The sequence below is a fragment of the Inquilinus sp. OTU3971 genome (assembly GCF_038440215.1).
Window position 1 is genome coordinate 1 of record NZ_JASATH010000040.1, and the last position, 47,123, is coordinate 47,123.

Annotated in this window: 37 protein-coding genes; 22 read left to right on the forward strand and 15 right to left on the reverse strand. The window is 69.6% G+C overall.

Going from position 1 to position 47,123, the window contains the following annotated elements; translation table 11 throughout:
* A partial coding sequence (locus AAHM41_RS12645; protein WP_342236897.1) for a DUF4781 domain-containing protein occupies positions 1-1,781 on the reverse strand: 1,781 nt, incomplete at its 3' end.
* 244 nt (positions 1,782-2,025) lie between these two features.
* On the opposite strand from AAHM41_RS12645, the gene AAHM41_RS12650 reads away from it, so the two are divergent.
* The 3 genes from AAHM41_RS12650 (at position 2,026) to AAHM41_RS12660 (ending at position 6,342) form a co-directional block, all read left to right on the forward strand.
* Positions 2,026-2,634: a LysE family translocator gene (locus AAHM41_RS12650; protein WP_342236898.1), complete on the forward strand. Its 609-nt coding sequence runs from the start codon at positions 2,026-2,028 to the stop codon at positions 2,632-2,634.
* Positions 2,635-2,732: 98 nt separating this feature from the next.
* Positions 2,733-5,402 carry an ATP-binding protein gene (locus tag AAHM41_RS12655; protein WP_342236899.1) on the forward strand — a complete coding sequence of 890 codons (2,670 nt, stop codon included), beginning with the start codon at positions 2,733-2,735 and terminating at the stop codon, positions 5,400-5,402.
* A 145-nt stretch (positions 5,403-5,547) separates the two neighbouring features.
* Positions 5,548-6,342, forward strand: a complete 795-nt coding sequence (locus AAHM41_RS12660) for a helix-turn-helix transcriptional regulator (protein WP_342236900.1) — start codon at positions 5,548-5,550, stop codon at positions 6,340-6,342.
* Here the strand turns inward: AAHM41_RS12660 and AAHM41_RS12665 are convergent.
* Positions 6,332-7,165 (reverse strand): AraC family transcriptional regulator, encoded by an 834-nt coding sequence (locus tag AAHM41_RS12665; RefSeq protein ID WP_342236901.1) that lies wholly within the window; start codon positions 7,163-7,165, stop codon positions 6,332-6,334. The two genes, AAHM41_RS12660 and AAHM41_RS12665, sit on opposite strands and share 11 nt — an antisense overlap.
* Before the next feature lie 74 nt (positions 7,166-7,239).
* Positions 7,240-8,085, reverse strand: a complete 846-nt coding sequence (locus AAHM41_RS12670; RefSeq protein WP_342236902.1) for a LysR substrate-binding domain-containing protein — start codon at positions 8,083-8,085, stop codon at positions 7,240-7,242.
* 99 nt (positions 8,086-8,184) lie between these two features.
* Between AAHM41_RS12670 and AAHM41_RS12675 the strand changes: the two genes are divergently transcribed.
* From AAHM41_RS12675 to AAHM41_RS12690, 4 genes are all read left to right on the forward strand, one after another.
* On the forward strand, positions 8,185-8,883 hold the full coding sequence (locus AAHM41_RS12675) for a haloacid dehalogenase type II (protein ID WP_342236903.1): 699 nt from the start codon (positions 8,185-8,187) through the stop codon (positions 8,881-8,883).
* 39 nt (positions 8,884-8,922) lie between these two features.
* The gene (locus AAHM41_RS12680) at positions 8,923-9,711 is read left to right on the forward strand and encodes an aldolase (protein WP_342236904.1); all 789 of its coding nucleotides are present in this window, start codon (positions 8,923-8,925) and stop codon (positions 9,709-9,711) included.
* 24 nt (positions 9,712-9,735) lie between these two features.
* Positions 9,736-10,905 carry a cystathionine beta-lyase gene (locus AAHM41_RS12685; RefSeq protein ID WP_342236905.1) on the forward strand — a complete coding sequence of 390 codons (1,170 nt, stop codon included), beginning with the start codon at positions 9,736-9,738 and terminating at the stop codon, positions 10,903-10,905.
* 74 nt (positions 10,906-10,979) lie between these two features.
* On the forward strand, positions 10,980-11,285 hold the full coding sequence (locus AAHM41_RS12690) for a hypothetical protein (RefSeq protein ID WP_342236906.1): 306 nt from the start codon (positions 10,980-10,982) through the stop codon (positions 11,283-11,285).
* 69 nt (positions 11,286-11,354) lie between these two features.
* Here the strand turns inward: AAHM41_RS12690 and AAHM41_RS12695 are convergent, their stop codons facing one another.
* Entirely contained in the window at positions 11,355-12,431 is a 1,077-nt protein-coding gene (locus AAHM41_RS12695; protein WP_342236907.1) for a hypothetical protein, read from the reverse strand.
* Between AAHM41_RS12695 and AAHM41_RS12700 the strand changes: the two genes are divergently transcribed.
* Both AAHM41_RS12700 and AAHM41_RS12705 read left to right on the forward strand, forming a co-directional pair.
* The gene (locus AAHM41_RS12700; RefSeq protein WP_342236908.1) at positions 12,411-12,944 is read left to right on the forward strand and encodes an RNA polymerase sigma factor; all 534 of its coding nucleotides are present in this window, start codon (positions 12,411-12,413) and stop codon (positions 12,942-12,944) included. The genes AAHM41_RS12695 and AAHM41_RS12700 overlap by 21 nt on opposite strands.
* An 11-nt stretch (positions 12,945-12,955) precedes the next feature.
* A complete protein-coding gene (locus AAHM41_RS12705) occupies positions 12,956-13,612 on the forward strand; it encodes an RT0821/Lpp0805 family surface protein (protein ID WP_342236909.1) in 657 nt (218 codons plus the stop codon).
* A gap of 16 nt (positions 13,613-13,628) precedes the next feature.
* Here AAHM41_RS12705 and AAHM41_RS12710 read toward each other — a convergent pair whose 3' ends face one another.
* The 5 genes from AAHM41_RS12710 to AAHM41_RS12730 form a co-directional block, all read right to left on the reverse strand.
* Positions 13,629-15,245, reverse strand: coding sequence for a glucan biosynthesis protein (locus tag AAHM41_RS12710; protein WP_342236910.1), 1,617 nt, complete (start codon positions 15,243-15,245; stop codon positions 13,629-13,631).
* Between the two features lie 157 nt (positions 15,246-15,402).
* Entirely contained in the window at positions 15,403-16,323 is a 921-nt protein-coding gene (locus tag AAHM41_RS12715) for an oxidoreductase (RefSeq protein ID WP_342236911.1), read from the reverse strand.
* Positions 16,324-16,373: 50 nt separating this feature from the next.
* Positions 16,374-16,943: a TetR/AcrR family transcriptional regulator gene (locus AAHM41_RS12720; RefSeq protein WP_342236912.1), complete on the reverse strand. Its 570-nt coding sequence runs from the start codon at positions 16,941-16,943 to the stop codon at positions 16,374-16,376.
* Positions 16,944-16,997: 54 nt separating this feature from the next.
* On the reverse strand, positions 16,998-17,123 hold the full coding sequence (locus AAHM41_RS12725) for a hypothetical protein (RefSeq protein ID WP_342236913.1): 126 nt from the start codon (positions 17,121-17,123) through the stop codon (positions 16,998-17,000).
* 319 nt (positions 17,124-17,442) lie between these two features.
* A complete protein-coding gene (locus AAHM41_RS12730) occupies positions 17,443-18,123 on the reverse strand; it encodes a class I SAM-dependent methyltransferase (protein ID WP_342236914.1) in 681 nt (226 codons plus the stop codon).
* Between the two features lie 177 nt (positions 18,124-18,300).
* Here AAHM41_RS12730 and AAHM41_RS12735 point away from each other — a divergent pair, with 177 nt between their 5' ends.
* The 11 genes from AAHM41_RS12735 (at position 18,301) to AAHM41_RS12785 (ending at position 32,391) form a co-directional block, all read left to right on the forward strand.
* The gene (locus AAHM41_RS12735) at positions 18,301-18,789 is read left to right on the forward strand and encodes a class I SAM-dependent methyltransferase (protein WP_342236915.1); all 489 of its coding nucleotides are present in this window, start codon (positions 18,301-18,303) and stop codon (positions 18,787-18,789) included.
* Between the two features lie 149 nt (positions 18,790-18,938).
* Positions 18,939-23,126: a hypothetical protein gene (locus AAHM41_RS12740; protein WP_342236916.1), complete on the forward strand. Its 4,188-nt coding sequence runs from the start codon at positions 18,939-18,941 to the stop codon at positions 23,124-23,126.
* Between the two features lie 201 nt (positions 23,127-23,327).
* On the forward strand, positions 23,328-24,380 hold the full coding sequence (locus AAHM41_RS12745) for a bile acid:sodium symporter family protein (RefSeq protein ID WP_342236917.1): 1,053 nt from the start codon (positions 23,328-23,330) through the stop codon (positions 24,378-24,380).
* A 78-nt stretch (positions 24,381-24,458) separates the two neighbouring features.
* Positions 24,459-25,178, forward strand: coding sequence for a nicotinamidase (locus AAHM41_RS12750; RefSeq protein ID WP_342236918.1), 720 nt, complete (start codon positions 24,459-24,461; stop codon positions 25,176-25,178).
* Between the two features lie 18 nt (positions 25,179-25,196).
* Entirely contained in the window at positions 25,197-25,628 is a 432-nt protein-coding gene (locus AAHM41_RS12755; RefSeq protein ID WP_342236919.1) for a hypothetical protein, read from the forward strand.
* A 55-nt stretch (positions 25,629-25,683) separates the two neighbouring features.
* Complete coding sequence (locus tag AAHM41_RS12760) at positions 25,684-26,361, forward strand: response regulator transcription factor (RefSeq protein ID WP_342236920.1); 678 nt, start codon at positions 25,684-25,686, stop codon at positions 26,359-26,361.
* A 7-nt stretch (positions 26,362-26,368) separates the two neighbouring features.
* Positions 26,369-28,858 (forward strand): extracellular solute-binding protein, encoded by a 2,490-nt coding sequence (locus tag AAHM41_RS12765; RefSeq protein WP_342236921.1) that lies wholly within the window; start codon positions 26,369-26,371, stop codon positions 28,856-28,858.
* Between the two features lie 22 nt (positions 28,859-28,880).
* Entirely contained in the window at positions 28,881-29,141 is a 261-nt protein-coding gene (locus AAHM41_RS12770) for a hypothetical protein (RefSeq protein WP_342236922.1), read from the forward strand.
* Positions 29,142-29,411: 270 nt separating this feature from the next.
* A complete protein-coding gene (locus tag AAHM41_RS12775) occupies positions 29,412-30,359 on the forward strand; it encodes a Bug family tripartite tricarboxylate transporter substrate binding protein (RefSeq protein ID WP_342236923.1) in 948 nt (315 codons plus the stop codon).
* Positions 30,356-30,844: a tripartite tricarboxylate transporter TctB family protein gene (locus AAHM41_RS12780; RefSeq protein ID WP_342236924.1), complete on the forward strand. Its 489-nt coding sequence runs from the start codon at positions 30,356-30,358 to the stop codon at positions 30,842-30,844. Before AAHM41_RS12775 ends, AAHM41_RS12780 begins: the two co-directional genes overlap by 4 nt.
* Before the next feature lie 29 nt (positions 30,845-30,873).
* A complete protein-coding gene (locus AAHM41_RS12785) occupies positions 30,874-32,391 on the forward strand; it encodes a tripartite tricarboxylate transporter permease (RefSeq protein WP_342236925.1) in 1,518 nt (505 codons plus the stop codon).
* 208 nt (positions 32,392-32,599) lie between these two features.
* Here AAHM41_RS12785 and AAHM41_RS12790 read toward each other — a convergent pair whose 3' ends face one another.
* From AAHM41_RS12790 to AAHM41_RS12800, 3 genes are all read right to left on the reverse strand, one after another.
* Positions 32,600-33,781, reverse strand: coding sequence for a hypothetical protein (locus tag AAHM41_RS12790; protein WP_342236926.1), 1,182 nt, complete (start codon positions 33,779-33,781; stop codon positions 32,600-32,602).
* A gap of 283 nt (positions 33,782-34,064) precedes the next feature.
* Entirely contained in the window at positions 34,065-36,422 is a 2,358-nt protein-coding gene (locus AAHM41_RS12795; protein WP_342236927.1) for a xanthine dehydrogenase family protein molybdopterin-binding subunit, read from the reverse strand.
* A 345-nt stretch (positions 36,423-36,767) separates the two neighbouring features.
* Positions 36,768-41,291: a hypothetical protein gene (locus tag AAHM41_RS12800; protein ID WP_342236928.1), complete on the reverse strand. Its 4,524-nt coding sequence runs from the start codon at positions 41,289-41,291 to the stop codon at positions 36,768-36,770.
* A gap of 251 nt (positions 41,292-41,542) precedes the next feature.
* Between AAHM41_RS12800 and AAHM41_RS12805 the strand changes: the two genes are divergently transcribed.
* Entirely contained in the window at positions 41,543-42,385 is an 843-nt protein-coding gene (locus AAHM41_RS12805) for a glycosyl hydrolase (protein ID WP_342236929.1), read from the forward strand.
* 6 nt (positions 42,386-42,391) lie between these two features.
* Here the strand turns inward: AAHM41_RS12805 and AAHM41_RS12810 are convergent, their stop codons facing one another.
* Genes AAHM41_RS12810 through AAHM41_RS12820 form a run of 3 tightly spaced genes read right to left on the reverse strand, consistent with a single transcriptional unit; the run spans position 42,392 to position 46,554 of the window.
* Positions 42,392-44,581, reverse strand: a complete 2,190-nt coding sequence (locus AAHM41_RS12810) for a calcium-binding protein (protein WP_342236930.1) — start codon at positions 44,579-44,581, stop codon at positions 42,392-42,394.
* A 55-nt stretch (positions 44,582-44,636) separates the two neighbouring features.
* A complete protein-coding gene (gene mtgA / locus AAHM41_RS12815; protein WP_342236931.1) occupies positions 44,637-45,410 on the reverse strand; it encodes a monofunctional biosynthetic peptidoglycan transglycosylase in 774 nt (257 codons plus the stop codon).
* Position 45,411: 1 nt separating this feature from the next.
* Positions 45,412-46,554: an aminotransferase class I/II-fold pyridoxal phosphate-dependent enzyme gene (locus AAHM41_RS12820; protein WP_342236932.1), complete on the reverse strand. Its 1,143-nt coding sequence runs from the start codon at positions 46,552-46,554 to the stop codon at positions 45,412-45,414.
* A 108-nt stretch (positions 46,555-46,662) separates the two neighbouring features.
* On the opposite strand from AAHM41_RS12820, the gene AAHM41_RS12825 reads away from it, so the two are divergent.
* Positions 46,663-47,123 (forward strand): M48 family metallopeptidase (locus tag AAHM41_RS12825; protein WP_342236933.1); only part of this gene is annotated, 461 nt, incomplete at its 3' end.

A 47,123-nucleotide genomic window follows, 5' to 3' on the forward strand; every position in this document is an offset into this window, starting at 1 on the left:
GGGGGGCGCCCCCCCCCCCCCCCCCCCGTTCCGTTGATGCCGGTCCAGACCCGGCCGGCCTCCGCCGTCTTGCCGGACTGCGCCAGATACGCCAGCCGGCCGAAGGGCAGGATGCTGGCCCCGCCCGCCACGGTGTTGAACAGCGCCATCCGGTATTCCGGATTGTCCCACTGGTCGAGGCCGCGCTCCTGCAGCGCCCCAGCCTCCTCCGCGCCGCGCCAGGCGAACCAGGCTCCGGCGCCCGCCGCCACCGCCGGCGCCGCGGTGCCGCCCGAGCCGAGCACCATCGCCCCGCCCGCGACCACGCCGCCGAACAGCGCCGCCTTGTCCAGAGCCTCTTCGACATGCTCGCCGAAGCTGTCCGGCGTGCGCGGGGTCTTGCCGCTGTCCAGAACCGCATGGCCATCCTTGCCCTGCAGCTCGCCGTCGTGCGGATAGGTCATGTTGCCGGGCGGCAGCCGGTTCTCGCGTTTCCAGGTGGCGAAATCGGCGTAGCGGCCGCCCTGGTTGTCGACGAAGCGGACGGCTCCGTCCTTCCCCTCGACCCGGAACAGCGGCAGCTGCACCGCCCCGCTGCCGCTGCCGGAGAACTGCACCGGCAGCACTGTGATCTTGGCGTCGGCGCCGCCCTGGCCGCGGATCGCCGAAGCGATCTTGTCGATGGTCTTGCCGTCCTCGCCCTCATGCTTGAGACCCATCGCCTGGGCGACCCGGCTCTCCAGCGTCTCCGCCCCGGCCAGCTCCATGCCGTGGCTCTGGCCCGCCTGCAGCGCCTGGTCGGCGGCGGCCTGCGCCATCGACTTCGCCACCGCCGGCGAGGCCCAGGGGTCGCCGCCGGGCGAGCGCTGCAGAACGTCGGCCGTGATCTCGCGATGCTGCAGCACCAGGGCCAGCACCTGGCCGCGCGCCTCGGGCGTGGTCTTGCCCTGCTGCGGGAACGGCAGCTGCTCGACCACAAGCTTGCGGCCCTCCGGCGTCGCCAGGATCTCGCCCAGCCGCTCGCCCTCGCCCGGCTGGCCGAGCGCCTTGGCCAGCGCCCGGCCCATGTCCTGCGGCAGGTCCAGCGCCTCGAAATAGGTCTGTTCCCGGGACAGCGCGAATGCGCTCAGCGTGAAGGCGTCGTATGCCTTGCTATCCGGCGCATCGGCGATGGCGGAGACTACCGAGGCCAGCGCCCGCGGCTGGTGCGCCAGCATCGCCGCGAAGGCGGAGGCCTGGTCCGGCGACTGCGATCCCACCAGCTGCTGCAGCCCGGCCGCGTCCAGCCTGGCCGTGAAGTCCGGACGCTCCGAATTGTAGCCCAGCGCCAGCACCGCCGCCTCGGCATAGCTCCGGGCGGTCATCAGCTCGGGATCCATCTTCTCGTCGCCGCGCTTCCCGGCCTGCAGCTCGACCGAGCGCGCCGCCAGACGGTCCGCCACCAGCCGCGCCAGGTCCTGGTCGCCGCGCACCCGCTTGGCCAGGCCCTGCGCCGAGGACGCGCCGGCGCCCTGCCATTTGCGCAGCACCCGGTCGACCAGCCGCACCTGCTCCGCCGCCGTCAGCTCGCCGAGGTCGCTGTCGCCCTTCAAGGCCTTGGCCGCGGTCTCGGCGCCGTCATCCTTCCAGAAGCGCAGCGTGTGGTCCTTGACCTTGTCGCGAACCCACTCGTCGATCTCGCGCGCCCGCGCCGCCGGCACCGGCTTTTTCGCCCGCTCCACCGCCGAGACGAAGGTCACATCCGCACCACGGAGCTGCGGCGCCCGCTCGAACTCCCCGCGACGCAACGGCGCCAGGCTCATGCTCTTCCCCTCCCGGACCAGTCGACGCGAAACACGGTATTCCGGAAGAAGTTCCTAGCCACGAGACATTCCGGAAAGACATGGCCGAAAGCCGACATACTCGGCAAATTCGCATAGCTCCCTTGGCACGACGGCAGGCCTCGCCGGTCGGGTAATTATGTTACCTAACGCAACAATATTATCAGACTCGCCGAGGCGGCCCGGGACGGCCGCCCGGCCGCGCCCCCGCTCCCCGAGACCGGTCATGAACTGGCACCTGTACGGCACCTTCCTCGTCACCGCGGTGATCCTGAGCGTGACGCCGGGGCCGGTGAACATCCTGGCGCTGTCGCATGCGCTGGCCCTTGGCTGGGTGCGTACGGTGACGACGGTGGCGGGCGCGACGCTGGCGATCGCCATCCAGGCGGCGCTGGCGGTGGTTGGCATCGGCTCGTTCCTGGCCCTGCTGGGCCAGTGGTTCGACCTGCTGCGCTGGGCCGGCGCCGGCTACCTGGTCTATCTCGGCATCCAGCAATGGCGCGCCCGCGGCGGCATGGCGATCGAGGCCGGCGGCACGATCCCGGTCGGGCAGCGGTTCTGGAAGGGCTTCCTGATCTCAGCCACCAACCCGAAGACGCTGCTGTTCTTCCCGGCCTTCTTCCCGCAGTTCATCGACCCCGCCCTGCCGGCGACGCCGCAGCTGTCGCTGCTGGCCGCCAGCTTCACCGCGATCGGCTTCGTCGGGATTCTCACCAACGCCGTCGCCGCCCATGCGCTGCGCCGCTGGCTGCAGCAGCCTGCCCGCGCCCGGCTGTGCAACCGGCTGTTCGGCGGCGCCCTGGTCGGCATGGGCGCCTCGATGCTGCAGGGTTAGGCCAATCGGTGCAATGCAGCAAAAATCCGATATGAAGCCTTGTTTTCGTCATCCCCTTGGCCTGAAATCCAAGCAGGCACAGGGGAGTCGCCGATTTTATGCTGATCGAGCGCGAAGAGCCGCTTGACCGACTGATCGATCTGGCTCGGCGCGCCGCGGAGGGCCATGGCGGCACGGTCGTGCTCGGCGGCGAGGCCGGGATCGGCAAGACCGCGCTGCTGCAGGAGTTCACCCGGCGGCTGGGCCCCGGCCACCGCGTCCTGTGGGGCGGGTCCGAGGCGCTGTTCACGCCGCGCGCGCTGGGCCCGCTGCAGGACATGGCGCATGCCCTCGGCCCCCGGATGGCGGCGCTGCTGGACCAGACGGCGGCGCCGGAGCGGCTGTTCCCGGCCCTGCTGAACACGCTGCAGGACCTGCCCGAGACCGCCGTCCTGGTGTTCGAGGACGTGCATTGGGCCGACAATGCGACGCTCGACCTGGTGAAGTATCTCGGCCGCCGCATGCCGGTGCTGCGGGCGCTGCTGGTGCTGAGCTACCGCAGCGACGAGGTCGGCCCCGACCATCCGCTGCGGCAGGTGCTGGGCGACCTGCCGGCGACGGCCGTCCGCCTGGCCATGCAGCCGCTGTCGCCCGAGGCGGTCGCCGCGCTGGCCCGGGCTGCCGGCCGTTCCGCCGCCGAACTGCACCGGATCACTGCCGGCAACCCGTTCTTCGTCACCGAGCTCTTGGCCAGCCAGGACGCCGCGCCGGCCAGCATTCCAGGCAGCATCCCGGCCTCGATCCGCGACGCTGTGTGGTCGCGGCTGTCGCGCCTGGCGCCGGAGGAGCGCGAGGCGCTGGAGACGATCAGCATCGTGCCCGGCAGCGTCGAGCCCTGGCTGGCGCGGGCGCTGCTGGGCGCCAGGGCCGACGCCGCGGTCGACCGCTGCATCGGCCGCGGCATGCTGCTGCGCGACGGCCAGGGCGCGGTCGGGTTCCGCCACGAGCTGGCGCGGCTGGCCACGCTCGACCAGCTGTCCCCGGCCGCGCAGCAGTCGCTGCACGCCCGGGTCGAGGCGGCCATGGCCTATGCCCCAACCGCGCTGGCCGGCGCCCTGCTGCCGCGCCAGGTGCACCACGCCGCCGCGGCGGATGACGGCGCCCGGGTGCTGGACCTGGCGCCGCAGGCGGCGGCCCAGGCCTCGCGCCTCGGCGCCCATCACCAGGCCGCCGCGCATCTGGCGACCGCCCTGCGCTATGTCGAGGAGGCGCCGAAGGCGGTGGCGGCGCAGCTGCATGAGGACTGGGCCAACGAGGCCGGGCTGGCGCTGCGCATCGACGACACGGTGATCGAGGCACGGCAGCACGCCATCGCGCTGTGGCGCGAGCTGGGGCGCATGGACAAGGTCGGCCTCAACCTGCGGGCGCTGGCGCGGCTGCTGTGGTCGCGCGGCGAGGTGCGGCAGGCCGGCGACTGCGTCGACGAGGCGCTGCGCGAGCTGGAACGCCTGCCGCCGGGGCCTGAACTGGCCATGGCCTGCAGCGTGCGGTCGCAGCTGCACATGCAGCAGAGCCATGTCGATGAGGCGGTCGAATGGGGCCTGCGGGCGATCGCGCTGGCCGACCGGCTGGGCGATGTCGAGACCCGGGTGCACGCGCTCAACAACGTCGCCACCGCGCTGCTGTTCGTCGACCGCCCGGGCGGGCTGGAGATGATGCAGGAGAGCCTGGCCCTGGCCCTGGAGCACGGCTTCCACGAGCACGCGGCCCGGGCCTATATGAACCTCGCCGAGTATGCGGTGGTGTTCAAGGATTTCACCCTGGCCGAGCGGGTGCTGGCCGAGGGCATCGCCTTCGAGACCCGGCACGATCTCGATTCCTGGACCCATTACCAGGTCGGCTGGCAGGCCCGGCTGCGCCTGGAGCAGGGCCGGTTCCGCGAGGCCGAATCGATCGCCGGCGGCGTCGTCGGCCTGGACCTGCTGGCGCCGACGATCCGCCTGCCCGCCCTGATCGTGCTGGGCCGGGTGCGGATGCGGCTGGGCGAGGCGGATGCCCCTGCCCTGCTGCAGCAGGCGTTGCGGCATGCGCTGGAGACCGGAGACCTGCACCTGATCGCGCCGGTGCGCTTCGCCCTGATCGAGGCGGCGTGGCTGGCGGGCGATCTCGCCGCCGCCCAGGAGCAGCTGGCGGCCGTGGCGGCGATGGATCTCGACAGCTTCGACCCCTGGGCGCTGGGCGAGCTGGCCGTGTGGTGGCGGCGCTGCGAGATGACGGCACCCCTGCCCCAGGCGACGGCCCGGGCCCCGGCGCCGCGGGCGGCCGAGCTGGCCGGCGATCCGGCGAAGGCCGCGGCGGAATGGACGCGTCTCGGCCTGCCCTATGAGGCGGCGCTGGCCCTGACCCAGGTCCACGGCGGCGAGGCCGGGCCGGCCCTGGCCCGGGCCGTGGCGATGCTGGAGGAGATCGAGGCGCGGCCCGCCGCCCTGCTGGCCCGCAGGGCGGCGCAGCGCCTGGGCGTGGCCGACCAGCTACCCAGGGCGCGCCGCGGCCCTTACGCCGCCGCCCGCCGCCATCCGCTCGGCCTGACCCAGCGCGAGTTGCAGGTGTTGCGCCTGCTGGCCCAGGGCATGGGCAACCAGGACATCGCCCGGCGGCTGGTGCGGTCGCCCCGCACCGTCGAACACCATGTCTCGGCGGTGCTGGGCAAGCTGAACGCCAGCAGCCGGATGGATGTGGTCCTGCGCCTGCACAGCGAGCCCTGGCTCCTCTCCGCCGGCGAAAACTAGGTAGCCTCCCCCGCGAAAATTGGGCGGGCGCACCGAAGCGCGGCCGCCGCACGGCGCCTACGGTGTCTCTCACGGCGCCGCCCCCGAACCATGCCGGACCTCGACGCAGGGCGGACAACGCGTCGAGCACAAAAAGGCACAGGTCATGGCGGGCATCGATAGCGCTGCGGATCTCGACTACTCCCTGACGATGAACGCCGGCCTGGCCGCCGTCCTCTCGACCCGGGCGATCGGCGCGGAGGCCCTGGCGGGCGACGATGACGACGAGGGGGAGGCCCCCGCCGCCCGGCACCGCGAAACCGGGGACAGCGGCATCGAGGATCTGCTGGACTGGCTCGACCTCGGCGTGATCATCGCGGATGCGGCGGCCCGGCCGATCCGGCTGAACCGCCGCGCCGGGACGATCGTGGCCCGGAAGGATGGGCTGTACGCCACGCCCTTCGGCATCACCACGGCCATCCCGGAGGAGACCGGCCGGCTGCGGCAGGCCATCGCCAAGGCCGCGAAGGGCGGGGCCCGGCTGCGGCTGTCACGCCCATCGGGAGCCCCGCCACTGCTGGTGACCGTGATCCCGGTCGGCGGCGGCCCGCTGGTGGCCCTGTTCGTGATGGATCCCGACATCGCCGGCACGCCGTCGCCAGCCCTGCTGCAGGAGCTGTTCGGCCTGACCGCGGCCGAGGCCGTGTTCGCCGCCGAGATCAGCCGCGGCGACGGGATGCAGGCGGTGGCCGAGCGCCTGTCGATCGCCCCGACCACGGCGCGGACGCATCTGACCCGGATCTTCGAGAAGACCGGCACCCGCCGCCAGGCCGAGCTGGTGCGGCTGCTGATGCAGTGCGACCGGCTGGCGCCGGCCGCGGGCGTCACACCGGCCGGCGGCTGGCGGCCGTCCGCCCGCGACCAGCGCACCCCGGCCCGGGCCGCCCGGGTCAGCTCCTGAGCGGCATCCAGATCTCGACCAGGCCGGTGCCGATCCAGGGATCGAAATCGGCGCTGTAGCGCTCGAAGCTCGGCGCGTCGGCGAAGGCGTGGCCGGATTGCGGCAGCCAGCGGGTCCAGATGGTGTAATGCGTCGCCCGGATCCGCGAGATGTGGCCGCGATGGCTGAACACCGCGTAGCGCTGGGCCGGGATGCGCACCCGGGCGAACTCCGCCGGCAGCTCGTCGAAGCTGGCGACCTCGACCCCGGCGATGTAGTCGAAATTGCCGGCATCGTCGGCGTTGCAGCAGACGCCGTAGGCGGCGTCGCCGGCCTGGTTCGGCACATGGCCGATCTGCGGCCCGAAGCGCTGCCACAGCGCCGGGATGCCTTCATTCGTCTCGAAGGTGTAGCGGCCGCCCAGCCCGGCGACGAGCAGGGTCTTGCGGGTCTCGAAGCGCGGGGCTTCGAGGTCGATGATCAGGGATTCGTCCATCCGGATCGGCTCCACCAGAGCGAGGTTGTCGACATGGCCCTGGCCGCGCACCAGCTCCGGCGTCAGGCCGAACTGGTCGCGGAAGGCCCGGGTGAACGCCTCGTGGGAGCCGTAGCCGGCGTCGAGCGCCACCGCCAGGATGTCGGAGGCACCGGCCGCCAGCACCCGCGCCGCCTCGGTCAGGCGGCGGCCGCGGACATAGCGCATCACCGACCGGCCGGTGGCCACGCCGAACAGCCGGCACAGATGGAACCGGGACACGCCGGCAGCCTCGGCGATGGCGTCGAGCGTGACCTCCGCCGAAAACCGGTTCTCGATGAACCAGACCGCCCGCTCGACCACGCCCATGCCCCTCTCCCGCTGCATTCGCCGGCACTGTGCCGATGGCGGACGCCGCTTGTTTGATCGCGATTGCGCTGCGATCAGCCCAGGGCGCCGACCAGATACTCGACCAGCTGGCCCGCGGCCCGATCCGGCCGGCCGGGCTTCGCCAGCAGCGCCAACTCGGATTCCGCCGGATCGGGGAAGCCGTCCGGCGCCCCCAGCCGGCGATGGTCCGGCAGCACCGCGTCCTCGGCCAGGATGCTGATGCCGAGGCCCGAGGCGACCGCCGCCTGCACGCCGATCAGCCCCTGGCTGGAATAGGCCACCCGCCAGCGGCGGCCGAGCGCTTCCAGCGCGGCGATGGTGCGGTCGCGATAGATGCAGCCCGGCGGGAACAGCGCCAGCGGCAGCGGGTCGGCGTCGATGTCGGCCTCGCGCCCGGCGACCCAGACCAGCCGCTCCGGCCACCGCGCCAGGCACCGCCCGTCGCCGGCGTCGCGCTTGACCAGCGCCAGGTCGAGCTCGCCGGCGGCCAGCAGGCGGCGCAGCTCGGCGCTCCAGGCGCTGGTGGTGTCGAGCCGGATGCGCGGACACTGCCGGGCGAAGCCGGACAGGAGGTCGGTCAGCTTGCGGCCGGCGAAATCCTCCGGCACGCCGAGCCGCACCACCGCGGCCCGGCCGGGATTGGCCAGAGCGTCCCGCGCCTCCAGCGAGATCCCCAGCAGCCGCCTTGCATAGCCGATCAGCAGCTCGCCCTCTTCGGTCGGCACCGCGGCGGCGCCGCTGCGGTCGCGGTCGAGCAGCCGGTGGCCGAGATCCTGCTCCAGCCGGCGGATCTGCTGGCTGACGGTCGATTGGCTGCGATGCACCCGCTCGGCCGCGCGGGTGAAGCCGCCGGCGTCGACCACGGCGACGAAGGTGCGGAGCAGGTCGAGATCGAACATGGTCGATATTTACACTTTCGATAAGGATCAGTCGATAATTTCGTTTCCCAATAAGAAACGCGGGCGCGATACCGGGGCTACACCAGCGGAGTTCCCATCATGCTGTCCGGACCGCGCCCGGCCTGGGTCACCTTCGATTGCTACGGCACCCTGATCCAGTGGGACGAGGGGCTGCGCGAGGCGGTCCGCACCATCCTGGCCGGCAAGGCCGGGGCGGTCGATCCCGACCGGCTGATCACGACCTATGACCGGCACGAGCACGCGATCGAGCAGGCCGAACCGCACCGCCGCTTCCGCGACATCGCCGGCACCGCGCTGCGGCTGGCGATGCAGGATCTCGGCGTCGCCTCGGACGAGCGCGACGCGGCGATTCTGACCGGCGCGATCAGCCGGATGCCACCCTTCCCCGAGGTGGGCCCGGCGCTGGCGGCGTTGAAGACGGCCGGCTTCCGCCTGTGCATCATCTCCAACACCGATGACGACGTCATCGCCGGCAATGTCGCCCAGCTCGGCGGTCATATCGACCGGGTGGTCACGGCGCAGCAGGCCGGCGCCTACAAGCCGTCGCGCCGGATCTTCGAGCACGCGCACCGGGTGCTGGGCGTGGCCAAGGACGAGGTGGTGCATGTCTGCGCCAGCCCGCATCTCGACCTGGTCGCGACCCGCGCGCTCGGCCTGCGCGACGTCTGGATCGACCGCGGCACCGGCCGCCGCCCGGCCGACGGCTATGCGCCCGACGCGGTGCTTCCGACCCTGGACGGGGTGCCCGGCTTGTTCAAGGATGCCGGTTGGTCCTAAGAGGCCTCTGATCCCCTTCGCCCGACAGGAGACTTCGCCATGGCCCATGAGCTGCAAGCCGCCGACCCGTCCCGGCTCTCGAATATCGGCGAGATCGACTGGGCGGCGCTGCGCCAGGCCCGGATCGACCTGGCCGCCTGCTTCCGCATGGCCGCGCGGCTGGGGCTGGAGGAAGGCATCTGCAACCATTTCTCGGCCATGGTCCCCGGCCGGGACGACCTGTTCCTGGTCAACCCCTACGGCCTGGCCTTCGCCGAGGTCACGACCTCCAGCCTGCTGGTCTGCGACTTCCACGGCAATGTCATCGACGGCGACGGCAAGCCGGAGGCGACCGCCTTCTACATCCATGCCCGGCTGCACAAGCAGGTGCCGCGGGTGCGTGCCGCCTTCCACACCCATATGCCGAACGCCACGGCGCTGAGCATGGTCGAGGGTCAGCCGCTGGTCTGGGCCGGGCAGTCGGCGCTGAAATTCTACGGCCGCACCGCGGTCGACGACGCCTATAACGGGCTGGCGCTGGACGAGGCCGAAGGCGACCGCATCGCCGCGACGCTGGGCGACGCCGACATCGTCTTCCTGCGCAACCACGGCGTGATGGTGTGCGGCCCGACCATCGCCGAGGCCTGGGACGACCTGTACTATCTCGAGCGCGCCGCCGAGGTGCAGGTCAAGGCGCTGAGCACCGGCCGGACGCTGCGTCCGGTGCCGGCCGAGATCGCCCGGCGGACCTATCAGCAGATGCGCGAGGGCGACGCCGAGAGTGCCCGGCTGCATCTCGAAAGCATCAAGCGCCAGCTGATGCGCCAGGACCCGGCTTTCGCCGCCTGACACCGCTGATGGGGGGAAGCCGCGATGACCGACGACCGTCCGCCGCTGGGCTGGAGGAGCCGTCTGATCCATTCCGAGGCCAGGGCGCCCGGCGGCTTCAAATCATTGGCAACGCCGGTGTGGCGCGGCTCGACCGTGGTGTTCGACCGGCTGGCCGACGCCCGCGACGACTGGGACGGCGGCTACAGCTACGGCCTGTACGGCACGCCGACGACGATCGAGCTGGCCCGGCGGATCGCCGAGCTGGAGGGGGCGCGGCACAGCTTCATGGTGCCGGGCGGCCAGGCCGCCATCGCGCTGGTGTTCCTGGCGATATGCCGCGCCGGCTCGCATGTGCTGGTGCCGGACAGCGCCTATGGCCCGACCCGGGAATTCGCCCTGGGCCTGCTGGCGAAGCTGGGGGTCGATGTCGAGACCTACCCCGCTTTGGCCGGGGCGGAGGTCGAGGCGCTGATCCGGCCCGAGACCGCGCTGCTGTGGTGCGAGAGCCCGGGGTCGATCACGATGGAGGTGCAGGATGTGCCGGCCCTGGCCGCGGCGGCGCACCGGCACGGCGTCAGCGTCGCCATCGACAACACCTACGCCGCCGGCATCCTGTTCGACGCCTTCGCCCGTGGCGCGGATATCAGCGTGCAGGCGCTGACCAAATATGTCGGCGGCCATAGCGACCTGCTGCTCGGCACGGTCTCGGTCGGCGACGACAAGCACCGGCAGGCGATCGGCGATGCGCACCGGCTGCTCGGCATGGCGGTGTCGCCGGATGATTGCAGCCTGGCGCTGCGCGGGCTGCAGACGCTCGGCGTCCGCCTCGACCGGCTGGAGCGCACCGCCCTGGCGGTTGCCGGGTGGCTGGCCGGACGGCCCGAGGTCGAGGCCGTGCTGCACCCGGCCCTGCCCTCCTGTCCAGGCCACGAGACCTGGCGCCGCGACTTCAAGGGCTCGTCCAGCGTGTTCTCGATCGTGTTCGGGCCGGAGCGCGACGAAGCCTTTGTCACCCGCTTCGTCGAGGCGCTGCGTCTGTTCAAGCTCGGCTACAGTTGGGGCGGCGCCACCAGCCTGGTGATGGCCTATCGCAGCATCCCCCGCCTGGGGACCGACTATGCCGGCCGGCTGGTCCGGCTGAATGTCGGGCTGGAGGACGAGGCCGACCTGATCGCCGACCTCGACGCCGCCCTGCGGCAGGCGGAGGAATAAAGCGCCGGGCTCGATCGTCCCTGGTCTGAGGGGCGTCCGTCTGGACAGGCGCCCAGAGAAGGGGATTGATCGAGATGAGCATCAGACGACGCATCCTCGTGCCCGCACTGACCGCCCTGGCGGTGCTGGCCACCGCCGGGCCGGCCCTGGCCCATCACAAGCCCTGGCATGGCGGCGGACCGCCCTGGGCCCGGCCCTATCACGGCCATGGCTACTATTATGCGCGGCCGCGGCCGCCCGTCGTCGTCTATGAGCGGCCGTACTACTATGGACGGCCCTACTATTATCGCCGGCCGGCGCCGGTCTATGTCGAGCCCCCGCCCTACTACTACGCCCCGACCCCGGGCATCACCATCAACATCCCGCTGCGGTTCGACTGAGTGGGCCGCGCACAGCACAGATCCGCCGGCAGGACGAGGCCGTGCCGGCGGCGAATCCGGTCGGGATCGTCAGTCGAACGGGCGGAAGCCTTCGCGGGCGAGGGCCAGGTCATGGTCGTCGACCACGCCGTTGCCGTCGACGTCCAGATTGGTCGTCTCCCAGTCGCCGGCCGGGCCGGTGCCGGGCTTGACCTGCTCGATCCGGTCGGCGAGCTCGGCCTCGAGCGCGTCGATCAGGTGCGGGTCCGCCAGCGGATCGGCCTTGAGATCGGCGATCCGCTCCTGCAGGGCGCGGATGCCCGTCTCCTGCGGCGTGCCGAAATTGGCCTGCATGGCGCCGACATTGGCGCCGTAGCCGAGCTCCTTGGCCAGGCCGACCATGGTGGAGACACGCGCGCCGTGATTGCGGAACGGCCCGTTGCCGACGGTCGGCGACCAGCCGGAGCCGATCAGCGCGTCGGTGGTGTCGTCGTCGAGCGAGATGGTGTCGACCTTGCCGACGGACTTGCCCTTGGACTTGCCGCTGTTGCCGGGGCTGTCCGTATCGTCGTCGGCGCTGCCGACGCCGGTTCCGTTGCCGGTGCCCTTGGACTTGCCGCTGTTGCCCGGCCCGTCGCCGCTGTCTCCGGAATTGCCGTTCCCGTTGCTGCTGCTCTTCCCGCCAGCGTTGCCGTTGCCGTTGTTCCCGCCTTTGTCGCCCCCGTTTCCGTTCCCGCCGCCGTTGCCTCCGCCGTTCCCGCCGCCGTTCCCGCCGCCGTTCCCGCCGCCGTTGCCCCCGCCATTCCCGCCGCCGTGACCGCCGCCATTGTCCTTGACGGTGAGGAACTGCGGCTTGGAGACGTCCTTGAGATCCCCCCAGGCGGCGGCACTCGCCGCAGTGGCATAGAGCAGTCCGAAGGCGGCCACGATGGGCAGCGTCGCAGCAGAACGGATACGCATGGGGAACTCCCGAACCGTGATGTCGAAGCGGGCCGCGACGGCCCGTGTCACAACTCTGACGTCCGGGTCGCCGCGATCATTCCACGGAATCGCGCAAAAATATTCAGACCTGGGCGAGGACGACAGGCCTTGTCGCACGTTAATACGTCGGCGCGGACGGATGATTCGCAACAGCAGGGTGGTAATATGTCCGATCCGGCGGAGCATGTGAGGGGGGCGCTGCTGGCCTCGCTGCCGCGGCTGCGCGCCTTCACCCGTGGGCTCACCGGCTCCGCCCCCGAGGGCGACGACCTGCTGCAGGCCACCTGTGAGCGAGCGCTGGAGCGGGCCCATCAGGCCGCCGCGGCCGCCACCCTGCAGGGCTGGATCTTCCGCATCGCCTACAACCTGCATCTCGACCGGCTGCGGGCCGGGCGCCGCCGCGGCGACATGGCCGAGCCGGTCGATCCGGACACGCTGCCGGGCGGCGATGCCGAGGCCGAGGTCGAGGCGACGCTGATGCTGGCGGCGGTGCAGCGGGCAATCGACCGGCTGCCGGAGGAGCAGCGCAGCGTGCTGCTGCTGGTCTCGGCCGGCGGCCTCAGCTATGCCGCCGCGGCCGACGCGCTGGACGTGCCGGTGGGCACGGTGATGAGCCGGCTGCACCGCGGCCGCCAGGCGCTGCAGCACCTGCTGTCGCGGCGCCCGGCCGCCGCCATGGCCAGGGCGGCCCGACGGTGATGGAGGCGACCGTGACGATCGATACCGACTGGATCGCCGGATATGCGGACGGCACGCTGGACCCGGAGCGCCGCCGGCTGGTCGAGGCGGCGCTGGCCCGCGACCCGGACCTGGCCGCGACCTTGCGGCACGAACGCGAGATGGCTGCCCTGCTCGCCGCCGCCTACCCGGCCGTGGAGGAGCCGCTGCCGCCGGCCCTGGCCAGGCTGCTGGCGCCGCGACCCGCAGCGATGCCTCAGGTGCCGCGACGCCGCCCGGCCGCCCGGTGGCTCGGGGCGATCGCGGCCGCCGTGGCGCTGCTCGCCGTCATCGGCGGCGGCTGGACCGCGCTGCGCGTGATCGACAGCCTGGAGGACCGGGTCGCCCGGATCGAGACGGCGGAGCAGGTCCGCCTGGCCGCCCAGCAGGCGATCGATACTCGGCGGGCCGAGGTGCTGGAGCAGGCGCCGAACGGCATCGAGACGCCGTGGCGTGACGGCGCCTCCACGGGCCGGGTCCGCCCGGTCTCGACCTTCATCGACGCCTCCGGCCGCTTCTGCCGCGAGTTCGTCGAGGCGATCGAGGGGCCGGACGGCCCGCGCAACGGCGGCGGCATCGCCTGCCGCGTCGGCCAGGGCGACTGGCGCATCTGGTGGCCCGACGGCAAGGACAGCGGCCAGGCGCTGTAGCCCGGCCGCCTCGCGCTCAGTTCCCCACCGGCCGGGCGTCCGAGACGAAGGGGCGGTACTGGAACAGCCAGGTCTCGGACGCCACCTTGTCGCCGGCCTTGAGGAACAGCCGCATCTCGACCGGGTCGTCGCCGTCGACCGCCAGGTCGAACTGGACCCGCCAATGGCCCGGCACGTCGTCCGGCACCGCCTCCATCAGGGTGTAGGAGGAGAAGGTGCCGCGCGAGGCCCAGAACACCGGCTCCGGCTTGACCCCGAAGGGCAGGTCGGTCAGCGGGCCGCCGAGGAACTCGACCATGAACTTGCGCACCCCTTCCGGGCGCGGCTGGCCGGGCTGGCCGCCGCGGCCGAGGCGCGTCGCCACCACCCGGGCCAGCGGCGTCGGGTACGGCTCATCCGCCAGCCAGTGCAGGCGGTAGGCGAAGGGCAGCTCGTCGCCGGCCTTGGTCGGCGCCTCCGGGTGCCAGTAGGCGACGATGTTGTCGTGGATCTCGTCGTCGGTCGGCAGCTCGACCAGCTGCACCTGGCCGCGGCCCCAGTCGCCCAGCGGCTCGACCCAGGCCGAGGGACGCAGATGGTAGCGCACGCCGTCCTCGTAATGGTCGAAGTTGCGGTCGCGCTGCAGCAGGCCGAAGCCGCGCGGCGACTGGTCGGAGAAGCTGGAGACGACGATCCGCGCCGGGTTGTTCAGCGGCCGCCAGATATGCTCGCCGCCGCCGGTCCACATCGCCAGCCCGTCGCTGTCATGCACCTCCGGCCGCCAGTCGATCGCGGTCTTCTTGACCGTCTCGGAGTACCAGTACATCGAGGTCAGCGGCGCCACGCCCAGCCGTTCGACCGGCTGGCGCAGGAACAGCGTGGTGTCGACATCCATCACCACGCCGGCGGTGCGGCGCATCAGGAAGCGGTAGGCGCCGGTCAGGCTGGGGCCGTCGAGCAGGGCGTAGACCGTCACCGCATCGGCGTCGGAATTCGCCGGCTCGAACCAGTAGCCGATGAAGTCCGGGAACTCCTCCGGCCCGCCCGAGCCCGGGGTGATGGTGATGCCGCGGGCAGACAGGCCGACCTGGCCGAGTTCGCCCTTGGCGCGGAAATAGGAGGCGCCGAGGAAGGCGACCCAGGGCTCCTCGGTCTTCCAGTCGCCCTTGTCCTTGGCCTCCTGGATCCAGAAGCCGGCGAAGGCCGAGGGCTCTGGCGCCAGCTTGGCGGCGGGACTGTCCGGGCCGACGGTGAAGTATTGCGGGTCGTAGGTGATCTCGCGCGCCGTGCCGGCGGCGGGGTCGACCGCATGCATCTTCACGGTCTTCGGGAAGAACCGCCCGACATGCTGGAAGGTGACCGGGTAGGCGCCGGGCTGGCCGTCGCCGTAGAGGGCGTATTCCGGCTTGTACTTCAGCTTGCCATGGGCGTCGTAGTCGATCGACTCCACGATCGCCGGATCCGGCCGCGGCGGCGAGGCGTAGGGCGCGGCGGCGAGGGCGCGGGCCCGGCTCTTCAGCCAGTCATAGGAGAACGGCGCGGCCTCGCCGTAGCGCAGCCCGGCCGGCGGTGCGGCCAGGGCGGAAGCCCCTCCGAACATCCCGAACAACTGGGTGGCAGCGGCCAGCTTCAGCAAGCTACGGCGGTCGAGCATCCGTCTCTGTTCCCTCGATGAGACACCGCGGCCGCCCCGCCCCGCACCGCGGCCGGTCGCCGCGAGGGTGCCGTCCGGCCGCTTCGCAAGGGCGCGACCATAGCAATCCCGCCGTTGCGATGCCACTGGCGACCGCCCGGCCTTGCCTGGACCGCCGTCATCCCACTGCCGGCAGGGCCGGATCGATCCCGGTCATCGCGACCGAGACGTCCCAGAGCCGCCGCGCCAGCCCGGGATCCTGCGCCTGCGCGGTCTGCAAGGCCTCGCCGGAGACGCCCCTGAATTCCCGGAAGCCGGTCGGCCCGTAATAGCCGCCGGGGATCACGGGGCCGGTCGCCGCCTGCAGGGCGGGCCAGGCGCCCATCGCGGCGCTGTTGAGAAAGAGCCTGACCAGCGGCAGCAGGATCCGGAGCGCCCCCATATGGCGTCCCAGGTCGGTCGCCGCGACGCCCGGATGGCAGCCCACCGCCGTGACCGGCGCGCCCGAGGCCCGCAGGCGGCGGTCCAGCTCGAAGAAGAACAGCGCATTGGCGAGCTTGCTGGCGCCGTAGCGTCGGAATCGGTCGTAGCCCTTCTCGGCATTGAGATCGTCCCATTCGAGCGTCGCCCCCCGATGGGCGACGCTCGAAGTCACGACCACCCTCGCCCCCTCGGTCTCGGCCAGTTTGGGCAGGAGCAGCGCGGTCAGCGCGAAGCAGCCCAGATGGTTGACGCCGAGCTGCAGCTCGAAGCCCTGCTTCGTGCGCGTCAGGGGCGGGACCATCACGCCGGCATTGTTGATGAGGGCGTCTATCCGCGGCTCACGGACCGCCAGATCCGCCGCCGCGCGGACGCTGACGAGGTCCGCCTGGTCGAGCGGCAGGACGGCGAGGTCGGCCCTGGGGCTCGCCCGGCGGATCCGCGCCATCGCGGCCTCCGCCTTCGCCTGGTCGCGGCAAGCCAGCAGCACCCGCGCCCCACGCGCGGCGAGCACGCGCGACGCTTCGAAGCCGAGGCCGGTGTTGGCCCCGGTGACGATGAAGCACTTGCCCGACTGGTCGGGCACATCGGCTTCGGTGAAGCCATTGCGGTCCGGCATCTCACTTCCCTTCATTGAGTGAGTCCACGCTCATTAACGAAGCAAATCGATCAGGCGGCCGAGCCCTTCCAGAACAGGTCGAAGCCGGCCTGGCGGATCGATTCGCGGTCCTGGGGTTTCGCGGTGATCGCGTCCATGGCGATCTCCGCCAGCCCGAGCAGGACCACATCGATGTAGAACGGCATCCGGGCCGGGTCGCCGTGCCCGGCGAGGCATTGTTCGACCATGGCGCGCGCCTCGCGGAACTGGACGTCGAAGCGCCGCAGGACATCGGCGCTGATGCGGCCCGACACCTTGAGCTGGCGCAGCGCCTTGCGCCGGACCGGATTGGCCAGCCCCCAGTCGATCAGCCGGTCCCAGAGGTACCGGACACGGTCGCGCGGATCGCCATCCGGGAGACCGGCGGCGAGCACCGCCCCGGCGAGATCGGTCTCGATCTCGAGGAACAGCTGGTTCAGCAAGTCGTCCTTCGTCGGGAAATAGGTGAACAGCGTGCCCTCGGCGACGCCGGCGATCTTGGCGATCTTGGCGGTCGAGGCGCCGAGACCCTGCGCGGCGATGAGCTCGGCGGCGGCGGCCAGGATGGCGTCGCGCTTTTCTTCACTGAGGGGACGGGCCATGATCCAGAAATGAGTGAGCGGTCGCTCAATTATATGGAACAGATCGCCGTCCGTTCAAGAGATGTGTCCGAAGCGGGCGCGAGTCCCGCCGGCGACGGTGAAGGACACGCGTTCGGCCGACCACACCGCGCTGGAGAAGCAGAACGGAACCCCGTCGAGATCGGCATCGACCTTGTCCACGACCATGACGGGGGGGAAGGATTTCGGTTGCCGGAGGAGGCGGGCCTACTCCGGCGTCGGCATCCGTGCTGGATCGAGGTCGACACCCGCTCATAGTCGTCGATGCCATAGCTGGCCAATGCGGCCGTGATCGTCGCATGCGCGCGGCGAGCCTCGTCGAACCCCGGAAACCGTTCGGCCGGGTAGACGGAATCCCCGAGCTCGACCGGCACTCCGTCGGGCGTCATCAGGCCGCGGCGATCTCCATCGCCAGCGCGTCCCCCAACTGGTGCCAGAGGACGCTGCCGGGCCTGCGCTCGGTCGCGGTCACGACCGCGCCTCAGACGCGTTTCTCGAACCGGAACAGCAGCTTGTGGTCGGCGGCATAGGTGATCGCGTCGATGATGCTGGGATAGTAGGACCGGTCCTTGGTCGCGGGGATGAAGCCGTCATAGCCGAAGCGCTTCACCGAGACGGCGAATCCGGCCGCGGCGAAGGCGTCGATGAAGTCCTGGGGGGCGTGGTCCTGCACCGGCGCGTTGCTGGCGGCACCGATCACCTCCCGCCACCGCGGCCAGAGCGGGTTTTCGGTGTGGCAACCGGTGACCGCGTAATAGACTCCGCCGTCGCGCAGCGCGTCGAACATGCCCCTGGCATGGCCCGCCAGGTCGGGCAGCAGATAGATCACCTCGTAGCTGAAGGCGATGTCGAAGCTGTCCGCCCACGGCGCCAGGTCGGTCGCCACGTGGAACTGGAGCGGCAGGTCGCCCGTGGCGGCGGCCGCCGCCGCGATCGAGTCCGAGGCGATGTCGATGCCGACGGCGCGGCGAAACGGCCGCAGCGTGTGCAGCAGGCGCAGGAAACCGCCCCGGTTGCAGCCGAAGTCCAGGACCGTCCGGGTCGTCAGGTCGCGGTCCGGCAGCGTCTCGATGAAATGGCGCCACAGCGGGGCGTGCGAAGGACCCATCGCGGCCTCCTTCTGCGGGTCGCTGTGCCAGGTGGCGTAGGCAGGGGCGGTCATGACCTGTCCTTGGTGTCGGGCGGAATGCACCGACCCTACACTTTGGATGTGACATGCGGGCAAATTCGTCCGGACGACCCAACCGATTTCGGCATGCATTCGCGGGATCGACGGCATCCCGGGCCGAACCTACAGTGGCGGCCCTCGACACCTTCGAGCCTGCCCCGGAGCCGCCCCATGGACAGCCGCCTCGACCGCATGATCGCCCGCCTCACCACCCAGCGCCGGGCGCTGGAGCTGGCGGCGGAGGAGGTTCGTGGCCTTGCCGGCCCGGTGCTGGAGATCGGCCTGGGCAAGGGCCGCACCTACAGCCATCTGCGCAAGCTGTTCCCGGAGCGCCGGATCATCGCCTTCGATCGCGACCTGCACGCCCCGGCAGATGCGGCGCCGGCCGGCGCCGACCTGGTGCTGGGCGATTTCCGCGAGACCCTGCCCGCCCTGTCCGGCCGGACTCCGTGGGTCCCGGCAGCCCTGGCGCATGCCGATTTCGGCAGCGAGGACCGCGCCCGCGACGCCGCCCAGGCCGGCTGGCTGGCCGGGCTGATCGACCCGCTGATGGCGCCTGGCGGCCTGGTGGTCAGCGACCGGCCGCTGCAGGCCCCGCGCTGGACCGCCCTGCCCTTCGCTACACCGGATTGGTCCTATTTCCTGTGGCGAGTCGGCTGAAGCTGCTTCGGTCGATCCTTGCAACCGCAGCCGCATATCGGCGCTGCAACACACCCATGCGGGATCAAGAACGGCCGGAAGGTATTCCATCCTACCTTCGTCCGAATCCCGGGCGGTCCTCGGCAGCGGTTTGCAGGAGATAGAGCAAGATGAGCATCCGTTCGCTCGATGGGATCCGTCGCGGTCCTGATGCCAGTCGGGGGAACGGCCGGCCGGAGAGCGATTGGCAGAAGGCGGTGCGCCAGGCGTTGCAGCACCGCGCCGAGATCGACGGCAAGAAGCCGGAGCTGCGTCCGGACGAGGAGGCCCGCCCGATCCACCAGGGCGACACGCTGTGGGAGCTGTTCGACGGTGATCTGGACAAGGCCGGCGAGCACAACCCGCAGGTCGTCCCGGACCGGTTGCGCGTGGGCGATCCCATCTTCGTCGAGAAGACCGTCGTCGAGACGCCGGAGCCGACGCCCTACGCGCCGAGCTACGACCCGAAGACGCAGCCGGAGCTGGCCTTGCGGGCGGATCTCCTGGCGCGCTATCTGGGCGGGACGGCGAACGGCAAGGAGCGGCCGACGCCCGAGGCGGCCTATGGGGTCTCCACCGACAAGCTGGCCGAGACCATGGCCGACGGCAATCCGCTCGACCAGGCCGCCTTCGTCAGCATGTATGGCGGCAAGGATCCGCTGACCGGCAAGACGCGCAAGCCGCTGTGGGAGGAGATGGGACTGTCCCGCGAGGCGCTGCGGCAGACCCTGGTCGAGCGTCCGTGGCAGGTCGCCTCGCACCAGCTGGGCCGCGACATCTCCGCCACGGACTACGCCAAGCTGCAGACCATCGATGGCCCGCTCGGCCACATGCTGAACCTGGGCGTCGACCCGCGGACGGCGCTGTCGATCCAGGCGACCTGGAGCGCGCATTTCCACGGCGGCTACGATCCGATCAGCCAGGCGAAGCTGAAACCGGTCTGGGAGCGCTGGAACCTCGGCTCGGTGGATCAGTTGCAGGAGCTGTTCGCCGACACCCCGGCCGCCGCCATCGCCCTCGCCGATCTGGCCGGCGGCAAGGATCCGGCCACCGGCCAGGCCGCGAAAGCGCCCTGGGGCGACAAATCCGCCGAGCTCTATGGCGCCAGGCAGCTGAAGTCGGTGCAGGACATCCTCGGGGTCGACGTGCTGCCGGGCATGAAGTCGGTGGTGTCGGCCGAGGATGCGGAGACCATCGCGCTCGGCTTCAGCACGCCGAGCAGCGAAAAGCAGATCAAGTACATCAACCCGATCCAGTACGCGCAGAGCCCCGCCTTACAGAACTCGCTGGTGGTGATGGGCGGCAACGTCATGACCCGAGGCATGACCGATCCGCTGGGCGGCGTCGGGCTGTTCGGGCTGGTGAAGGGCTATCCGCAGAACGTGATCGACGGCACCAACGGCCGGCTGACGGCGTTCGGGAACTGGCTCGACAAGCACAAGCTGCCGGGCCAGGGCGCGGCGGACAAGACTGCCGGCCGGCTGCCGCAGCGGGGCGAGGACGAGCGGCCGATCCGGTACCAGGCGCACGGCTTCTTCCAGGTCATGCCCGACACCGGCGAGACCTACTTCCTGACCAAGGTCCAGCGGCAGCCGCGGGCGCTGAAGGGCGAGGAGCAGGACCCGAATTCGCGCTTCGGCAAGATCTGGGGGAACTGGAGCCCGCTGGCCGGCGGCGTCAATCTCTTCCTCGGCAAGACCGACGAGGCGGATGGCAGCCGCGGCCGCAGGCCGACGGTTCTCGGCATGAACTGGGCCAACGCCCCCGACGGCACGGTCGAGCGCATCGGCGGCGCGTTCGGCGGCCCCTTCGGCGGGCTGGGGCCGCAGATGCCGCTCAGTTCCCAGCCCTATCACTCCTACGGCCTGCAGTTCCAGATGGGCAAGACCGAGTCTGGCGACTGGGTCCCGAGCGGCATCGGTTCGCTGACCGAATGGGGCACCAACCGCTACCAGTTCTGGCCGATGGCGACCTGGGATCCGGATGGCGGCGGGCTGACCGGCGGCAGCATCTGGGGCGGCACCGGCTGGACGCTGGGGCAGGCCGGGCTGCACTACGATCCGAGCCGGCCGACCACCCGGCTGAACCTGCTGGGCGGCGGCGCCGACGGCAGGACGCCGAGCGTGAGCTATTCCGACCCCTCCGTCTTCGCCTTCGATCTGGGCGGCATGCACGGCAAGAGCGGCAAGGCCCTGGGCCTCGGCATCAGCGCCGGCAAATCGAGCGACGTGAAGGTCTCGGTCGACGTGGTCGGCGGCGATGTCGAGGCGGCGGAGCGGACGGCGAAGGACTATCACCGCCGGCTCGCCGCCGGCGAGATCACCGCTCTCGACCTGCCGCGGGGCGTGCGCATCGCCTCGACCGCGCAGGATTCGTCCTCGCTGCGCGCCATGGGCTTCTTCGCCTATGTCAATCTCGGCGCCAGCCGCGGCAGCGGCCTGAACGTCACCACCGACATCAGCCGCACCGGCGACAACAGTTGGACCGTGGCGCGGTACGACGAGCCGAAGAGCGACTGGTCGTGGAACGCGGGCGTCTTCGGCATCGGCCCCGGCGGCCATTACTGGAATTCGCATCTGCGCGGTGAATCCCTGGCCATCACGGCGCCGGCCGGCGCCGACGGCAAGCCGGCGCTGGCCCCCAGGACCCGCGCCGCGCTGGACCGCTACCTGACCGAAGGGCTGATCCCCGGCGCGACCGAGATGGACGGGAGGTTCGACGGCGACACGGGCGGGAACTACAAGACCGTGCACGACGCCTTCACCACCGCCGAACAGGCGCTGAAGGACGCCAAGGCCAAGCCGGTGTCGACGGCCCCGGTGGACGGGACGGCGCAGCCGAGCGCCCTCGAGCAAGCCGAGAGCGCCTACAGCAACGCGCGCAGCGACCTGAACGACTTCCTGCGCGGCCATCTCGAGCCCGGCGACGAGATCATGCCGGGGGTGAAGATCGAATCCACCAGCAAGCGCGACACCAAAGGCAGCCGCCCCTCCTTCCTCGTTCCGCTGGAGAGCAAAACGATCACGCGCGGCGAGACCAGGACCGAGAAGAACACGGTCCACACCTATGAGCTGAGCCGCAAGCCCTTGATCGGCTGGGACTACCAGAACCAGCACGCGCAGCGGACCGGGGCGAGCAACGACGTCTATCAACTCTCCAGCACCGGCATGGCCGCCTACAATGAGGGGCATATCAGCCGCTACCTGCCCATCCCCGTGCTGAAGGGGCTGGACAACCTGTCGGTCTACCAGCCGCTGTGGCAGGCTGCCCTGGAGAAGAAGGGAGAGCAGCGGGGCACGCTGTCGGTGCAGTTCACCGACGACCAGATCGTCGCCCTCGGCCAGTCGCTCGGCCGCGGCGAGGACGGGAAGCGGCTCTGGGCCTCCTTCGCCGACCGAACCTCCGGCGCGATCGACGACCAGTTCCTGCAGCGGAACCCGGAGTATCGGGACAATCTCGGCGGCCTCCTGGAACTGTCCGGCGGCACCGACCGCATCCTCGAAAAATACAGGCTGAAGGACAAATCCGCGCTGTCGCGGGCGTTCCGGGGCGTGACCTCGCCCGAAGCCTTCGCGAAGCTGGGCGACAAGGAGCAGGACGCCTTCCTCGACATCATCACCCTGACGGCATCGGCCGATCACTCGGCTTACGAGAGCGTCGCCCTGATCTCGGCCGTGGCGTCGGAGGACCGGCGGTCCGCCATGTTCCGGCGGGTCATCGACGGCATCGCGGACACCGAGTTCCCGATCTTCCAGTACACCAATTCCGGCCCCGGCCAGGAGAAGAAGGACCTAGGCCCGCGGGATCTCGGGCTGGATCGCGTGGTCTACCACGAGGACCCGACCGTCGAATTCGTCCGCTTCCTGTCGGAGGACGTGAAGGATCCGGGTGCGCGCCAGACCTTCCTGCGGCAGACCGGCTTCCAGGGCCAGGCGCCGCAGGAGATCGAGAGCCGCCGCAGCAAGACCCTCGACCAGCTGGGGCGGGAAGCCTCGGAGAAATACACCAAGGAGATGACGATCTATTTCCCGGGCGGGCCGGAGCCGAAGGAATACATCGCCCTGGAGCACGGCGAGGCGAAGGACATGGTCGGCATCCTCGCCGCCGTCGCCGAGCAGAAGGGCAGCGACGGCGCCTGGGACTTCATGAAGGAGCACGAGATCGACCCCGCGGTGATCTTCTCCAAGCTCGATGAGAGCGGCGACGACCAGGTCCTGCGCCAGGCCCTGGTCGACGTGCTGCGCCCGGGGTCCCTGGACCGCGGCAAGGCCACTGCGGACCTGCTGAACAGCGAGGAGAAGCGGGCCCGGCCGGGTTAGAGGTCGTCTGGAGCGACCCGTCGGAGCTTGCGACCGCAACGGACACTCGCTTCCCGGTGCGGATGGCGTCGACCCTTCGCATCTGCAGCAACTATTTCCGCACTGCAACACACCCATGCCGGATCGGGGGTGGTCCGGGTGTCCCGCATCCTATCTTGTATACGGAATGCACGGGTCACCCGAGCAAGTTGCGAGTGAGTGATGAGCAAGACACGCCGGGCTAAGCCCGACTGGTTCATGATCGCCCTTCCCCTCGTCGCCCTCGCGGCGTGTCTCTGGCCCACACCGGGCGTCACCGGCGGCCCCCTGCACTGGGACTGGATCTCGACCTACGGCGTCTCGATCGTCTTCTTCCTCTACGGCCTGACGCTGGCGCCGGAGAAGATGCGGGCCGGCGCGTCGCATTGGCGGCTGCACCTCCTGGCCACCGCCGGCACCTTCATCCTGTTCCCGGCCCTGGTGCTGGGCGCCGGTGCGCTCGGCGAAGGCTGGATCCGGCCGGAGCTGCTGCTGGGCTTCTTCTTCCTCGCCGTCCTGCCCTCGACCATCTCCTCCTCGGTGGCGATGACCTCGCTGGCGCGCGGCAACCTGCCGGCCTCGATCTTCAACGCCACCTTGTCGAGCCTGCTCGGCGTCGCGATCACGCCGCTGCTGATGGCTTGGTACACCCACAACCAGGGCGCGCCGATGCCACTCGGCCCGGTGCTGCTGAAGGTGGCGCTGCTGGTGGTGCTGCCGATCGTGCTCGGCCAGCTGGTGCGGCCGCTGCTCAGCGCCTGGGCCAACCGCCACTACGCCCGAATCAAGATGGCCGACCGGGTGATCATCCTGGCGATCGTCTACGGCTCCTTCGCCGATTCGATGGCGTCCGGCATCTGGTCGCAGCAGGACCCGATCGTGCTGGTCGAGATCGTCGCCGGCGTGGTGCTGCTGTTCGGCACCGCCTTCGCCGTGATGTGGGGCGTCTGCCGCCTGGCCGGCTTCGACCTGCCCGACACCATCGCCGCGACCTTCTGCGGCTCGAAGAAGTCGCTGGCGACCGGCGTGCCGTTGGCCCGGCTGATGTTCGGCGCCACGCCGCAGCTCGGCCTGGTGCTGGCACCACTCATGCTGTTCCACTTCTTCCAGCTGATGGCGGTCAGCGTCATCGCCGGCCGCCTCGCCCGCCGCCCGATGACGGATGCGGAGGCGCGCGAGGCCCATAACAACAAGAATGAGAAGCCGGCGCGCGGCCAGCCGGCGCGGGCCGCCTGACGGCTCAGCATTAGGACTTGTGACCTCCCCATCCCCATGCGAGCCTCTCGGCATTGCATGATGAAGGAGGGGGAAATTATGGCCCAGATCAGCCGCCGCATATTTCTGGCCGCTGCCGGCGCCGCCGCCGCGAGCGCCGCATGGCTGCGGTCCGGCATCGCAGCCGCCGCCACGATCACGCCGGGCGACGCCGATGTGCTGCTGGTCATCGACGTCCAGAACTGCTTCCTGCCCGGCGGCAGCCTGGCGGTCACCGACGGCGACAAGATCGTGCCGGTGATCAACGCGCTGGGGACGCGCTTTCCCAACATCGTCGTGACCCAGGACTGGCACACGCCGGGCCACGTCTCCTTCGCCTCGGCGCATCCCGGCGCCAAGCCGTTCTCGACGACCAAGCTGGCCTATGGCGACCAGGTGCTGTGGCCCGACCACTGCGTCCAGGGCACGCAGGGCGCCGACCTGTCGGCCGGCCTGACGCTGCCGACGGCGCAGCTGGTGATCCGCAAGGGCTACCACCACGAGGTCGACAGCTACTCCGCCTTCAACGAGGCCGACGGCACGGCCACCGGCCTGGCCGGATATCTGAAGGAGCGCGGCATCCGCCGGGTCTTCGCCGTCGGCGTCGCCACCGATTTCTGCGTCTGCTTCAGCGCCATTGACGCCCGCAAGGCGGGGTTCGAGGCCTTTGTCGTCGACGATGCCTGCCGCGGCATCGACGCCGAAGGGTCGCTGGCCAAGGCCTGGACCGCGATGACCGCGGCCGGGGTGCAGAAGATCGTCTCGGCCGACATCGCCTGACCCGGCGGCGGGATGACCATGACCATCGACAAGACGGGGAACTACTGGGTCGGCACGCACTCGCTGGACATCAAGGCCTATCTGCGGGCCTATGTCGAAGGCACGCCGATTTCTGCGTTTCGCCTGGCGCAATGTCCCTGCTCTTCGGTCGACTTCAGGGTGGAAGCCGATCCCGACGAAGGCTGCGTGCGGCGCATCTGCGCGCAATGTTCGACCGCGCGTTTCGTCTGCGACAGCGAAGAGTATTCGGCCGAGGCGGAGCTGAAACAGTGGCGCTGCAAATGCCGTTCCGACCCGGCCAATATCGGCGTCGGCTTCTCGCTGCATGACAGCGGAGACGTGCGCTGGCTCTATGTCGGGCTCCGGTGCCGCAAATGCGGCACGCTCGGCTGCATTGCCGATTGGCAGGTGAAGTACGCACCGTCGGGCCATCTGCTGGACGCGGTCTGACGAGGCCTCGCGCGATCGCCTTGCCGCGCCCCTCGCTTTCCGACAAGAAGGACGGATGCGGATCCTTCTGGTCGAAGACAATCCCGATCTCGGGGAGGCGGTGGAGAACCGGCTGCGCAAGTCCGGCCATTCGGTGGAATGGGTGCGCGACGGGCTGGCCGCCGCCGAGGCCGCTGGCCACGACAGCTTCGATGCCGTGCTGCTGGACATCATGCTGCCGGGCCAGGACGGCTTCGCCGTGCTGCGCGACCTGCGGCGGCGCGGCATCGACGCCCCGGTGCTGGTGGTCACCGCCCGGTCCGAGATCGACGACAAGGTCGGCATCCTCGACCTCGGCGCCGACGACTACCTGGTCAAGCCCTTCGACCTGCGCGAGCTGGAGGCACGGCTGCGCGCCCTGCTGCGGCGCCCGGCGGGCCAGACCAGCAGCACCGTGGCGCATGGTAACGTCACGCTGGACCTGGCCGGCCGTGCCGTCACCGTCGCCGGCCAGCATGTCGAGTTCGGCCGCCGCGAGTTCCGGCTGCTGGAGATCCTGCTGACCCGCGCCGGCCAGGTCGCGGCGAAGGACCGGCTGATGATGCAGCTGTTCGGCGACGAGGCCGAGGTGTCGGTCAACGCGCTGGAGCTGCTGGTGTCGCGCGTCCGCCGCAAGCTGGAGGGCGCCGATATCGACATCGTCACCCTGCGCGGCTCCGGCTACCGTGTGCAGCCGCGCGGGAAGCACGAGTGACCGGGCGGTGACCGCCAGGGCCGGCCGCGCCTCGATCCGGCGGCGCATGCTGGCGCTGACCGTGCTGGCGCTGCTGCTGACCGGCATCGGCCTGGTCGCCCTGATCCGCGACTATGCCCGCGGCGCGTCGGACAGCGCCTTCGACCGGCTGCTCGCCGCCTCGGCCTTCACCATCGCCGGCGCGGTGCAGATCGAGGACGGCGCGGTCACGGTCGAGCTGCCCACCGCCTCGCTGGCGATGCTCGACTTCTCCGACGACGACCGGGTGTTCTACGAGGTGGCGGCGCCGGACGGCGCCTTCGTCACCGGCTATCGCGACCTCGGCGCCGGTCTGGCGCCGGCCGCCTCGGCCACGCCCGACTTCACCGAAGGCAGCTATCACGGCGAGGCGGTGCGGATCGCCACCGTCGGCCGGCTGGTCTTCGTCGAGGGCAAGGCCGGCTGGGCCACAATCCGCGTCGCCGAGACCCGCGGCGCCCGGGCGGCGCTGGCGTCGGAGATCCTGGGCCAGGCCGCCCTGCCCCTCGCCGCCCTCGGCCTGGTCGCGCTCGGCCTGGTCTGGTTCGGCATCCGCTACGCCTTCGCGCCCCTGGTGGTGATGGAGCGCGAGCTGCGCCGCCGCGCGCCGGAGGACCTGTCGCCGGTGCAGGTGCCGGTGCCGGTCGAGGTGCAGCAGCTGGCCGGGGCGCTGAACGACTTCATCGCCCGGCTGCGCAGCGTGATGGAGCGGGTCAGCGGCCTGGTCGCCGACGCCGCCCACCAGGTGCGCACGCCGCTGGCCTCGCTGCGCGCCCAGGCCGAGGTCGCGGTCGACGAGGAGGACCCGGCCCGGCTGCGCGACCGCGTCGTCCGCATCCACCAGAACGCAGTCCAGGCCAGCCACCTGGTCAACCAGCTGCTGATGGACGCGACCGTGCGCCATCGGCTGGAGGCGCGCGAGGCGACGGTCGTGGCGCTCGACGCCATCGTCGAGGATGTGCGCCAGCGCCTGGATTTCGAGGAGGCCGGCCGGCTGGCCGTGGCGCTGGCGCCGGAGGCCTCGCGGGCCGAGATCAGCGGCGACCGCGTGGCCCTGCGCGAGATGCTGTGGAACCTGGTGCACAACGCCCTGACCCACGCGCCCGGCGGCGATGTCGAGATCGAGGCGGCGGTCGAAGGCGGCCGGGCCGTGCTCCGGGTGTCCGACCGCGGGCCCGGCATCCCGGCGGCGGAGAAGGCGCTGGTGCTGGAGCGCTTCGCCCGCGGCGAGGGCAGCCGGGACCGCCCGGGATCGGGGCTGGGCCTGTCGATCGTCCGCACCGTGGCCGAGGCCCATGGCGGCACGCTGGCGCTGCTGGACCGGCCGGGCGGCGGGCTGCGGGTCGAGGTCACGCTGCCCGTCGTGGAGTCGGCGCGGCGGCGGCCGCACGGCCCTGCGGGTCCCGCGGCGGCGTTGCTGCTTGCCGCGGCCCTGCTGGCGGGATCGGTCGGCCCCGGGCGGGCCGCGCCCGGCACCACCGTCTACCCCGCCCCGGCCGGCGGCGAGCGGACGCTGACCATCCTGGGCGCCACCGACACTCCGCTCTTTGGCCGCTTCATCGCCGATTTCCAGGCGCTGCGGCCGGAGATCCGGGTGGTGTACCAGGAGACCGACACGCTGCCGATGTACCAGGCGGCGTCGAGCGGGCAAATGTCGCCGGTGCCGGACCTGATGATCAGCTCCGCCCCCGACCTGCAGGTGAAGCTGGCCAATGACGGCTTCGCCCAGGCCTATGCCTCGCCCTGGCTGGACCGGCTGCCGCACTGGGCGCAGTGGCGGGCCGAGGCGATCGGCTTCACCTTCGAGCCGGCGGTGATCGCCTACAACCCCGACCTCTTGTCCGAGGCCGAGGTACCGCGGTCGCATGCCGAGCTGATCGCGCTGCTGGAGGCGCAGCCGGAGCGGTTCCGCGGCCGTGTCGCCACCTACGATATCGCGGTCAGCGGCATCGGCCACCTGCTGGCCAGCCAGGACGCGCTGATCTCCTCCAACTTCTGGCGCCTGGCCGCGGCCTTCGGCCGGGTCGACGCGAAGCTGAGCGGCAGCAGCCCGGAGATGCTGGACCGGATCGTCGGCGGCGAGCTGATCCTCGGCTACAACCTGCTCGGCTCCTACGCCTTCGCCCGGCAGGCGGCGGGGCTGCGCCTGGGCGTGGTGGTGCCGGAGGACTACGCGCTGGTGATGACCCGGGTGGCGCTGATCCCGCGCGGCGCGCCGGATGCCGAGCTGGCCCGCGCCTTCGTCGACTACCTGCTGTCGCCGCGCGGCCAGGCCCTGGCGGCGGGCGTCACCGGCCTGGGCGCGATCATGCCCGACATCTCCGGTCCCTGGTCCGCCGGCAGCATCGCCGGCAAGACCGAGGGCGCGCTGCAGCCGATCCCGCTGGGCCCGTCGCTGCTGGTGGCGCTGGACGAGCGGCGGCGCGAGCGGTTCCTGCAGACCTGGCGGCGCCTGGTCTCCGACGGCACCGCCCCATGACAGGGCGCTGACAACCCAAGCCATGGACACCGAGACCCGGCGCCGCCATATTTCCAGCATGACGGACGAGCTCGGCAACCTGATGCTGGTCTACCTCCGCCGCATCGACGAGAAGGTCGATCGGGTGATCGAGACGCAGCAGGATCACGGCCGACGCCTGACCTCGCTGGAAGGTCAGGTGGCTGGGCTGCATGCCGATTTTGCCGGCCAGTCCGCCCGCATCGACCGCATCGAAGCCCGGCTCGAGCGGATCGAAAAGCGGCTGAACCTGATCGAAGCCTGACCCGATCCTGGCCAATTAATTGGCAGCCTGAGCCGATGACAGGACGCTGACAGGTTCGGCGGCTAGACTGCCTCCTGGAACCGGGCCGATCGCGATGCCCGGGCGCAAGCAACTGGCCAGGGAGGTCCCGATGTCACCCGAGATGCCACGGTCCCGCGACGCGCGGCTCATTCCGTCCATGACCAGCGGCCGATAAGCGACCATCCTGTGCGGTGAGCGCACGGGGCGCTATGCTTTCGGCCAAAACCAAACCGATCAGGGAGAACGTTCATGAAGAAACTGGCGATCGCCGCATTTGCGGCCATCCTGGCGCTGCCGCTGGCGGCCCGGGCCAATGACTACACCATCATCGCGCCGGCCGCCCCCGGCGGCGGCTGGGACCAGACGGCGCGGTCGATGCAGGCGGCGCTGCAGACCGAAGGCATCTCGCGCAGCGTCCAGGTCGTGAACGTGCCCGGCGCCGCCGGCACGGTGGGCCTGGCCCAGTTCGTCAGCCAGAACAAGGGCGACCCGAAGGCCCTGATCGTCGGCGGCTACGTCATGGTCGGCGGCATCATCACCAACAAGTCGCCGGTGACCCTGGCCGACGTCACCCCGATCGCCCGACTGACCGGCGAGTACGAGGCGATCGTCGTGCCGAAGGATTCACCGCTGAAGTCGGTGCAGGAGCTGGTGGACTCCCTGAAGAAGGATCCGGGCGGCGTGACCTGGGCCGGCGGCTCGGCCGGCGGCACCGACCACATCACGGTCGGGCTGGTGGCCAAGGCGGCCGGGGTCGACCCGACCGAGATCAACTACATCGCCTATTCCGGCGGCGGCGAGGCGCTGGCAGCGGTGCTGAGCGGCCAGGTGACGGCCGGCATCTCCAGCTATGGCGAGTTCGACGCCCAGGTGAAGGCCGGGGCGCTGCGCGTCCTCGCGGTCTCGAGCGAGCAGAAGCTGCCGGGTGTCGAAGCCCCGACGCTGAAGGAAGCCGGCCTCGACGTGGTGGTGCAGAACTGGCGCATGGTCGCCGCGGCGCCGGGACTGAGCGCCGAGCAGAAGGCCGCCGTCGCCGCCGACATCGAAAAGCTGGCCAAGTCCAAGACCTGGCAGGAGACGCTGAAGACCAAGGGCTGGACCGACACCTACCTGGCCGGCGACGCGTTCGACAAGCAGCTGGCCGCCGATATCGGCACCACCGGGCAGATCCTCAAAGACATCGGTCTGGCCGAATGAGCGCCGCCCCGGAGCAGCCCGCGCGGCGTCGGCCGGACTGGCCGGTCCTGGGGATCGCCGCGGCCCTGGCTGTCGCCGCCGCGGTGCTGTTCTGGGACGCCAGCCAGCTCAATGTGAAAGGGTTCGCGGCCCGGTTCGGGCCCGCGATCTTCCCCCGCCTGATCGGCGGCCTGCTGCTGATCATGGCGGCGTGGACGGCGGTCGCCGCCTGGCGCGGCGACCCGCCGGCGCGCGAGAAGGACGACCTGCCGCCGATCATCTGGATCATCGGCGGCCTGGCCGCCCAGATGCTGCTGCTGAACACGGCCGGCTTCTCGATCGCGACCGGCCTCCTGTTCGCCGCGACCGTCAAGGCCTTCGGCCGCGGCCCGCTGTGGCAGACCATCCCGATCGGCATCGTCTTCGCCTTCGTGGTCTGGTTCATCTTCAGCACCGGGCTGGACCTGACCCTGCCGGCGGGGCCGCTGGAAAAGCTGTTCTCGTGAAGGTTGTTTTCATGATTGGGGCCTGACGCATGGACACCTTCAGCTTCCTCGCCCAGGGCTTCGCCGTCGCCCTACAGCCGGTCAACCTGCTGTATGCCCTGATCGGCGTCACCCTCGGCACCGCGGTCGGCGTGCTGCCCGGCATCGGCCCGGCCCTGACCGTGGCGCTGCTGCTGCCGGTGACCTACTCCCTCGACCCCGGGGGCTCGCTGATCATGTTCGCCGGCATCTATTACGGCGGCATGTATGGCGGGTCGACCACCTCGATCCTGCTCAACACCCCGGGCGAGAGCGCCTCGATCATCACGGCGCTGGAGGGCAACAAGATGGCCCGCGCCGGCCGCGGCGGCCCGGCTTTGGCCACGGCGGCGATCGGGTCCTTCGTCGCCGGGCTGATCGCGACGGCGGGCCTGGCCTTCATCGCCCCGGAGATCGCCAAGATCGCGATCTCCTTCGGCGAGCCGGAGAAGTTCGCGCTGATCATCCTGGCCTTCGTCACCGTTTCCGCGGCCTTCGGCGATTCACCGATGCGCGGCCTGACCTCGTTGGCCATCGGCCTGGCCATCGGCCTGATCGGCCTCGACGATCTGAGCGGCCGGGCGCGGCTGACCTTCGGCAGCCCGGAGCTGCTGGGCGGCATCGGCGTCACCATCCTGGCGGTCGCCCTGTTCGCCATCGGCGAGGCGCTGTCGGTCGCCGGCAGCCAGGGCCGCACCGAGGAGCATGTCGAGCCGATCCGTGGCTCGATCTGGATGAGCAAGTCGGACTGGAAGCGGTCCTGGAAGCCCTGGCTGCGCGGCACGCTGTTCGGCTTCCCGATCGGCGCCATGCCCGCCGGCGGCGCCGAGATCCCGACCTTCCTGTCCTACGCCACCGAGAAGAAGCTGTCGAAGCATCCCGAGGAGTTCGGCCATGGCGCGATCGAGGGCGTGGCCGGGCCGGAGGCGGCGAACAACGCCTCGGCCGCCGGCACGCTGGTGCCGCTGCTGACGCTCGGCCTGCCGACCTCGGCGACGGCGGCGATCATGCTGGCCGGGTTCCAGCAATACAACATCCAGCCCGGCCCGCTGCTGTTCGAGAGCAACCCGGATCTGGTCTGGGGCCTGATCGCCAGCCTGTTCGTCGCCAACGCCATGCTGCTGGTCTTGAACCTGCCGCTGGTCGGGCTGTGGGTCCGCCTGCTGTCGATCCCCCGCCCCTGGCTGTATGGCGGCATCCTGGTGTTCGCCACGCTCGGCACGATCGGATCCAACCCGTCGTCGTTCCAGCTGGGGCTGCTGCTGGCCTTCGGGCTGTTGGGCTACATGCTGCGCCGCTTCCACTACCCAATCGCGCCGGTGGTCGTGGGCTTCATCCTGGGGCCGATGGCGGAGCTGCCGCTGCGCCGGGCGCTGCAGAACAGCCGGGGCGACCCGATGATCCTGGTCTCCTCGCCGATCTCGATCACCCTGCTGGCGATCACCGTGCTGGTCGTGGTGGTGCCGCTGGTGCTGCGCCAGATGGGCCGCGGCCGGATCCTGGCGCAACTGGCGGCCGAGGAGGACTGAGCGGCGGGACTGAGGACGATCGTCCCCCCTGGATACCCGCCGCGAGGGCCGGTCGGACATTCCAGGGCTTTGGCCACAACGCGGCCCCGCGGGCAAGGCTGCGGCGCCGATCTTCGCAATCGGCGCCGCGAACCCTGACAAGGGCCTCAACACAGATCCCGTTTGCTGGCGTCTACGCTACCTTTGGCGCCAACCACAGATGAAAATTTCACGTCTCAATGCCGCGATGAACGCAGAGCAGTTGGTCGCGCGTTCCAGCGCTGTGACGATACTGCATAATTGCCGGCCGTCGAGCCGAATAGACTCCTGGAATCTTGGTGTATCGGCTCCAGCTATTCCCATCATAAGACATCCACCACAAGCTCTCGTTGTCGCTTGAGCCCCTCGCCATACAGTAAATCTTGTTCTCAAATACCGCCAGCGCCGGCCCATCTGCCGAAAATACCTTGTCGATCTTACGATACTGGCTCCAGTTATTTCCGTCAAATTCCATCCACCAGAGACTTTCATTATCACTGGAGCCACGTGCGACGCAGTAAAGCTTATCGCCGAAAGTCGCAAGCGCTGGTCCAGCAGCGGTATAGGCTCCATCGATCTTCCGATATGGCCCCCAGTTATACCCGTCGTACTCCGTCCACCAAAGGCTCTCGTTGTCACTGGATCCTCTGGCCACGCAATAGAGTCTATCCCGATACACCGACAATGCCGGGCGATCGGCAGTATACGCCCCATCCACCGGACGATACTGGCTCCAGCTGTTGCCATCATAAGCCATCCACCAGAGATGTTCATTGTCGCTCGAACCTCTGGCCGCGCAATAGAGCTTGTCGCGATACGTGGCCAACGCCGGACCTGCAGCCGAAAACACTCCATCGATCCGGGAGTATTCACTCCACTGGCCGTCAAACGACATCCACCAAAGGCTCTGATTGTCCGACGATCCCCGCGCCACACAGTACAGCTTGTCTCGGAACACCGAGAGCGTCGGGCCATCATCCGAGAACACCTTCGCCATCTTCTGCTCGTCCAGCCAAGCCCCCTGATCCTCACCGTAGACCGACCAGCGCAACTGGGAGTCGTTGATGTGCTGGTTCTCTGGGAGCGGAACGAGAAGCGTCGGCATGATCCACGGCGAGACCAACTTCACACCTTGACCTTGATCCTCAGCCTTGATCACGATATTTCGGATTTTCAGGTAAAGTTTTATTAGATCCGCAATGGGCTTGATTTCCGACCCCAGAGCATCGACCAACTTTCCAGCAAAATCGTCAATCTTCTCCAGCAGCTGAGTCGCATCTTCGTTCAAATGTAATACAAAACCCCACCAGTGAGTATCGCAGGTAATCTGTACGTTGGTGATCGACCACTTCTCTGAAACCTGGCTTTCCATATCAATCCACCCCATAGCTTGGTGGGCCAACGATAGCCCGATTGATAAAAATCAGAGCAAATTCTTCTAATCATATTCAAACGAACAAGCTAACAGTGTACCGGCGGCAAGAGACGGTCAATCAATTGTTAATACGACCACCAGAAGGAAATAATATTTTCTATGCAATGCAACATATTATATGCCCACGCGAGCAATCCCCAGACATAAGACATGATCAAAAGATTAAAACTCGAAATACGACAGAACTTGCGGCGCGGCCGTAGCTAGCGACAGAGCCCGATCACCCCTGCCCGGCCGCGATCCGCTGCCAGATCGCCAGCGGCGTCGCCGGCATGTCGATGTGGCGGATGCCGAGGCCGGACAGCGCGTCGACCACGGCGTTCATGACGGCCGGCAGCGACCCGGCGCAGCCGGCCTCGCCGCAGCCCTTGGCGCCCAGCGGGTTGGTCGCGGTGGGCTGCGGCCGGCTCTCGAAGGTGAAGACCGGCGGGGCGTCGGCGGCGCGCGGCATCTGGTAGTCGACGAAGGAGCCGGTGGTCAGCTGGCCCTCCGGGTCGTAGACGGTGCGCTCCATCAGCGCCTGGCCGACGCCCTGCATGACGCCGCCATGCAGCTGGCCCTCGACCAGCAGCGGGTTCACCACCGTGCCGAAGTCGTTGACCATGACATAGCGCAACACCGAAGTGGTGCCGGTGTCCGGGTCGATCTCGACCTCGGCGACGTGGCAGCCGTTCGGATAGGCCGACGGCGCCAGCTTGAACACATGGTCGACATCGAGCGAGTCCGGCACGTCGGGCGGCAGTTGCATCCCTGCGGTCAGCCGGCCGGCCAGCTCCATCAGGGCGATGCCGCGATCGGTGCCGGCCACGGTGAAGCGGCCGTTGCGGAATTCGACGTCGAAGGCGCCGGCCTCCAGCAGGTGGCCGGCGATCTGCCGGCCCTTCTCGATCACCCGGTCGCCCGCCTCCAGGATCGCGGCGCCGCTGGCCATGATCGATTTCGAGCCGCCGGTGCCGCCGCCCGCGATCAGCCGGTCGCTGTCGCCCTGGACCAGGCGGATGCGGTCGAGCGGGATGCCGAGCTTCGAATGCAGCACCTGGGCGAAGGGCGTCCAGTGGCCCTGGCCGTAGTCGAGCGTGCCGGTGACGATGGTGACGGTGCCATCCGGCTCGAAATGCAGGCCGCCCATCTCGTTCGCCGGCGGCGCCGTCACCTCGAGATAGCAGCCGATGCCACGGCCGCGCAGCTTGCCGCGGGCGACGCTCTCCTCTCGCCGGGCGGCGAAGCCGTCCCAATCCGCGGCCGCGACGGCGCGGGCGAGCAGCCCCGGGAAATCGCCGCTGTCATAGGCGGTGCCGGCCGGGGTCTTCCAGGGCAGCTCGCCCGGCGCCACCATGTTGCGGCGGCGCAGCTCGACCCGGTCGATGCCGATCTCGCTGGCGGCCGTGTCGATCAGCCGCTCCATGTAGTAGTTGCCCTCCGGCCGCCCGGCGCCGCGATAGGCGCCGATCGGCACGGTGTTGGTGACGGCGCAGATCGTGTTCACCTCGACCAGCGGCGTGCGGTACATGCCGATCGAGTTCTTGGCGATGTTCAACGTCGTCATCATCGGGCCGACCTGCGAGACATAGGCCCCCAGATTGCCGTAGCCGGTGAAGCGGGTGGCGAGGAAGCGGCCCTCGGCGTCGAGCGCCAGCTCGCCCACCACCTCCATGTCGCGGCCGTGATGGTCGGAGACGAAGCTGTCGGAGCGCTGGTCGGTCCATTTCACCGGCCGGCCAAGCGCCCGGGCGGCGTGCAGCAGGCAGACATATTCCGGGAACACCGCGCCCTTCATGCCGAAGGAGCCGCCGACATGGCCGGTGATCAGGTGGATCCGGTCGGGCGGCAGGCCCATCGCCTCGGCCAGGTTGTTGCGCTTGCCGAACACGCCCTGGCTCGGCGCATGGATGGTGAAGCGGCGGGTTTCGGAATCGTACTCGACCACGGCCGCGCGCGGCTCCATGGCGTTGACGACGACGCGGTTGTTGAGGATCTCCAGCCGGGTGACATGGGCCGCCCTGGCGAAGGCCTCGGCCACCTTCTCGGTCTCGCCGAAATGATAGTCGAGCACCAGGTTGCAGGGCGCATCGTCGTAGAGCTGGGGCGCACCGGGCGCGATGGCCTCCGCGACGCGCGTCACCGCCGGCAGCGGGTCGATGTCGAGCGCGACGGCCTCGGCCGCGTCGCGCGCCTGGTCGGCGGTCTCGGCGATCACGACCGCGACCGGATCGCCGACGAAGCGCACCTTCTCCGCAGCCAGCGCATGGCGCAGCGGCTTCGCCATCGGCGAGCCGTCGCGGTTCTGGAACGCGAACAGGCATTTCAGCGGCCCATAGCCCATCGGGGCAAGGTCGGAAGCGGTGTAGATCGCGAGCACGCCCGGCATGGCCTGGGCCGCCTCGGCGTCGATGCCGGCGATGACGCCATGGGCATGAGGGCTGCGCACGAAGGCGGCATAGGCCTGGCCGGGCAGGCTGACATCGTCGGTGTAGCGGCCCTCGCCCCGCAGCAGGACCGGATCCTCCATCCGGGACACGGGCTGGCCGATGCCGAATTGCAGGGCGGCGGAATCCTCGGCCTTGAAGACGTCGTTCATCGGCGAAGCCTCGATCGCTGCGGAAGGAGCCAAGGCGTCACGCTCGATGGCGAGGCGTCGGCCATGGCTCTCGAGAACTGGTGGAATCAGACTAGGGGTATAGCCCGGGATGAGAGAGGCGCCGTTTCGGCAACGCTCCCCCCGGCCGGGCGCAGGCCTCTACAGGATAGCGGCCTGGCCGGCCTGGACTCCAGTCTGAATTCCGTGAGTGATCGAGGATGTTCGAAGCGACGGTGCACGATCGGCGCATGGCGCGCGAAGGACAGGACGCCGGCCGAAAAACGCACCGCCCAGCGTGGCGCTGCCGTCAATACCGGTGTCATCGTCCGGCGCGTCGAAGGCGGCCTAAGCAGCCTCCGCATCGCCCAACATCGCGATCAATCCGCGCGCGATCTCCATCCCTCCCGAAGCTGCCGTGGCCGCCCCGCCCGCGACCACCACGAGCAGCGCCAACCACATCGGCTTGTTGATAAGGATAGCCAACTTGCAGATCAACGAGACGCCGACGGCGACGGAGAAGCCGAGGGCGAGGATGTCCCCGAGCTGCCGCGGGCCATCCATGAACAGGAAGGCGGCCATGCCAACGACGAGTGCCCCGGTCAAGCAACTGAGAATCGTGGACAGGATTTTCCACCCGAGCGGTACCCCTCCCGAGGTGGCGCAGGCGAGCGTGACGACATCCAGACCGATGACGAGGGTGGGCAATGCCCAGATCAGCCAGACCAGAGCGTCCGGTCGCTTCTGATGCAGGTAGATCGCGCCGGCCAGCAATCCGCGCACCACGACCAGCGACGGAACCACGCATCTGATCCGCAACTCCTTCCACCAAGCGTTGCGATCCGCCTGGCCCTGGGTCGCCACATCCATCGCTCCCATGAACCCGGACAACACCCCCCAGCCGGCCTGTGCACATCCGGCCGCGACAGTCATCCAGCCAACCGGCAGCGGAGGCCTCTCCGCACCTTGCAGCCGCCTCGCGGGTGCCTCCGCCGTCAGCTCAGAGGCGTAGGCTGGTTCTCGGCTGATCAGCTTCAGGGCGAAAGCAGTGGGAACCGCGACGATCAGGCAAAACAGGTCCAGGAGGGTCAGCTTGTCGCCATTGGTGGCCCAGTTGTAGAGATTGGAGAGGAATGGAATGCCGGGGTCCTGATTGATGAAGTCCCTGGCGGCACCGACCAGGGCTTTGAGCAGATCCATCAGCAGGCCTATCACCGCCTGCCCGACATGGATCGCGATACCCACAAGACCGTTTATGATGTCGAAGATCACGGAAAGCCCGCGCGCCAGGAGCCCTGCGCCGGACTGGAGGTCGAGATCCTCACGGATATTGTCGATCGTCTTCCGGTAGTCGGCCGCCACCGAATCACCGACCTTGGACAGGAAGTCGTCGAACAGGCTCCTGACCTTGTCACCCGGATCGAAATCCAGCGAGCTCGGCGCAGCGGCGGCGAGCCCGTTCGACGGTCCAGCCACAGCGGAGGCGGCGATGCTATCCTGCATCTTCGCCTGCAGCCAGTTGCCCTGCACGGGCGCGGCCATCGTTTTCGACTTGCCCGCCGCCTCCGATTGCAGTGAGAGCACCGATCGATTGCCGATAGCGGATTTGGCCGAGCAAAAGGCCTTGTCGGCCTCTGTCTTCAATGTGCACAGCTTCGTCTTGAAGGCGTCCTTGATGCCGTCCAGGGAAACGCCGCCGGCCCCGCTCTCCAGCGCCGTCCAGGCTTGGTTCACCTCCTCGCGAATACTGTCGTGCACGTCGAGGATCTTCTTCCAATCGAACAGGAAGCTGACCGCCTCCACCACGCGCCGCATCGCGATGGCGATCTCGTTGAAGATCCCTTGCACCAGCAGCGTGGCCTGTTCGATGGCACCGATCACGCCCTCCACGAGCTTCGGGCCGGTCTTGGTGATGTAGTGGATCGATGCCCGGGCGCCGTCGGCGACCGCCTGGATCACGGCGCCGGTCACCTTGGCCGCGTTGGACGTGACATCATCCCAGAAATCGTCCCAGTCCCCCAGCATCCCCACCGACCCGGCGAGGGTGGCAGCGGCGGCCTCCGCCTCCACGGCCGAGAGTAGCCGGAAATGCGCCTGGTCTCCGGACAGGCTGAAGGAAAAGGACTGGTCGCAGGTCACCCGGCAGCCAGGGTCGCCGGACGGCATGCAACAGGCCACCGCCATGTCGCAGTCGGAACTGCAATACATGTCCCCCGCCGCGCCCTTGCGCCCCTCGGTCATCGAGGTCCGGACCATGCCGGCCGTCTGGTTGATCGCTCCCGCGGCGGCGTCCAGAGCCTTGTCGTTGCGATAGTGGTCCTTCAGGATCGGCTTCTTGTCATAGCCGGTGGCGTTCTTCAGCTGGTCCTTGGTGATGGTGGCCAACTGGCCCTGCAACTGGCCGTGCGGGCGGACCACGAAGCGCATCCTCGGATCCATGAAGGGCGAGGTCAGCAGCAGCTCCGGCGCTGTCAACCCTTGATAAAACCGGCCATCACGGCCGTAGGCGCCCGCCTTGACCGCGATGCGGAACCGCCCCGCCCCGTCAGTCGCAACGTCCACGAAATCCGTGGCGGACAGGGGCATGGTCCGCCCCTGATAGGTGACGGTCGTCGGGGCGGTCGCGGTCAGGCGAACGGGCTGGCCGCCGCGCGGCGAACCGTCCTTGTCGAACAGGGTGACATCCACCTGGAAGTTCGGTGTCATTCCAGGGTTGCGAACGCTGTTGGAAAAATCGAAATCCTGAATCAGGCTCGCGTCGGCGTAGTACTGATGGATCGCTTCGTCAAGCCGAACGGCCGTGGCGTTGACATGGTCGGCGAAGTACAAGGCGCCGTCCTGGTAGGCGGCAAGGAAGGGCGGCGGATTGGCCGTCTGGTAGGTCTCCATCACATCCGATTTCGCGCTGGTATCGATCACGCAGATCTGGCCCTCGCTGGCATAGAACAGCACGCCGTTCGCGTTCAGGATCGGCGCGCCGACCGGATTCCGGATCGGGGCGAAATGCCTGCCCGGCCTCCTGCCCGTGAGGTTGATGGCTTGCACGGCGTCACGGAATGCGATGTAGCAACTGCCGTTGCTGTACACCGGGGCGATTTCGGTCGTGGAATCGAGCCCGATCGGCTTTTTTCTCGGGGTTACCAGTGCTCCGCTGGCCGCATCGCAGACGTAAAGCGACTTCCGGTCTGTGGCAAAGCACAGCCGCGCGCCGTCGCAGAAGACCGGCCCCGGTATGCCGTCGGCAGTGACCGACCACAGCTTGGCCAGGGTCGTCGCATCGAACGCATCGACACTGGGTCCGAGATGCGGCGGATGGACCGGCACATACAGGATGCCATCAGCGACCGCGGGCGTGCCGGACACGATGTCGCCCTGGGCGCAGACGCTGGTGTTTCCGTCGGGACCGATCCGGAAGATGCCGTTCCCGGCGACGAACAGCGCCCCGTCATGAGACTCCATCCACCAGGCCGGTTCCTGGAGGTCGACCACCTCGATGTGGCCCTGGCCGGTCTCAGGATCCATGTTGTAGACGATGCCGTCGTCGCAGCCGACTGCCAGAAACGCGCCGTATGGCCACACGACCCGCGGGCTGGCGTTGTCGCCGAAGCCCGACAGTGTCGGTCCGGGCGCGCCCGAGATGGCGTCGAACGATACGACCGAGTTGCCCTGCGTCACCCAGAACCGGCCGAACGCGACGCATCCGCCGACCACGCCCCGCCCGGTCGGAGCCTCCCAGTTCACGAGCGGCGACCTGACCTTGCCCAGCGGTCCGCCTGCGTGCCAACGCCCGTCCCGGGTCTGGCTCGCGACCAGATAGGGAATACCGTCGTCATTCTCGCCCGCGCCGAGGCCGACCACCTGCAGATTGCCCGGGTGGTCCTTATCCGCATGATCGCCGCTGTCCAGAGCCAGAGCCTGGTAAGTCAGCAGCGTCCCACCGAGCGGACCGCTGCTCCGCGAGGACGGAGAATGCCAAGCGCCCGACTTATCCTGATAGACGGCGAGATAGGCCAGTCCGTCCTGGCCCAGGCAGACGACCTGGAGATTGCGGTCGGCACCGGTATGAGCCGTGATCGCGACATAGGACCGGGCGTCATGGCCGAGAGGGCCGCCATAGGTCTTGGGCACATTCCATTTGCCCTTACCGTCCTGCCAGGCGGCCAGGTAGATCTTCCGGTCGGTGCCCAGCCCCATGACCTGCAGGTTGCCGCCATTGCTCAGCGCGGCGGCCAGCGCCGTGTACCGATGCTTCGGATTTCCGATCGCCTCGCCCCGACGGGTCCAGCCGTCGCTGAGCGAGGCGAGCCAATAGGCCCGCCCGTCGGTCCCGAGGCCCAGCAGCTGCAGCCAGCCCTGGGCGTCCGTCACCGCCACCATGGACGCATAGGATATCCCAGGGGTGCTGAGAATGCGGCCATCGGCCTGCCAGCGGCCGCTGCCGTCCTGCGTCGCGACGACGTAGATCCGCCCATCCGTCCCCAGGCCGAACACGTTCAGATAGCCGGCGCCGCGATGGGCCGCCACAGCCGTGTAGCGGCGCGCCGGGTCGCCCATCGGACCGGCATTCGCCTGGATCGGCGCAAGCCAAGTGCCATCCTCGTACTGCCAGGCGGCGAGGTAGATCTGCTGGTCGGCCCCCAGGCCCAGCACCTGCAGGCGGTCGCTGTTGCCGCTGGCCAGGGCGACGGCCGAGAACGTTCCCGTCTGGAACGCCAGCACGTTCGTGTCCGGCACCGTCCAGGCGCCGGTGGCGTGCGACTGCCAGGCTGCCAGATACAGCGCGCCGTCGTCGCCGACGCCGACCAGCTGCAGGTTCCGGCTGTTGCCCTGGTGCAGGGCCAGGGCGGCGAAAGGCGGGAACGGACTCGGCATCGAAACCTCCTGCGCTTGCGGGCATCGCGGCCGTCGATCCGGGGTATGTCGGGCTGCCCGCCCTGTTGCGGGTGGGCACGGCGACCACGGTTCTTGTCACTATCGGCAAGGCGCGACGGCGGGACAACAAATGGCATTTGCCGCGCAATTGACGATAATTTGACGGGCCGGCCGCTTGTCGCCCCGCGGTTTGTGCCGGCGGCCAAAGATGCTACCCCTATGCGCCCGACCCCCGAGCTGCCGAGGTCAAGATGAGGCTCATCGCCCTCCTCTGTGCCGCCGTCTGTGCGCTTGTCGCCGCCATGCCCGCAGCGGCCGGCGACAAGAAAGGCGTCGCGATCGGTCCCAGGGACGGCGACGCGGCCGAGACGATCCGGCGGCTCGACGCCCGCTGGTACTACACCTGGAACACCGAGCCGATCGCGCAGGCCGGGTCGGCGCAGTTCGTGCCGATGATCTGGTCGGCAGGCGCCAAGATGGACCGGCAGGTCGCGCAGCTCGAGGCCGGACCGATGCCCTGCGCCCTGCTAGCCTTCAACGAGCCGGACGGGCGGCGCCAGGCCGACATGTCGGTCGACCAGGCGGTCGGCGCCTGGGACCGGCTCAGGCCGCTCGCCCGCCGGATCGGCAGCCCGGCGGCCGTCAATGCGCTCGGCCCCTGGTTCGAGGGCTTCTCCGCCCGCATGGTCGAGCAGGGCAAGGACTATGATTTCGTCGCCGTCCACTGGTACGGGGCGCCGTCGGCCAAGAGCTTCCTGCGCAAGATCGACGACATCCACGAGACCTACGGGAAGCCGATCTGGATCACCGAATTCGCCGTCTCCGACTGGGCCGCGCGGGACGGGCGCAGGAACCGGTACAGCACCGAGGCGACGGAACGGTTCATGACGACGGTCCTGCCCGAGCTGGAGCGCCGTCCCTATGTCGAGCGCTATGCCTGGATGGGCGCCGGCGCCTATCGCGAGGCGACCGTCACCTCGCGGCTGGTCGACGACACCGGCGCGCTGACCGCTCTCGGCCGGATCTACGCGGAATTCGACGGCGACGCGGCCGGATCGGTCACCACCGAGCCGGCCTGCGCCGCGGGCGGCTAGGGCCGCCTACAGCACGAAGTCGGCGGCCGCGAGGGCCATGGCGCCGGTCAGGGTGATGTGGAAGTCGCTGACCTTGTCGCCGTTGATGTCTCCGGCGACCGTGGTGACGCCGCCGACCATGGAGAACCGCAACTGCCCGGCGACGCCGGTGTAGAGGGCGCCGCCGATGACGCTGAAGGCCTGGTTGCCGGCGGAGACGGTGTTCGCGTCGATGGCCGACAGGTCGATGCGATCGCCCTGGGCATGGCTGAAATCGGTGATCCGGTCGGCGCCGGCCCCGACCGGGCTGTGGACCGTGCCGATATAGACGAAGCGGTCGGCACCGGCGCCGCCGGTCAGCGTGTCCGCGCCGCGGCCGCCGATGAGGACGTCGTTGCCGGCCCAGCCCTGCAGCACATTGGCGCCGCCGGACCCGGCCAGCTGGTCGTTGCCCTGGCTGCCGCTGAGGTTCTCGATGCCGGCCAGCGTGTCGCCATGCGCCTCGCCGCCGACGCCCTTGCCGGTGGAGAGATCGACCACGACCCCGGCCGAGGCGGTGTAGTAGCTGGCGGTATCGATGCCGGCGCCACCGTCGAGGACATCCGCTCCCCAGCCGCCGCGGAGCACGTCGGCGCCGTTCCAGCCTTGCAGCGTGTTGGCGCCCGCATTCCCGGTCAGGCTGTCATTGGCCTGGCCACCTGAGATGGTCTCGACCCCTGTCAAAGTATCGCCCTGGGCGTCGCCGCCGACGCCGGTGCCGGTGGCGAGGCTGACCGAGATTCCGACCGTGCTCTCATAGTAGCTGGCGGTGTCGATGCCGGCGCCGCCGTCGAGCTTGTCGGCCCCCGCGCCGCCGCGGAGCACGTCGTTGCCGGCGCCGCCCCGCAGGTCGTCCTTGCCCGCATCGCCCGCCAGGGTGTCGGCGAAGGCGGTGCCGGTGATGCGGTCGTCGCCGCCGAAGCCGCGCCATGTGCCGGGGACCACCGCCACGATGGTGTCGTTGCCGGCCGTGCCCTGGCCGAGGACGGTGGCGAAGATGTCCTCCTCGACCAGCGCGCCGCCATGCCAGCTGACGACGATGCCGCCGTCGCGCAGCTTGATCGCGCCAAGGCTGCCCATGTCCTCATAAACAAATTCCGAGATGTAGAAGACGTCGCTGATCGGCCGGCCGGCGGCGTCATAGATGCGGCCGTTCGCCCCATAATAGTCGTAAGGAAACTCGCTGACATCGGACGACCACGAGGCGTAGGTCACCAGGAACCCGCCGCCCGGCAGCGCCACGACCTCGCCGAGATACTGACCCTCGACCGTGTCGGTGTTCACCTGCACCGGTCCGGTCAGGGCCCGGCCGAGGCTGTCATAGGTCCGCAGCCACACATCGGTGTTGTCGAGATCCTCGTCATCCCGCTTGGTCCAGGCCACCGTGTAGCCGCCGCCCTCCAGATTCGCGATCCGCGGGAATGCGTTGTCGTCGAGGCCCGCCAGAGTCGACACCAGGCTGCGCGCGCCGACCGCATGGCCGGCTGCGTCGTAGCGCTGCGTGTAGACCTGCCGGCCGTTCAAGCTCTCCGGCTCCTCCCAATACACGGCGATGAAGCTGCCGTCGGCCCGCGGCAGCAACTGATAGCCGGGGGTCAGGTAGCCGCCGGCGAAGGCGATGCCGGTGTCGAGGTCGGTGTTGAGCAGCACCTCGCCCCCGACCCGTCCGGCCGTGGCGTTGAAGCGCTGGGTGTAGGCGTCCCAGTCGGTACGCAGGTTGGAGGCGGCATAGACGATGCGGAAACCGCCGTCCGGCAGCGCCACCAGATCCTCGAGCCTCTGGTCGATATCGCGGTCCGGGCTGACTTGGACCTGGGCGCCGATGCGCTGCCCGGTCGCCGAGAAGCGCTGCATGAAGATGTTGAACTCGTCGCTGTCGGCGCCGGTCTGGTCGACCCCGTCCGATTCCCAGGCGACGACGAAGCCGCCGTCGGGCAGGCCGACGACCTTGGCATGCAGCTGCTGGTCGTAATGGTCGAGCGGGATGTGGAATTCGAGCGTCAGTGCCCGCCCCTGCGCGTCGAAGACCCGGCCATAGACACCGGTGAAGCCATCGAAGCCGTCATCCTGGTTGCCGTCGTCCCACACCGCGACGAAACCGCCGCCGGCCAGCGCCGCCGTCGCCGGCCCGTCCTGCGAATACTCGATGTTGGTGTTGAGGATGATGTCGTCGGCCATGTGGTCCTCCCTCCCCGATGGATCGACTATAGGAACGGAAGATTGCAGATCCGGGTCACGACACGCAGTCCAGCAGGTCGCCGAGCTGGCCGATGCGGCGCTGGATGGTGGCGGCGCGGCCGGCGACGTAGCGCGACGGCTTGCCGGCCGACCAGCCGCGCGGGTTCGGCAGCACCGCGGCCAAGAGCGACGCCTCGCGCGCCGAGAGCTGGGCCGCGCTCTTGCCGAAATAGGCCTGCGACGCCGCCTCGACCCCGTAGATGCCGGGGCCGAGCTCGACCACGTTGAGATAGACCTCCATGATCCGGCGCTTCGGCCACAGCGCCTCGATCATCACGGTCAGATAGGCCTCGAAGCCCTTGCGGATGAAGGTGCGGCCGTCCCACAGGAAGACGTTCTTCGCCGTCTGGTTCGAGATGGTGCTGCCGCCGCGCAGCCGGCCGACGCCGGACTGGTAGCGGTCCCAGGCCTTCTGCATCGACTCCCAGTCGAAGCCGTCATGCCGGCAGAACAGGTTGTCCTCCGCCGCTACCGCGGCCTTGGCCATCACCGGCGCGATTTCGCTCCAGCCCACCCAGTCGCGGTGCCAGCCCTCACCCTCGAACAGGCGCAGCACCATCAGCGGCGTCACCGGCACCGGCAGCACTCGATAGACGATCGTCAGCGCCAGCGGCGCCAGCACCAGGAGGGCGAAGAGCCCCCACAGGATCTTCGACCACCAGCGCCGCCGGCTCCACCAGCGGCCGAGCGCGCCCGGCAAGGCGAGGCGCGGCAAAGGCAGGCACGGCAGCCGCCAGCGGGACGCCCGGCGCCGCGCCGCCCGCGCCATGTCAGCGGAGCCAGCGGTGCAGCCGGTCCGCCGCCTCGGCCATCTCCTCGGTCGCGCCGGCGAAGGAGAAGCGCATGGTCGCGTGGCCGCGCACCGGGTCGAAATCGACGCCCGGCGTCGCCGCCACCCCGGTCTCGGCCAGCATGCGCCGGCAGAATTCGACGCTGTCGTTGGTCAGGTGGCCGATCTCAGCATAGAGATAGAAGGCGCCGTCGGCCGGGGCCATCCGGTCGAAGCCGGCGCGCGGCAGCGCCTCCAAGAGCAGGCTGCGGTTGCGGGCGTAGCGGGCGACGTTGCAGTCCAGCTCCTCGCCGCAATCGAAGGCCGCCACGGCCGCGTATTGCGACAGGGTCGGCGGCGAGATGTAGAGGTTCTGGGCCAGGCATTCGACCGGCCGCAGCATGTCCTCCGGCAGCACCAGCCAGCCCAGGCGCCAGCCGGTCATCGAATAGTATTTCGAGAAGCTGTTGACGATGATGGCGCTGCCGCTGGTCTGCAGCGCCGTGGCCGTGCCCATGCCATAGGTGATGCCGTGATAGATCTCGTCCGACACCAGCCGGATCGAGCGCGAGTCGCAATAGGCCGTGAGATCGGCCAGCGCCTCGGGCGACAGCATGGTGCCGGTCGGATTCGCCGGGCTGGCGATGATCAGCCCGTCGAGCTTGCCGCCATGCTTCTCCAGCAACTCCGGCGTCGGCTGGTAGCGGGTGTCCGGCCCGGCCGGGATCTCCACCGCCTCGATGCCCAATGCCGTGAGGATGTTGCGGTAGGCCGGATAGCCCGGCGCCGCCAGCGCCACCCGGTCGCCGACATCGAAGGCGGCCAGGAAGGCCAGCAGGAAGGCGCCGGAGGAGCCGGTGGTGACCACCACCTGCTGCGGCGCCACCGCGGTGCCGTAGGCGCGGCGGTAATGGTCGGCGATGGCCTGGCGCAGCGGCGGGATGCCCAGCGCCACGGTGTAGCCGATCCTGTCGTCGCGCAGCGCCGCTTGCGCCGCCGCGAGAACGCCGGCCGGGGCCGGGGTGCTGGGCTGGCCGACCTCGAGATGCAGCACGTCGCCATGCGTCTTCTCGCGCGCGGCGGCGGCGGTCATCACATCCATGACGATGAAGGGCGGCACCTGGCCGCGGCGAGAGATCTTCATGATGGGCGGGCGGCTCGGGTGGAGGGCAGGACGCCACCCGGTCGACACAGTCGGCCGATAGCGTGATGATCCATCGCAATGGATCGCCGGCATGGAGGGAGCGGAGCGTTGGGACGGGTCATTCGGATCTTGGTGCTGGCCCTGGCGACGGTCATCGTCGGGCCCCTCGCGGCGGCCCAGGCGCAACGCATTCCGGTGGTCCGCGACGCCGAGATCGAAACTAGCATCCACAAGATGCTGACGCCAATCTTCCGGGCGGCCGGGCTGAACCCGGAGGCGGTCACCATCTTCCTGGTCAATGACGACGACGTGAACGCCTTCGTCGCCGGCGGCCAGAACATCTTCGTCTATTCCGGGCTGATCCTGCAGACCCGCAGCGCCGGCGAGCTGATGGCCGTGCTGGCGCACGAGACCGGCCACATCGCGGGTGGCCATCTGGTGCGCGGCGCAGAGCAGATGGAGCGCAGCCGGCTGATCGCCACCATCGGCTCGCTGCTGGGCGCCGCAGCCGGGGCCGCGGCCGGGCGCGGCGACGCCCGCCGGGGCGGGGCCCCCGCCCCCCCACACCA

What these genes read in the sequence shown, in the direction of transcription:
- AAHM41_RS12785 (WP_342236925.1), top strand. Translation starts at nt 30,874, where the DNA reads ATGGACACCTTCAGCTTCCTCGCCCAGGGCTTCGCCGTCGCCCTACAG.
- AAHM41_RS12675 (WP_342236903.1), top strand. Translation starts at nt 8,185, where the DNA reads ATGCTGTCCGGACCGCGCCCGGCCTGGGTCACCTTCGATTGCTACGGC.
- AAHM41_RS12740 (WP_342236916.1), top strand. Translation starts at nt 18,939, where the DNA reads ATGAGCATCCGTTCGCTCGATGGGATCCGTCGCGGTCCTGATGCCAGT.
- AAHM41_RS12810 (WP_342236930.1), bottom strand. Translation starts at nt 44,581, where the DNA reads ATGGCCGACGACATCATCCTCAACACCAACATCGAGTATTCGCAGGAC.
- AAHM41_RS12720 (WP_342236912.1), bottom strand. Translation starts at nt 16,943, where the DNA reads ATGGCCCGTCCCCTCAGTGAAGAAAAGCGCGACGCCATCCTGGCCGCC.
- AAHM41_RS12670 (WP_342236902.1), bottom strand. Translation starts at nt 8,085, where the DNA reads ATGTTCGATCTCGACCTGCTCCGCACCTTCGTCGCCGTGGTCGACGCC.
- mtgA (WP_342236931.1), bottom strand. Translation starts at nt 45,410, where the DNA reads ATGGCGCGGGCGGCGCGGCGCCGGGCGTCCCGCTGGCGGCTGCCGTGC.
- AAHM41_RS12710 (WP_342236910.1), bottom strand. Translation starts at nt 15,245, where the DNA reads ATGCTCGACCGCCGTAGCTTGCTGAAGCTGGCCGCTGCCACCCAGTTG.
- AAHM41_RS12680 (WP_342236904.1), top strand. Translation starts at nt 8,923, where the DNA reads ATGGCCCATGAGCTGCAAGCCGCCGACCCGTCCCGGCTCTCGAATATC.
- AAHM41_RS12685 (WP_342236905.1), top strand. Translation starts at nt 9,736, where the DNA reads ATGACCGACGACCGTCCGCCGCTGGGCTGGAGGAGCCGTCTGATCCAT.
- AAHM41_RS12715 (WP_342236911.1), bottom strand. Translation starts at nt 16,323, where the DNA reads ATGCCGGACCGCAATGGCTTCACCGAAGCCGATGTGCCCGACCAGTCG.
- AAHM41_RS12690 (WP_342236906.1), top strand. Translation starts at nt 10,980, where the DNA reads ATGAGCATCAGACGACGCATCCTCGTGCCCGCACTGACCGCCCTGGCG.
- AAHM41_RS12805 (WP_342236929.1), top strand. Translation starts at nt 41,543, where the DNA reads ATGAGGCTCATCGCCCTCCTCTGTGCCGCCGTCTGTGCGCTTGTCGCC.
- AAHM41_RS12650 (WP_342236898.1), top strand. Translation starts at nt 2,026, where the DNA reads ATGAACTGGCACCTGTACGGCACCTTCCTCGTCACCGCGGTGATCCTG.
- AAHM41_RS12780 (WP_342236924.1), top strand. Translation starts at nt 30,356, where the DNA reads ATGAGCGCCGCCCCGGAGCAGCCCGCGCGGCGTCGGCCGGACTGGCCG.
- AAHM41_RS12800 (WP_342236928.1), bottom strand. Translation starts at nt 41,291, where the DNA reads ATGCCGAGTCCGTTCCCGCCTTTCGCCGCCCTGGCCCTGCACCAGGGC.
- AAHM41_RS12730 (WP_342236914.1), bottom strand. Translation starts at nt 18,123, where the DNA reads ATGACCGCCCCTGCCTACGCCACCTGGCACAGCGACCCGCAGAAGGAG.
- AAHM41_RS12695 (WP_342236907.1), bottom strand. Translation starts at nt 12,431, where the DNA reads ATGCTCCGCCGGATCGGACATATTACCACCCTGCTGTTGCGAATCATC.
- AAHM41_RS12760 (WP_342236920.1), top strand. Translation starts at nt 25,684, where the DNA reads ATGCGGATCCTTCTGGTCGAAGACAATCCCGATCTCGGGGAGGCGGTG.
- AAHM41_RS12820 (WP_342236932.1), bottom strand. Translation starts at nt 46,554, where the DNA reads ATGAAGATCTCTCGCCGCGGCCAGGTGCCGCCCTTCATCGTCATGGAT.
- AAHM41_RS12660 (WP_342236900.1), top strand. Translation starts at nt 5,548, where the DNA reads ATGGCGGGCATCGATAGCGCTGCGGATCTCGACTACTCCCTGACGATG.
- AAHM41_RS12755 (WP_342236919.1), top strand. Translation starts at nt 25,197, where the DNA reads ATGACCATCGACAAGACGGGGAACTACTGGGTCGGCACGCACTCGCTG.
- AAHM41_RS12795 (WP_342236927.1), bottom strand. Translation starts at nt 36,422, where the DNA reads ATGAACGACGTCTTCAAGGCCGAGGATTCCGCCGCCCTGCAATTCGGC.
- AAHM41_RS12735 (WP_342236915.1), top strand. Translation starts at nt 18,301, where the DNA reads ATGGACAGCCGCCTCGACCGCATGATCGCCCGCCTCACCACCCAGCGC.
- AAHM41_RS12655 (WP_342236899.1), top strand. Translation starts at nt 2,733, where the DNA reads ATGCTGATCGAGCGCGAAGAGCCGCTTGACCGACTGATCGATCTGGCT.
- AAHM41_RS12775 (WP_342236923.1), top strand. Translation starts at nt 29,412, where the DNA reads ATGAAGAAACTGGCGATCGCCGCATTTGCGGCCATCCTGGCGCTGCCG.
- AAHM41_RS12700 (WP_342236908.1), top strand. Translation starts at nt 12,411, where the DNA reads ATGTCCGATCCGGCGGAGCATGTGAGGGGGGCGCTGCTGGCCTCGCTG.
- AAHM41_RS12790 (WP_342236926.1), bottom strand. Translation starts at nt 33,781, where the DNA reads ATGGAAAGCCAGGTTTCAGAGAAGTGGTCGATCACCAACGTACAGATT.
- AAHM41_RS12770 (WP_342236922.1), top strand. Translation starts at nt 28,881, where the DNA reads ATGGACACCGAGACCCGGCGCCGCCATATTTCCAGCATGACGGACGAG.
- AAHM41_RS12665 (WP_342236901.1), bottom strand. Translation starts at nt 7,165, where the DNA reads ATGGGCGTGGTCGAGCGGGCGGTCTGGTTCATCGAGAACCGGTTTTCG.
- AAHM41_RS12750 (WP_342236918.1), top strand. Translation starts at nt 24,459, where the DNA reads ATGGCCCAGATCAGCCGCCGCATATTTCTGGCCGCTGCCGGCGCCGCC.
- AAHM41_RS12745 (WP_342236917.1), top strand. Translation starts at nt 23,328, where the DNA reads ATGAGCAAGACACGCCGGGCTAAGCCCGACTGGTTCATGATCGCCCTT.